The 57,671-nt window shown below is 48.9% G+C and carries 41 protein-coding genes, 3 pseudogenes and 1 riboswitch (1 of these 45 running past the window's edge); of the genes and pseudogenes, 29 read left to right on the top strand and 15 right to left on the bottom strand.

The genetic code is table 11. The features are described from left to right. On the bottom strand, nt 1–1,551 hold the beginning of the coding sequence (locus DW083_RS07995; protein ID WP_122332030.1) for a glycosyl hydrolase. It extends 1,680 nt beyond the left edge of the window; 1,551 of the gene's 3,231 nt are visible here — the first part of the coding sequence; it begins with the start codon at nt 1,549–1,551; its stop codon lies off the left edge, out of view. A 265-nt stretch (nt 1,552–1,816) separates the two neighbouring features. Between DW083_RS07995 and DW083_RS07990 the strand changes: the two genes are divergently transcribed. The 5 genes from DW083_RS07990 to DW083_RS07970 all read left to right on the top strand — a co-directional run bounded on the left by DW083_RS07990 (nt 1,817) and on the right by DW083_RS07970 (nt 7,270). Beyond that, complete coding sequence (locus DW083_RS07990) at nt 1,817–3,340, top strand: glycoside hydrolase family 10 protein (RefSeq protein WP_122332029.1); 1,524 nt, start codon at nt 1,817–1,819, stop codon at nt 3,338–3,340. Between the two features lie 12 nt (nt 3,341–3,352). After that, nucleotides 3,353–4,204 carry an AraC family transcriptional regulator gene (locus tag DW083_RS07985; protein WP_122332028.1) on the top strand — a complete coding sequence of 284 codons (852 nt, stop codon included), beginning with the start codon at nt 3,353–3,355 and terminating at the stop codon, nt 4,202–4,204. Nucleotides 4,205–4,330: 126 nt separating this feature from the next. Beyond that, complete coding sequence (locus DW083_RS07980) at nt 4,331–5,242, top strand: DUF5119 domain-containing protein (protein ID WP_122332027.1); 912 nt, start codon at nt 4,331–4,333, stop codon at nt 5,240–5,242. 55 nt (nt 5,243–5,297) lie between these two features. After that, on the top strand, nt 5,298–6,290 hold the full coding sequence (locus DW083_RS07975; RefSeq protein ID WP_122332026.1) for a fimbrillin family protein: 993 nt from the start codon (nt 5,298–5,300) through the stop codon (nt 6,288–6,290). A 68-nt stretch (nt 6,291–6,358) separates the two neighbouring features. Further along, nucleotides 6,359–7,270, top strand: a complete 912-nt coding sequence (locus tag DW083_RS07970; RefSeq protein ID WP_122332058.1) for a fimbrillin family protein — start codon at nt 6,359–6,361, stop codon at nt 7,268–7,270. Nucleotides 7,271–7,297: 27 nt separating this feature from the next. On the opposite strand, the gene DW083_RS07965 is transcribed toward DW083_RS07970, so the two are convergent. Next, the gene (locus DW083_RS07965) at nt 7,298–8,980 is read right to left on the bottom strand and encodes a hypothetical protein (RefSeq protein WP_122332025.1); all 1,683 of its coding nucleotides are present in this window, start codon (nt 8,978–8,980) and stop codon (nt 7,298–7,300) included. Nucleotides 8,981–9,138: 158 nt separating this feature from the next. Between DW083_RS07965 and DW083_RS07960 the strand changes: the two genes are divergently transcribed. The 7 genes from DW083_RS07960 to DW083_RS07930 all read left to right on the top strand — a co-directional run bounded on the left by DW083_RS07960 (nt 9,139) and on the right by DW083_RS07930 (nt 14,537). Next, nucleotides 9,139–9,711 carry a DUF1599 domain-containing protein gene (locus DW083_RS07960; RefSeq protein ID WP_122332024.1) on the top strand — a complete coding sequence of 191 codons (573 nt, stop codon included), beginning with the start codon at nt 9,139–9,141 and terminating at the stop codon, nt 9,709–9,711. A gap of 147 nt (nt 9,712–9,858) precedes the next feature. After that, nucleotides 9,859–11,133 carry a BT_3928 family protein gene (locus tag DW083_RS07955; RefSeq protein WP_122332023.1) on the top strand — a complete coding sequence of 425 codons (1,275 nt, stop codon included), beginning with the start codon at nt 9,859–9,861 and terminating at the stop codon, nt 11,131–11,133. A gap of 31 nt (nt 11,134–11,164) precedes the next feature. Next, the gene (tpiA, locus tag DW083_RS07950) at nt 11,165–11,923 is read left to right on the top strand and encodes a triose-phosphate isomerase (RefSeq protein ID WP_115500710.1); all 759 of its coding nucleotides are present in this window, start codon (nt 11,165–11,167) and stop codon (nt 11,921–11,923) included. Between the two features lie 107 nt (nt 11,924–12,030). Continuing rightward, nucleotides 12,031–12,522, top strand: coding sequence for an SPOR domain-containing protein (locus DW083_RS07945; protein WP_115500711.1), 492 nt, complete (start codon nt 12,031–12,033; stop codon nt 12,520–12,522). 1 nt (nt 12,523) lies between these two features. Beyond that, complete coding sequence (folE, locus tag DW083_RS07940) at nt 12,524–13,117, top strand: GTP cyclohydrolase I FolE (protein WP_115500712.1); 594 nt, start codon at nt 12,524–12,526, stop codon at nt 13,115–13,117. A 308-nt stretch (nt 13,118–13,425) separates the two neighbouring features. Further along, on the top strand, nt 13,426–13,917 hold the full coding sequence (locus DW083_RS07935; protein WP_122332022.1) for an RNA polymerase sigma factor: 492 nt from the start codon (nt 13,426–13,428) through the stop codon (nt 13,915–13,917). An 11-nt stretch (nt 13,918–13,928) separates the two neighbouring features. After that, nucleotides 13,929–14,537, top strand: coding sequence for a hypothetical protein (locus DW083_RS07930; RefSeq protein ID WP_122332021.1), 609 nt, complete (start codon nt 13,929–13,931; stop codon nt 14,535–14,537). A gap of 213 nt (nt 14,538–14,750) precedes the next feature. On the opposite strand, the gene DW083_RS22250 is transcribed toward DW083_RS07930, so the two are convergent. Then, a complete protein-coding gene (locus DW083_RS22250; RefSeq protein WP_199659157.1) occupies nt 14,751–14,900 on the bottom strand; it encodes a hypothetical protein in 150 nt (49 codons plus the stop codon). A gap of 178 nt (nt 14,901–15,078) precedes the next feature. Here DW083_RS22250 and DW083_RS07925 point away from each other — a divergent pair, with 178 nt between their 5' ends. From DW083_RS07925 to DW083_RS07915, 3 genes are read left to right on the top strand one after another with little or no spacing between them, the layout of a single operon-like run. Then, nucleotides 15,079–17,268, top strand: a complete 2,190-nt coding sequence (locus DW083_RS07925) for an outer membrane beta-barrel family protein (RefSeq protein WP_122332020.1) — start codon at nt 15,079–15,081, stop codon at nt 17,266–17,268. 18 nt (nt 17,269–17,286) lie between these two features. Continuing rightward, nucleotides 17,287–18,309 carry a sensor histidine kinase gene (locus tag DW083_RS07920; RefSeq protein ID WP_122332019.1) on the top strand — a complete coding sequence of 341 codons (1,023 nt, stop codon included), beginning with the start codon at nt 17,287–17,289 and terminating at the stop codon, nt 18,307–18,309. Further along, nucleotides 18,306–19,004: a LytTR family DNA-binding domain-containing protein gene (locus DW083_RS07915; RefSeq protein ID WP_122332018.1), complete on the top strand. Its 699-nt coding sequence runs from the start codon at nt 18,306–18,308 to the stop codon at nt 19,002–19,004. Before DW083_RS07920 ends, DW083_RS07915 begins: the two co-directional genes overlap by 4 nt. A 6-nt stretch (nt 19,005–19,010) precedes the next feature. On the opposite strand, the gene DW083_RS07910 is transcribed toward DW083_RS07915, so the two are convergent. The 7 genes from DW083_RS07910 to DW083_RS07885 form a co-directional block, all read right to left on the bottom strand. Further along, nucleotides 19,011–20,222 (bottom strand): hypothetical protein, encoded by a 1,212-nt coding sequence (locus DW083_RS07910; protein ID WP_122332017.1) that lies wholly within the window; start codon nt 20,220–20,222, stop codon nt 19,011–19,013. Between the two features lie 52 nt (nt 20,223–20,274). Further along, complete coding sequence (locus tag DW083_RS07905) at nt 20,275–22,191, bottom strand: DUF349 domain-containing protein (RefSeq protein WP_122332016.1); 1,917 nt, start codon at nt 22,189–22,191, stop codon at nt 20,275–20,277. A gap of 292 nt (nt 22,192–22,483) precedes the next feature. Then, nucleotides 22,484–22,876, bottom strand: a complete 393-nt coding sequence (locus DW083_RS07900) for a hypothetical protein (RefSeq protein WP_122332015.1) — start codon at nt 22,874–22,876, stop codon at nt 22,484–22,486. Nucleotides 22,877–22,879: 3 nt separating this feature from the next. Then, nucleotides 22,880–23,044, bottom strand: coding sequence for a hypothetical protein (locus tag DW083_RS22245; RefSeq protein ID WP_199659156.1), 165 nt, complete (start codon nt 23,042–23,044; stop codon nt 22,880–22,882). 99 nt (nt 23,045–23,143) lie between these two features. Next, nucleotides 23,144–24,379 (bottom strand): sodium ion-translocating decarboxylase subunit beta, encoded by a 1,236-nt coding sequence (locus DW083_RS07895; protein ID WP_115500571.1) that lies wholly within the window; start codon nt 24,377–24,379, stop codon nt 23,144–23,146. Next, nucleotides 24,379–26,298 (bottom strand): biotin/lipoyl-containing protein, encoded by a 1,920-nt coding sequence (locus tag DW083_RS07890; protein WP_122332014.1) that lies wholly within the window; start codon nt 26,296–26,298, stop codon nt 24,379–24,381. The genes DW083_RS07895 and DW083_RS07890 overlap by 1 nt, the downstream gene beginning before the upstream one ends. Before the next feature lie 23 nt (nt 26,299–26,321). After that, complete coding sequence (locus tag DW083_RS07885) at nt 26,322–26,603, bottom strand: OadG family protein (RefSeq protein WP_122332057.1); 282 nt, start codon at nt 26,601–26,603, stop codon at nt 26,322–26,324. A gap of 982 nt (nt 26,604–27,585) precedes the next feature. On the opposite strand from DW083_RS07885, the gene DW083_RS07880 reads away from it, so the two are divergent. From DW083_RS07880 to DW083_RS07855, 6 genes and pseudogenes are all read left to right on the top strand, one after another. Beyond that, the gene (locus tag DW083_RS07880; RefSeq protein ID WP_122332013.1) at nt 27,586–28,551 is read left to right on the top strand and encodes a tetratricopeptide repeat protein; all 966 of its coding nucleotides are present in this window, start codon (nt 27,586–27,588) and stop codon (nt 28,549–28,551) included. 142 nt (nt 28,552–28,693) lie between these two features. After that, complete coding sequence (gene rpmH, locus DW083_RS07875; protein WP_005633099.1) at nt 28,694–28,846, top strand: 50S ribosomal protein L34; 153 nt, start codon at nt 28,694–28,696, stop codon at nt 28,844–28,846. A 120-nt stretch (nt 28,847–28,966) separates the two neighbouring features. Next, nucleotides 28,967–29,598, top strand: a pseudogene (locus DW083_RS07870) (PASTA domain-containing protein). A gap of 2 nt (nt 29,599–29,600) precedes the next feature. Next, entirely contained in the window at nt 29,601–30,680 is a 1,080-nt protein-coding gene (locus DW083_RS07865) for an RluA family pseudouridine synthase (protein WP_115500558.1), read from the top strand. Nucleotides 30,681–30,682: 2 nt separating this feature from the next. Continuing rightward, nucleotides 30,683–31,660, top strand: coding sequence for a D-alanine--D-alanine ligase (locus tag DW083_RS07860; protein ID WP_122332012.1), 978 nt, complete (start codon nt 30,683–30,685; stop codon nt 31,658–31,660). Between the two features lie 5 nt (nt 31,661–31,665). Further along, complete coding sequence (locus DW083_RS07855) at nt 31,666–32,823, top strand: 1-acyl-sn-glycerol-3-phosphate acyltransferase (protein WP_122332011.1); 1,158 nt, start codon at nt 31,666–31,668, stop codon at nt 32,821–32,823. 54 nt (nt 32,824–32,877) lie between these two features. Here DW083_RS07855 and DW083_RS22635 read toward each other — a convergent pair whose 3' ends face one another. Both DW083_RS22635 and DW083_RS22630 read right to left on the bottom strand, forming a co-directional pair. After that, complete coding sequence (locus tag DW083_RS22635) at nt 32,878–34,590, bottom strand: response regulator (protein ID WP_233551920.1); 1,713 nt, start codon at nt 34,588–34,590, stop codon at nt 32,878–32,880. Further along, complete coding sequence (locus DW083_RS22630) at nt 34,488–36,839, bottom strand: two-component regulator propeller domain-containing protein (protein WP_233551912.1); 2,352 nt, start codon at nt 36,837–36,839, stop codon at nt 34,488–34,490. The genes DW083_RS22635 and DW083_RS22630 overlap by 103 nt, the downstream gene beginning before the upstream one ends. Before the next feature lie 225 nt (nt 36,840–37,064). Between DW083_RS22630 and DW083_RS07845 the strand changes: the two genes are divergently transcribed. The 3 genes from DW083_RS07845 (at nt 37,065) to rocF (ending at nt 40,635) form a co-directional block, all read left to right on the top strand. Next, a complete protein-coding gene (locus DW083_RS07845) occupies nt 37,065–38,297 on the top strand; it encodes an MFS transporter (RefSeq protein WP_122332010.1) in 1,233 nt (410 codons plus the stop codon). Between the two features lie 226 nt (nt 38,298–38,523). After that, nucleotides 38,524–39,732 carry an ornithine--oxo-acid transaminase gene (rocD, locus tag DW083_RS07840; protein ID WP_122332056.1) on the top strand — a complete coding sequence of 403 codons (1,209 nt, stop codon included), beginning with the start codon at nt 38,524–38,526 and terminating at the stop codon, nt 39,730–39,732. Nucleotides 39,733–39,738: 6 nt separating this feature from the next. Further along, on the top strand, nt 39,739–40,635 hold the full coding sequence (rocF, locus tag DW083_RS07835; protein ID WP_115500553.1) for an arginase: 897 nt from the start codon (nt 39,739–39,741) through the stop codon (nt 40,633–40,635). A gap of 493 nt (nt 40,636–41,128) precedes the next feature. Here rocF and DW083_RS07830 read toward each other — a convergent pair whose 3' ends face one another. Both DW083_RS07830 and DW083_RS07825 read right to left on the bottom strand, forming a co-directional pair. Continuing rightward, nucleotides 41,129–43,567 (bottom strand): TonB-dependent receptor, encoded by a 2,439-nt coding sequence (locus DW083_RS07830; RefSeq protein ID WP_122332009.1) that lies wholly within the window; start codon nt 43,565–43,567, stop codon nt 41,129–41,131. Between the two features lie 80 nt (nt 43,568–43,647). Continuing rightward, entirely contained in the window at nt 43,648–44,001 is a 354-nt protein-coding gene (locus DW083_RS07825; RefSeq protein WP_122332008.1) for a hypothetical protein, read from the bottom strand. A gap of 154 nt (nt 44,002–44,155) precedes the next feature. Then, a riboswitch (cobalamin riboswitch) is annotated at nt 44,156–44,360 on the top strand. Nucleotides 44,361–44,408: 48 nt separating this feature from the next. Between DW083_RS07825 and DW083_RS07820 the strand changes: the two are divergent. Continuing rightward, nucleotides 44,409–46,842: pseudogene (locus DW083_RS07820) on the top strand (carboxypeptidase-like regulatory domain-containing protein). A gap of 25 nt (nt 46,843–46,867) precedes the next feature. Further along, on the top strand, nt 46,868–48,409 hold the full coding sequence (locus DW083_RS07815; protein ID WP_122332007.1) for an Ig-like domain-containing protein: 1,542 nt from the start codon (nt 46,868–46,870) through the stop codon (nt 48,407–48,409). A gap of 5 nt (nt 48,410–48,414) precedes the next feature. On the opposite strand, the gene DW083_RS07810 is transcribed toward DW083_RS07815, so the two are convergent. Beyond that, nucleotides 48,415–49,194: an inositol monophosphatase family protein gene (locus tag DW083_RS07810; RefSeq protein WP_122332006.1), complete on the bottom strand. Its 780-nt coding sequence runs from the start codon at nt 49,192–49,194 to the stop codon at nt 48,415–48,417. 140 nt (nt 49,195–49,334) lie between these two features. Between DW083_RS07810 and DW083_RS07805 the strand changes: the two are divergent. From DW083_RS07805 to DW083_RS07795, 3 genes and pseudogenes are all read left to right on the top strand, one after another. Next, nucleotides 49,335–53,947 (top strand): annotated as a pseudogene (locus tag DW083_RS07805) (translocation/assembly module TamB domain-containing protein). Between the two features lie 423 nt (nt 53,948–54,370). Then, the gene (gene tnpA / locus DW083_RS23560; RefSeq protein WP_115499686.1) at nt 54,371–54,820 is read left to right on the top strand and encodes an IS200/IS605 family transposase; all 450 of its coding nucleotides are present in this window, start codon (nt 54,371–54,373) and stop codon (nt 54,818–54,820) included. A gap of 114 nt (nt 54,821–54,934) precedes the next feature. Beyond that, a complete protein-coding gene (locus DW083_RS07795) occupies nt 54,935–57,217 on the top strand; it encodes a BamA/TamA family outer membrane protein (protein ID WP_233551950.1) in 2,283 nt (760 codons plus the stop codon). Nucleotides 57,218–57,671 lie beyond the last annotated feature (454 nt).

Raw genomic sequence — 57,671 nt, 5'->3', positions numbered from 1 at the left:
ATACTTATGGCAGACATCACGCAAACCGCCTACATAATCATAAGCGATCTTATCTGCAATCAACCGGCGAAGATCCCAGAGGAAGCGGTCGGACTGATCCTGGCTCTTGACTACGTAGCCTTCATAAACAGGGAGGAAAGGAAGCGGATCGTAACCGTAGCGCTCCTGAAACTCACGCAGGAAATCATCCGTAAAGTTTTGTCCGCCTGTCTCGTAGCTGTCCTGCACGACAACTTTCCAGCACTTGCGGTCTTCAGCCGGGATGCGGCGGTATATTTCGCCCATATAGGCCTCAAAGTGGGATTCTATGTGCTTGCGGCTCATTTTGTCTGTTTCCAGTCCGGTCGCTTCGGGATCGGCAGGGCTGTTTGTGACGCCTGTCGGCAACATACCCGTGCGCAGGATTGTCCAATCGCCTGCCGGAGCTTTCCAGACCAGGCGGTCGCCTTGCAGGCAGGAGGATATATCCAATACCTGGTCCGGATCGACCGTCAGGGATGGATCGTCAGCTTCCGGCTGTACCGGCCACTGATATTCGTGCCAGTAGGGGAGCGGTGTCTGGAACATCTTGGCCAATGTCTTTTCCGGATAGCGTTCCACAGCCGGGCAGGAAGAAAAGACCACCTCGCTCAAACCGCTTCCGGGAGCAATTCCGTTCAATTCCAGACGAAACTCGTCGGCGGTTGTAGCTGGGACAGACACCACGACCGGTGCATAGGGGTCAAAGCCCACATTCGGGTTGGCATTGAAGCGGTCTATCTTAAATTCGGCTATCGTTCGGAAACTGTTATTCTCCTTCACCTGTAGCCGTGCTGTGCTTTGAATGGGATGATGAGCCGGATAGACCTGAAAACTGCGCAGGGTAAACGGCTTATCCGCCTGAAAGTCGATTGTGACGGGCTGATCGTTTTTCTCTGTAAAAAGCAAAGCCGTCTCCTTGTCTCCGTCCAACAATCTGGAAAGGTTTTGCAGAGCAGGAGAGGAAGATACTTTCGTGTTTGAAGCGGACAGCCGGGCGGTATTCTTGCTGACAGAAGGGAAAGCGATCACCTTCACATCCTGAAAGTCTTTATCGGGTTTCGCCAAAATGACTTCGACCTGTTTGCCCCCGCTTACCTCCGCCTTCACCGAGGCAAGATAGCGCATCGCCTGTTCCGGTTTCACCCAAGGACCACCGGATTGGCTCCAACCGGGCGAGTTGAAAATACCGATCTCGATGCCCAGTTCGGTTGCTGTTTTCAAGGCGGCATGAAGCACTTTCCACCATTCTTCACTACCGAAAGGAACTGTTTTATAAGGTGTTTTAACCTCGTCTAAACCGATATTCCCGATAAAAGCCCGGTTAATCCCGGCTTCCTTCATCGAATACAAGTCTTTTCTCACTCCTTCTTCCGAGATATTTCCCGAAATCCAATACCAATATACGGAAGTCTGCACCTTTTCCGACGGATTCACAAAACCGTTCTCGAGTGCACTTTTATCCTGGGCACTTCCCATAGCGGGAACTAAAAGCGAAAGGCAAAACAATGTTTTAAGCAGAGGTTTTCTCATGGTCTGTTCTTTTTTAAGATTCCGGAGGTAAAAGTAGCAAGATTATCAGTGCCTCTGTTTTCTATATTGATTTATATCTTTTCAAAAATGCTTTTTTGAATGATGATTCCCTGAAATCGACAAATCCATGGAATCGTAATTACATTTTGATAATTAATCAGCGAAAAGAAACAGCCAGTCATTTCCCTGCTTTTAAACTTTTATTATCTTTGTCCCTGATTGTAGGGAAGTAAATAGCAAGGAATCTCAAACTCAATAGACATTCATGATAACAAAACACCTTCATTGGTTCTTGATAGCACTGCTTTGTGCGGTGACATCTTGTAAGACGACACAACAAATACCACAACAACCGACAGGTAAAGAGGCGAAGCGGGAGTTTCGCGGAGCCTGGATACAGACCGCATTTCAGGGAGAATATAAGGATATGACTCCTGCTCAGATGCGGAAAGACTTTGTCCGCAAGCTCAACTACCTGCAAAAATGCGGAATCAACGCCATCGTCTTCCAGGTGCGCCCCGAGGCCGACGCTTTCTATAAATCGGATATCGAACCTTGGAGCCGCTTCTATACCGGACAACAAGGGCTTGCACCGGCCGGGAACTTTGATGTGATGGCTTTCCTGATCGAAGAATGCCATAAGCGGAATATGGAGTTCCATGCCTGGCTGAACCCGTACCGGGCAAGTACAGCCGGAAATACCCGTTTTGCCGATTCACATATATATAATAAGCATCCCGAATGGTTCGTGACCTATAATAAACAAATCCTTTTTGACCCGGGATTGCCGGAAAGCCGGCAGTTTATCTGCCGTGTCGTGCGCGATATCGTAAGCCGTTATGATGTCGATGCTATCCATATGGATGACTATTTCTATCCTTATCCGGCGGCCGGTATGCCTTTCCCGGATGATAAGAGTTTCCGGAAATATGGTCTGAACAAAGGATATACGGCTGCACAACGCGGCGATTGGCGGAGGGAGAATGTGAATACGCTGATACGCGAAATCAAACGTACCATCCTGTTGGCCAAACCCTGGGTGCGCTTCGGCATCAGCCCGTTCGGCATCTATCGTAATAAAAAGAGCACTCCCGACGGTTCGGGCAGCGACACAAACGGCCTGCAAAACTACGACGACCTGTATGCCGACGTCACCCGTTGGGTGAAAGAGGGCTGGATCGATTATAACATTCCACAGATATATTGGGAAATCGGGCATTCGGCAGCCGACTATATCACTCTTATTAAATGGTGGGATAAGAACGCCAACGGCGGACATCTGTACATCGGACAAGATGTTGCCCGCACCATGAAAGCCGGACAGCTGACGCGCAAGATGCGTTACGAGCGTGCCCTGCCTCATGTCAGCGGAAACTGTTTCTGGCCGGCAAACGAAATCCTGTGGAATAACCAAGGCGTGGCCGACAGCCTGAAGCGGAACTATCACCGTTACCCGGCGCTGATCCCGGCTTATACCCATATGCACAACCGCGCTCCCCAGGAAGTCCGGAAGCTGAAAACGGAATGGACGGCACAAGGCTACCTGCTGCACTGGCAGGCCGAACAGAGTAAAACCAACCCGGAACTGGCAAGTTATTTCGTCATCTATCGTTTTGAAGATAAAGAACCGGTCAACTTGAGCGATCCGTCAAAGATAGTCGCTATCACGCGGGAAACGGGTTACCTGTTGCCTTACGACAACGGAAAACGCAAATATCGCTATGTCGTGACAGCCGTAGACCGTTTCCATAACGAGAACCAGGGTAAAAGCAAAAAGGTCAAACTCTAAATCCGGGCACGCATGTCTGATTTTATTTGTCAGAAATATACTGACTGTTCTTCTTGTTCCCATTACCAGAAGCAACTGTTCAAATACCGTTCTTACATCAAGGGAATGATACTCCCGAAGGAACGGTGTTCGCAGAATACGATCTATTTTCTGGTGAGCGGGCGCGTGCAGGTCAACAGCGAAGAACATCCGGGAACCATATTTCATGACGGACAGTTCATCATGCAGCCGATCGGTTCGCGTGTGGAATTTCGGATACTGGAAGCGACGGAATGCATCCTTTACCTGTTTGAAACACCGAAAAATATTTGCACCGATCGCTATAACCGGGGATTGGAGCTGGCAAAAGAAACCCCCATGCAACCCATCGTGATGGATATGTGTTTTCCCCTGCGCCTTTTCATCAACGGGCTGAAAATGTACCTCAACAATGAACTTCTGTGTGCGGAGCTTCTTGAGGCCAAGCGGACGGAATTGTATTTCCTGCTCAATTGCTATTATACCATTAAAGAAATAGCGGCTTTTTATGCACCTATATATAGGTATAGTAAAACATTCCGCTATTTCGTCATGCAAAATTACCTGAAAGCAAAAGACGTGGAGTCTTTTGCTCAATTAGGGGGGTACAGTACCCCGACTTTTCGCCGTCTATTCAAAGACACTTTCGGCGAACCGGCTTACCAATGGATGCTCAAGAAAAAATGCCAGGATATACAAAGCGATTTGACCACTACCGATATCAGTATCTCTGAAATCTGCTACAAGTACGGTTTCGAGTCATTATCGAACTTTTCCCACTTCTGCCGGGCCAATTTCGGCAAATCTCCACGCGCTATTCGCAACGAAAGAGGCGAAAACGTATAAAAATCAACATTTGTTGCAAGTTTTGCAACTCTTTGGTCAGAAAAAACAATTCTGCCGGTCTATAATCCCTGTACATTTGCATCATAACAGAAAGCAAGTTTTGATTATCAATCACTATTGAGCCAAATGGACATTCGGAAGTATTTAGAAACAGGAATCGCTTTTATGGTCTGCTGCATCATCGTCACACTGGTTAAGTGTAGCACAAACGATACGCCGGAGCAGAATGAGCAGGGAAACATAGAATACTCCTTTAAATGGGATAAGCTGTTGAAAGGGTTTCCCGCCCCGGAAAGGCTTCGATACTGTTTTTATCCGATGGACGGAGGACCGATGATCCAAATGGATAATGATGCGGACCGGTTGCGTTTCGCCTTGCCGCCCGCCCGTTACAAGCTTTTGATCTTTAATTGTGATGCGGCAAATATTGCTTTCAAGAATACGAACAACTTCGACACAGCCGAAGCGTATCTTGTAACAACGAAAGCTGCCGACGGGATACATAGCGGGACGATTCCCCTGTACGGAATCGCAGTCGAAGAGTTAGAGGTAAAAAGAGGTAGCAACGAATTGATCGAATTCAAGCCCGAACCTCTGGTCCGCAACCTCTCCATCACAGTGAAGGTGGAAGGAATGGAACATATAACGGGCTGTAAAGGAACTATCAGTGGCCTGTCGAGCGCCATCAACCTCAGTAAACAGGAGGTTGTGGCAGACGCAAAGGCAGACCGGACTTTTGAAACCACCCCTTCGGAGGAAGGAGTCAGTGCAAACATTCTGATGTTGGGAAAACCGAAAGAAAAAGGAGAAGACGAAGAGCAGCCGGGTACGACTCCGACCCACGAGGTAACATTAGACTTTACCTTATCCGATGGGAGTAGCAGCTCTTCAACGATCGACTTAGGTACATCCCTCAACGAGACCGAAGGGCAAGATATAGACATCGCGATAGAAGCCGACATCACCCCCGGTCCCAATTTCACAGTAACAATCAACCGGTGGAAGGTAACATCCGGTGACAGTTTAATTATTGAATAGACAACGAATATTTAATTAACGATTATAGGGTATAACAATTTAAAAATTTATAATTATGAAGAATCTATTATTAGGTATGCTTGCTATGGCAGCAATGGTTAGTTGTTCAAGTGAAAATGATCCGATAGACGACGTAACTGGCGGAAAGCAGGATAAGGTGGAGATAAAGTTAAATGCAGGAATTGCTGCTGCGACTAAAAGTGCAGGAGTCATAACAGAAACGGGAGGTGTACTTGCGAATGATTTACAAGTACGTTTTTTCAGACCAGTCGATGCTGCTACAGCTACTTGGACTACCGGTGATGAATTATATGCGGTAGTAGCGGCTGCAAGTGGTCATAGTATTACCTTTAAAGATAAGGAAGGGGATGGAGCTGTTGATAAAAAAATATATTACAGTAATGCAGAAGGTGTAAATTCCTATTTGGCAGGTTGCTTTTTAGATGATGCAGTAATTACTGCTGCTGATGATTTAAAAGATGGTAAAATTGCTTTTACCATTACTGGACAACAAGATATTATGGCAACTAAAGGTGGTTCGGGATCAAAAAGTACGGCATTTGGGGATTTTAAGTTCGAACATTTGTTATCACAAATTAATGTACAATTAATTGGTACCGCTGCTTCAGAAAGTAATTTTGGAAAAATAACTAAAGTTGAAATTATTGAAGTTCCGACTCAGTTGGAATTAACATTGTCCGGAGGAGAACCTGCAATAGCCGCTGTAACTCCAGCAGAAACTGGGAATATAACAATATATTCTGGAACTGAAAAAGCGATCCCAACAACTTCTTCTCCTGCAGGAGATGCCGTTATGATATGGTCAAAAGTATCAGACAATTCAACAATAGGTAGTCAAGATGCTCCTTTGAAAGTTAAAATCACAACAACAAATGGAGCATATACTGTGCCTGTTACGATTACAGATGGTCTTCAGGCAAGTCAGAATCATAGCATAACTTTGACTTTCTCAGAAAAAATTGATGCACAAGCAACATTTGGAGAATGGAAGGATAATGCTAATACTGGCTCAGGAGATATTCAATAGCAATAAATAATAAGGACATATCAAAGTTGTTCTCAATAGCTTTTGATATGTCCTTAATGTCAATATTTATGATAGTTTCAAAGAAGCAAATATTAAACTTGTTATTCTTAGCAATGTTAGGATGTAGTGCTGGCACAGATCTTCCAGAGGAAAATATTCTTGGTGATCCTATCCATTTCTCCACCCGCATCCAAACCCTTACCACCAAAGCCATTATCACCGATGCCACCCTTCCCGACAATTCCCAGATCGGAGTCTTTTCCTGGGGGCATCATAAAAGCGACGGAAGTGTGAACACCACGCTACGCAAGGATTTGACAAACACTCTTTATACTCAGCAGGCAGGAAGCAACGAATTAATTGCCTCCGTGGACGGCCATTATCCCATCAATCCCGACACCCTGCTTAATTTCTACGCCTATTATCCTTATACCCAATCGGGAACTAATACGTCAGGGAGTATTCCGTTCGATCTAAACAAACAAGAAGATATTATGTGGGCGACTCCCGTCCTGAACCGGAGCAAAGCCACAAGTGCAGAGACGGTAAACCTCGCCTTCAACCATTTACTCTCGGCTATCACGGTCAAATTTGAGAAAGCCGACGACATCAAAGAAACGATGATCCTGCAAAGTCTTTCCCTCGCAGGCTATTCACCCGTTATACAACTCGACATACAAACAGGCAAGCTGACACAAGCGGCCACCGAAAGCAACTATACCTTTGCCAAAAGCCTGAACATCGAAATCGGCCCGACGCAAAAGACAATCACAACCGATTGCCTGCTCTACCCGGTTGCCAAACCCGTCTTTATTGTCCGCATAAGCGATAAAGACTACCGCATCGAATCCACCAAAGCATTCGAAGCCGGCAAAAAACAGACATACGAATTTACGCTACAGGCCAAAGACATCCACCTCTCCGGCAGCATCAATCCCTGGGAAGAGGGCGGTTCAAGTAACGAAACGGTTTACTTTTAATAACAGCCGGAGGCAGGTCTTTTGTAATCAAGCTGAATATACAGACTGGATGAAGTCCGCAAGTCCCTTTGTCTCATCCAGGTCGAGTTTGCGGCGGATATCTATCTTGCGGTGGTAAATGGTCGATATGCTCTGTCCGGTGATGACATTGATTTCCTTCGTGGTGAAGCCGGCGCATAGCAGGCAGCAAAGCTGAATCTCCTTCTCGTTCAGCAACTCGCCGTAGCGGTTGGTCAGTTTCGTATAAAAACCGTTATAAGACGCGTCGATAATCGGATAAAGCTCTTCCCATATCAACAGGCGGTTGCCCTTTTCTGTCCCCTCTCCCGGATTCGCTATTTGCCGGAGAAGTTCCTGGTTGGCGCTGGTCGGCGAGGAGGCAAGCAGGCGGATCAATCCCAATTGTTTCAGCAGGATGCGGCGGAAGAATGCACCGTCGGCAGCCGGTTCTTCAGCCATATTCTTCCGGGCTTCGTTCAACAGGTGCTCTAATGCTTCAGCCTTCTCTTCGGAAGCTACCCAGCGTTGCCTGCGGTTGCGGATGTAGAGATACAGGATACTGCCTGCCAGGATAACGGCACAGAGGATTCCGGTCAGCAATAGTTTGAGTTGCTGTTGGTGCAGGTTGAGCGTATATTGCTTTTCCAGAAGAACCTGCTGGTTCTGGACGTGCTCGCTGTTGATCAGTCGCTGGCGGTAGGATGCTGTGTTGATCGAGTCGTTGTAGATAAACTCTTTTGTCCGGATGTCTTTGGGCGACAGGGCGTAGCTGGTCGCTGCATATAAAGTGCTGAGTGAGTTATGGGCGGTCGGGTAGTCTTCCTTTATCCGGATAACTTCTTCTTTATAGGCCTCCGCTGCCTTTTGGTAACATAGCAGGGCAGAGTCCGGTTTGCCCATCGCTAAATAGATATAACCTTTCGTGCTGGTGCTGGAAAATAAATAGCGTTCGGGATTGATGGCGATTGCTTCGTCGGACAGTCTCAATGCTTCGTGGGCATCCAGCCCGATCATATTGGCACAGTTACTCAAATAGAAAGGACGTTGCTGCAAGGGCATCCGGTAAACCAGTTCCAGGCATTTGTAGGTATAATAAACAGCCGAATCCGGATGCAGTCCCTCGAAGTTGTAGCTGGCGGCCAGTTCGTAGTATGTATCCGCCCGCCATTCCGGATCGGTGGTTATGGATAGCAGTTTGTGGGCATACTGTCGGGCAAGCGGATAGTTTTTCGGATTGATATGGTCGTTGTACAACAGGATAAGTTTGCTGTATAGGGCCGGAATATGGTTCTGCTGGTCGTGCGGACAGACTTCGATGGCACGGCGGTAGAAGGCATCCGCCCGGTCGAACTGTTTCAGCCACTCCTGCCGTTGTGCCTCTAAGCGGTAACAATCACGCAAGCGGGCGGAGTCGTGGACGGCGGCGTAGTAGTCGATAGACGTCTGCAACAGCGAATCGGTCACGTACGACCGGTCTGTGTTACGGCGTCCCGTTGCGTGCAGATACCAATAATCGGCCAGCTCTTTTCCCGTCAGCCGTTCGGGGAAACGGATCTGTTTGAGGAGAAGGAGCGTACTGTCCGGGTTCTTCCGCAGGCAGCTTTCCGCCCGGTCGAGCAGGTCGCGGTCCGATGGCGCCGTGCATGCGCCTGACAGGAGGACGAAGAATAGTAAGATATAACCCGTTATCGCGGAAACGTACCTGTTCATGGAAGTGTCTGTTTGAAAAAATGTTTCCACAAAGCTAAGAAACTTTACTTGTATAAACAACTCTTCCATAAATATGCTACAGACGGTTAAAGTCGGTTCTCTTTTGGTCAGGTATGGATTTATCTGTATCTTTGTTGCTGCGTTAATGATAAGAAAGCATGGCAGATACGAAGGAACAATTTGAAAAAGTGATATCCCAGTGCCGGGAGTTGTTTGAAAAGAAGTTGAAAGATTACGGTCCGTCGTGGCGCATTATGCGTCCGCAGTCGGTGACCGACCAGATATTTATTAAGGCAAACCGGATCCGCAGCCTCGAAATAAAGGGCGTGAGCATGGTGGACGAAGGCATCCGTCCGGAGTTCGTGGCAATCGTCAACTACGGCGTGATCGGGCTGATACAGTTGGCAAAGGGATTTGCCGATACGACCGATATGAGCAATGAAGAGGCGCTGGCCTTGTACGATAAATACATCACGGAAACCAAAGAACTGATGTATGCCAAGAACCATGATTACGATGAGGCGTGGCGCGGTATGCGTATCAGTTCCTACACGGACCTGATCCTGATGAAGCTCTATCGTACGAAGCAGATCGAGAGCCACGGCGGCAAGACGATCGTCTCCGAAGGCATCGATGCCAATTATATGGATATGATCAACTACGCCCTGTTCGGACTAATAAAACTTGAATATGGTGAAGAAGAAGAAGGGTGCGTCAAAAATAAGTTCTAACGCTTTAGCGTGTCATTGCGGGCTTGACCCGCAACCTCATCCTAAACGGATTTACAGTGATTAGGATGAGATGGCGGGTCAAGCCCGCCAGGACACAGACGCAGTGAATAGAACGACACACACCTGTACTTAAAAAATAAGAGACAAGTGAAAAGTAAAGATACCGTTATAAAGATATTGGCAGAACTCTGCCGCCTGCTGATCGGAGTCGTGTTTATCTTCTCCGGCTTTGTCAAGGCGGTCGATCCGGTGGGAGGGGCGATCAAGATAGGTGATTATCTGACTTCCTTCGGACTGGACAAGTTACAGCCTTTTACGGTATTGCTTTCTTTCAACCTCTCGGCAATCGAGTTTGCATTAGGTGTCTGTATGCTGTTAGGCGTGTACCGGAGGTATGTTTCTTTCCTCGTGCTGGTGTTTATGGCGTTTATGACGCCGCTCACCCTGTATCTGGCCCTTTTCGATCCGGTGTCGGATTGCGGATGCTTCGGCGATGCGCTGGTCATCACGAATTGGGAGACATTCTATAAAAACATAGTCCTTTCTGCTGCGGCCGTTACCGTGTTTATTTATAACCAACGGCTGTTCCAGTGTTTTACTTACCGCGCTTATTGGTTTGTCGCCCTCTATGCCTACCTGTTCGGGGTGGGTTTCGCTTATTATAACTACAACCATCTGCCGGTAATCGATTTCCGTCCTTATAAGATCGGCGCGAATATCCCGCAGTTGATGGAGATACCCGACGGCGCTCCCGAGGACGAATATAAATACTCGTTCGTCTATGAGAAAGACGGGGTGAAGAAAGAGTTCTCGCTCGAAGACTATCCGGCAAACGACAGTAGCTGGACGTTCGTAGAGTCGAAAACCGAACTGATCCGGAAAGGATATGAAACGCCCGTTGCCGGCTTTAACATCTATAACGGCGAAGGCGAGGACGTGACGGATGAAATCATCCGCAATCCCGGTCCGGTTCTCCTCCTGATCTCCCCGAAACTGGAAGATGCCGACGACGAACGGATGGACGAGATCAACAGTGTGTATGACTATGCGCTTGAACACAACATACCGTTTTACTGCGTAACCGGTTCATCGCCGGAGGCTATCGATACGTGGAGCGACAATACCGGCGCCGAATATCCTTACCGGATGGCGGACGAGGTGTTGCTCAAGACAATTATCCGTTCCAATCCCGGACTGGTGCTGCTGAAAGACGGCACGATACTGGGTAAATGGCATTACAACGACATCCCGGCGGAAGAAGATGTGAAAGCGGTGATGGACGGCTGCCTGGACGGGCAGCGTATAAAAAGTAAAGAAGATGTTGCGCTCGCAACCAACTTATTGACTTTTACCGTACCTTTGCTGCTTGTTTGGGTGTACGACCTGTTGCGCTTCCGGCGCAGACGCAAAGAGAAGAAATAACTATTGTATTACATATTTAATTAATTAAGTCATGAGAAAGAATATTGTTGCAGGAAACTGGAAGATGAACACTACCCTTCCTGAAGGTCTTGCTTTGGCAAAAGGTTTAGACGAAGCTCTTAAAGGTAAAACAATCAACTGCGATGTGATCATCGGTACTCCGTTCACTCACCTGGCAAGCGTTGCTGCCGCTATCGATACTGACAAGATCGGTGTTGCCGCAGAAAACTGCGCCGACAAGGAAAAAGGTGCTTACACAGGTGAAGTTTCTGCCGCTATGGTTGCTTCCACAGGTGCAAAATATGTGATCTTAGGCCACTCTGAAAGACGTGCTTACTATCACGAAACTCCGGAAATCCTGAAAACAAAAGTTGAATTGGCTTTAGCTAACGGCCTGACTCCGATCTTCTGTATCGGTGAAGTGCTGGAAGAAAGAGAAGCCGGCAAGCATTTCGAAGTGGTAGACGCTCAGATCAAGGGCTCTCTGTTCGACCTGTCTGCTGAAGACTTCGCTAAGATCGTATTAGCTTACGAACCGGTTTGGGCTATCGGTACAGGCAAAACCGCTTCTTCCGACCAGGCTGAAGAGATCCACGCGCATATCCGCGCTACATTGGCTGCTAAATATGGCCAGGAAATCGCTGACAACTGCACAATCCTTTACGGTGGTAGCTGCAACGCAGGCAACGCTAAAGAATTGTTCTCCAAACCGAACGTAGACGGTGGTCTGATCGGCGGCGCATCTTTGGCTGTTGATAAGTTCATGCCGATTATCGAGGCGTTCAACTAATAAATTAAGAATTGAAAATTGAAAATTGAAAGTTGTTTCGGCTTTCAGCCGATTGGGGCTCTGTCTCCTTTTAATTTTCAATTTTCAATTTTCAACTTTCAATTAACATGAAACGTATCCTATCCTTATGTATGTTGCTCGGCGCATCCGCCCTGTCCGCCCAGACCGGTGGTGACGGATCGGCGGTGACTATTGTCGATGCCCTGCAGGAAAAGGTTCCGGGAAAAGGAACTGTTGTGGTACGCCAGCCGGATGCTCTTCGCACGATGATGGGCAAACGTTTGCATGGCGAAGGTGTAGAGAAGACCGACAGTACAGCCTTTTTGAAGATACAAGGCTATCGTACACAAGTGTTTTCCGGCAACAATCAGCGTAAATCCAAAGACGAGGCGTTCCGGAAAGAAAAAGAAATTAATGAGCTTTTCCCCGATGTTCCGACCTACGTGACCTATAACGCTCCGTTCTGGCGCGTGCGTGTCGGCGATTTCCGTTCGCACGAAGAGGCTTACCATATGCAACGTCTGCTGATGGATGCATTCCCCGCCTACAAGAAAGAGATGTACATCGTAAAGGAAGAAGTCAAAATCCCATTGAATTGAAATGAGTGAAGAAGTAAACGCTAAGACTTTGCAGGCCCGCGAAGAGTTGGCCGGACACTATAAAAGTATTATCAGCCTGCTTGGCGAAGATGTGGACCGCGAAGGCCTGTTGAAAACCCCCGAGCGCGTTGCCAAAGCCATGCAATTCCTGACAAAAGGCTATCAGGAAGACCCGGCAGCCGTGCTCCGCGGCGCTATGTTCAAGGAGGAAGACTACAAGCAGATGGTCATTGTGAAGGACATCGACTTCTTTTCCCTTTGCGAACATCACATGCTGCCCTTCTTCGGGAAAGCCCATGTCGCCTATATCCCCAAAAAATATATCACAGGATTGAGCAAGATTCCCCGTGTCGTGGACATCTTCGCCCGCCGCCTCCAGATCCAGGAACGCCTCACGATGCAGATCAAAGAATGCATCCAGGAAACGCTCGACCCGCTTGGCGTCATGGTTGTCATCGAAGCCCAGCACATGTGTATGCAGATGCGCGGCGTCGAGAAACAGAACTCCCTGACCACCACTTCCGACTTTACGGGATTCTTCCAGCAAGCCAAGACGCGCGAAGAGTTCATGAATCTGATCAAACATAATCGGTAGCCGTCCCTCCGGTCGGCACCTGATTTCCGTGAGCCGGCATGTAAATACGGTTTTATGCCGTCTTAATCTTATCCCCCTGCCACATAATCCTTGTCCGACCCGGGTCGGACAGTTGTTCGACGAAGGTCAGACAGCTGTTCGACGGGGGTGGGACAGCTGTTCGACCGGGTCGAACAATGTTTGGATGCCTGCTCTTCCCTAATTACATGGCTTTTGACGGAAAATATCTTCCTCATGAGCAGAAAAAAGACCGTCGTCGTGTAATATACTTCCCAATTGTGCGACTAATTAAATAAAACGATGAGAGAATGAAAGCTACCCGACAACAGGAAAAAGAGTTTATCGCACTTGTGGAGGAATACAAGCAGGTCATCTACAAAGTCTGTTATGTGTATGCATCCGATGCCGACCACCTGAACGATTTGTATCAGGAGGTGGTGATCAATCTGTGGAAAGCTTACCCTCGCTTCCGGGGCGAATGTAAGTCGTCCACCTGGGTGTACCGCATCGGTCTGAACACCTGCATCTCCTTTTTCCGCCAGTCGAAGCGGAAGCCGGAAGTCGTCCCGATCTCGGTCGATCTGGATGCTTTTGCCGAGGATGAAGACAAAACGGCGCAACTGCGTGAACTCTACCGGATGATCAATCGGCTCAGCCAGCTCGAACGCGCGCTTATCCTGCTCTGGCTCGAGGAACGAAGCTATCAGGAGATAGCGGACATCATGGGTATTTCCAAGAACAACGTGGCAGTCAAACTCAATCGTATCCGTGAGAAATTGAAAACAATGTCGAACAGTTAAACGTAATAAATATGGAACTGGAAGAATTAAAAGCGAGCTGGAGTGTCTTGAACGAGCAGCTTGAAAAGAGTGAGATGCTGAACAAAAGGATTATCAAGGAGATGATAACCAACCGGACGCAATCGGCCTATGAGCGGCTGTTCCGGTATGATATATGGGGACTTATATTGGTGCTTGTCTTTTGTCTTATGTTCCCGATACTGACTTTTACCGGGCAGTTGGTGATGAAGCCACTTTCGTTTGTGGTGTTGGAAGGATGTTTAGTTATAGGTTTTATTATGCAGGTCTTTTTCCTTTCTATTCATATAAGGTTTGATATGGAAAAGAAAAAAATTTGCGAGCTTGCCAGGCTGGAGTTCGTGTATAAATTGTGGATGAAAAGGAATCATGTGATTGGTACTGGAATAGCCATTGTCGGCATAATTGCTTTTCTGTTTATTGAACAGGATCGGCTTGTTGCAGGATGGGAGCTGCGAATGGTTGTGGCACTCTTTGTGGCTGCTGTTATTGCCTATTTCCAGATCCGTTTTTACCAGAAGAATATCCGTGTTATCGAAAAAGGCCTGGAAGAGCTGAAGGAGTTCGAGGAGGAACCGATAGCACCTTGTCCCCGCGCTTGACGCGGGGCCGCAAATATACTGCCAATCTAATGCGAGGGGATGTGTCAAACTCCTATTTATAGCGTCTGTGTCCTGGCGGGCTTGACCCGCCATCTCATCCTAATTATTGTAAATCAGTTTGGTATGAGGTTGCGGGTCAAGCCCGCAATGACACGCTAAAGCGTCAGAACTTACTTTTGCTCCCCCTTCCTCCACAGGGCCTTTTCGACAGATTCATTTCTTATCGCTCGGTAAGGTTTTTCTTGGTGTCGAAGGTTCTTTTATGACTTTGATATTCCAACCTAACTTCTTTGCTAATAATTTCAGCAAAGCCATGTCTGCTTCCGGAATGGACAGTTCTACCTTTTTAATTGCCGTATCCATATTCTTATGTATTTAATATTAATTGGCGGATCATTCAATTATTATATAAACAAAGTTAGTGTATTTCTTTGAATCAGCAAATTAAAGTCCATTAAACCGTTCGTCAACCAATCCGGACCGTTGGTCATAATAATTTGACGGGGAGCCTTTGGGAGTGTAGTTTTGAAATAAAAACGAGATGAACAGAGGCTTTTTTATAGGGTTATTCCTACTGGCGGGGTGCGCAGGCACGGGCGTTTTTGCCCAGACGGACACGATTGCGGATCAGAAGATCGAGGAAATTGTTATTACGGCGAAAGTGCCGGTCGTGACGATTAAGGCGGATAAGATGACGTACCATATCGAGTCGGCTGTGGCGCGCGGGCAGGGCAGCCTGTATGAAGTGTTGGAAATGCTTCCGGGCGTCATGATCAGCAATGACGGGAAGATTTACCTGAACGGGCAAAGCGGCATTAACGTCCTGATGGACGGGAAACAGACGTATCTTTCCGGACAGGAGCTGGTCACCTTGCTCAAGTCCACTCCGGCGGCGACAGCGGAAAAGATCGATCTGATCACGCACCCGTCCTCCCGTTACGACGCGAGCGGTAATGCCGGGCTGATCGATATCCGGACGAAGAAGATGCGCCTCCAGGGCATGAACCTGACGGCTAACGGCAGTTTCCGGCAGGGGAAGTATGGTGTCGGGAACGGAAGTCTGTCGATGAACAGGCGCGAGGGCTTGTTTAACTTTTACCTGACTTATTCCTATTCGCAGGGGACGGATTGCAACGAGCTTCAGATAGACCGCCTCTTTACCGGCCTGCGGGACCCGGACAAGGTGGAGCTGTCCGTCCGGCAGGATTCCTACCGCAAATATCCTTATACCTCCCATTATTACCGGGCGGGGATTGATTTCTTTGCCTCCGCGTGTACGGTAGTTGGGGTGTACACGAACGGCAATCTGCATCAGAGCCGGATGCCGGGCGATATGTTTACTTATTTCAGCGCTCCTTCTTCTGCGTCGCCCGACTCCATGCTCCACACCTCGAATGTGGAGGACCGGAAAAAGAAGAACTTCACTGCCGGAGTCAACCTGACTCATCAGTTGGATACGGCGGGAAAGGTGGTGGATGCTTCCTTTGATTATCTCCATTTCGGCTATACGGATAACCTGGACTTGCATAGCTCTTCGCAAAACCGGCCCGGACGGGTGGATTCTGTAAAGGGAGATGTCCCGGGCGCAATCAACCTCTATGCCGGACAGGTGAACCTGACCTTGCCTTTTGCCGGGAAATGGGAGTTGGAGGCAGGCGCCAAATTCTCTTTCATCTCGATCGACAACGAGGCGTCGTATGCGGATAACAAAGGAAACGGTTGGGTGCCGAACGAAGCCCTGAGCCAGCATTTCGTATATGATGAAAACATAAATGCCGGTTATATCCAGTGCGGTGCGACTTTCAATCCTTTCTATATCCGGACCGGGCTGCGTGTGGAGAATACGCGCATAGACGGGCGCTTGACAAGCGGGGAGGCGCAGATAGACTCTTCCTTCACCAGCCGCTATACGAATCTTTTTCCTTCTTTGTTGCTTGAATATGCGTTCCGGCAAAACAAGCTGTCCCTTTTTTACGGCAGGCGGATTGTCCGTCCTAACTATGGAGACCTGAATCCTTTTGTCTATATCTTCGACGACTATACCTTTGAACAGGGGAACACGGCGCTTAAGCCGATGAAGTCGGATCGTCTGGAACTGACATTTATCTATAAGAACCTGTTCCGGGCCGGCTTTCTCTATTCCCGCACGCATGATGTGATCGTGAAAAGCTTTTTCGAGAAAGACAACAGGCAGGTGTATGTCACGCCGATGAACCTGTCTACGGGAACCAGCCTCGGACCGCGCCTTTATACCGGCAATCTTCCCCTGGCCTCTTTCTGGACGGTGAATGCGAATGTGGCCTGTGTCTATAACCACTATCGTTGGACGGATACAGCCGGCGAGCGGGTCAACAAACGGGCGACCCTGATCGGCAGCCTTACGAACCAACTCGATTTCGGGAAAGGATGGAGCATGGAACTGTCCGGCTCTTACAACGGCAAGATGGCGGCCGGGCAAGCCACGCTCAGTCCGATCTGGCAAGTTGACGGAGGCATCAGGAAGAAAGTCTTGAAGAATAACGGCACGATCCGCCTGTTCGCCCGCGACATTTTCCATTCCTACCGGGAGAAGATGATGCTGACGGTGCCGGGGCAGCAGGCTTTTACCAATGAACGGCAGGACAATACCCAGATCGGCATCTCTTTCACCTATCGTTTCAGTAAAGGCTACGAGGTGAAAGAATCCCGCCGGAAAAGTAGTGTAGATGAGAGTAAAAGAATAAATTTGTAGGAAATAACAAGAGCAGGCATGAAGATATTACCCCGTTTATATCCGTTGTTTTTAGGAATCGTGATGTTCAACTTCATCCGGTTGACGACCGACTTGGCGAAGAATGAAGCGTTTTGGGCTAATTCGATGCGGTTTCATCTGCAGGCGTTGGCGGTAACGGTCTTTATGTGTTATGTCTTTGATTATGAAAGCCGCTATTTCCTCGATAAGGTTAAGCCCCGGTTGAACCTGTCTCCGGCTGCCGAGTACTTCTTGACGTTTCTCAAGTTGTTTGTGATGGTTAACCTGCTTATATTTGTCGGTGATCATGTCGGGCTTCTGCATTTGGGAAACTCCTGGGTCGATTATGTTATAGCCGATGTGATTTATATCCCTCTTCTTTTCATGTATTACATCCTGCTTCGTAGTGGGAAGATGGAGAAAGAGCTGCAGAACCGGATCTTGCAGTTGGAAAAGATTAAGGTGGATCAGTTGGAGATGGAATTGAAGTTCCTGCGTTTCCAGTATCATCCGCATTTCCTGTTCAACGCTTTGAATACGGTTTATTTCCAGATCGACGAGAAGAACGAAGCTCCCCGGCGGACGATCGAAATGCTGTCCGACCTGCTGCGTTACCAGCTCTACGGGGGAAGCCAGAAAGTCCCGGTGCAGAAAGAGATCGACTATCTGCGTACCTATATGAATATGCAGAAGCTGCGGATGAGCGAGCGGTTGAGGCTGGACGTCTCTTTCTCTCCTTCGCTCTGTGAACAGCCGGTTTATCCGCTTTTGTTTCTGCCTTTGGTGGAGAATGCCTTTAAATATGTGGGCGGTGACTACCGGATCGATTGCCGTATGACGGATGAGGAGGGGAAAATCCTGTTTGAGATTACGAATAGTCTGCCTCCTCTTCCGCCTTCTCCGTCCGGGAAAAAGGGGATCGGGCTTGAAAACCTGAAACGGAGGTTGGAGCTTCTCTATCCTGAAAAGCACAGTCTCGTCATTAAGAAAGAACCGGAACAGTATTCCGTAAAACTCATGATAGAAATCGATGCCTTATGAATATAAATTGTGTGATAACAGATGACGAACCGGTTGCCCGGAAAGGTTTGCAGTCGTATGTGGAGAAGGTGGATTTCCTTACCCTGACAGGCGTATGCGAAGATGCGATCCAGTTGAACACCTTGTTGAAGGAGCAGCAGCCCGATTTGCTTTTCCTGGATATCGAGATGCCTTACCTCTCCGGCCTGGACCTGCTTTCCACGCTGGCGAATCCTCCGAAAGTGGTCATCACGTCCGCCTATGAGCAGTATGCCCTGAAAGGATATGAACTGGATGTCGCCGACTACCTGCTCAAACCGATCTCTTTCGAGCGTTTCCTGAAAGCGGTGAATAAGGTGCATGCTGCGTTGCAAAAGGAAGCTCCTGCCACCGGTGATGATCCTTATCTCTTTGTGAAAAGTGATAAGCTGATGAAGAAAATCTATCTGAAAGAAATCCTGTTTGTCGAGGCAGTCGAGAACTATGTCTGTATTTATACCCCTGCGGGCAGGACGCTGGTGCATTCCACGATGAAGAACATTGCCGCTTCCCTTCCCGAAGACACGTTCCTGCAATCCCACAAATCCTACATTATAAACATCGCCCGCATCGATCTGGTAGAAGGGAACATGCTGTATATCTCCGGCCATAAGATTCCCGTCGCCCGCAACCTGCGCGAGGCGGTGATGAGGCGGGTGTTGAGGAATACGTTGTGAGCCGGCTTAGAATATGAGCATATAGGCCCGGTATTTCGTCTCTTTCGTTACCGGGCAGAGGGGGACGTAGCCTTCTCTTATTTTGCCGTCTTTCATTTCGAGCGGGTAGGCTTTTTTCATGAAGCAGTGATGCTCGTAGGCTTCTCCCGCTTTGCTTTGGTATGTGATGTGCATATCGCCGCGTGCGTGTGGCGCCAGATATTTCTGGCTGATGCGCAAGGCGACCATACCCATTGTGTACCGCATGTTGACTTCTATGCAAGGATGTATGGCGAATGAATTGTCGGAAGCTTTGCGGTAAACCAGCATATCCACTCCCAGGTAGCCGGAATAGATCGAGCCGTATATCTGCCGGACTGCTTCGCGTACGGCCTCTTTCAACCGTTGGAAGGTGTCGTCTCCGAAGTGCTCGATAAAGAAACTTTCCAGATATGACTGCTCTCCCAATACATTACCGGAATAGGCTCCTTTTTTTTCTGCTCCGAATACGGAAAGGCCTTCGTAGCGTACATTCCCTTTTCCGTCCGAATGGAATTCCATGGCAAAGTCGAGGTATTTGTCGAGTGCGCATTCGATGCTGACGCATCCCTGTTTGTTGAGCGCCCCCTCTATCCAGGTGCGGTCTTTAGCCGTGAGTTTGCGTTCCGGCAACCAGAGGAGCCCTCTGCCGGAGGAAGAATAAGGGGTTTTCAGGACAAAAGGAGCCCTTTGGAGAATCAGGTATTTTTCCACTTCCCTTATCTTCTTGCAGAATTTCGGTGCAACGGGGAAAGCCATCTCCGGCATCAGTTCCCGTATTTTGTCCAGACATTCGGCAGCGGTCTGACGGCCTGTCAACCGGGTATAATCATCTTTCCATTCAGGGATGGCAAGATCCAGGTTCCCATTTTGCTTGAGCTTGTTGAAGAGATGGAGGCTTTGAGGTGAAACGCCCCAGGGAGCTGCTTCCATTTGGGGCAGGTTGTTCCCTTTTCCTTCAAGCTCTTTCCGGGAGATAGGGGTTGCAAAGGGTTTGAGTTCTTTTGGTTGCAAAGAGAAGAAACGGGGAGAGATGAGTTCTTCCGTGAAAACAAAATCTTCCGGGTCTGCATACCAGACAGGAAGGTAGGCCAGCTCCCGAATCATTCTTTGTACGTTGGTCGGGGGAGTATAATTTTCAGAGCCTTGGAGTATGGCTGTTTCGTGTCCCGGGTTGAAATAGTGTAATTTAGATCTCATATGCAAAAGAAAAGCAACGAAGCCGTCCGGTTAACGGGCGGCTTCATATGTTTTATTCCAGATTCTCATCGATGGCATCAATCTTTTTGACGATAAGTGCCATCTCGTCTTTTAGTTTTTCAATCTTACGTTCCATCTCTTTTACCAATCCGCCGCCGCCTTTGGAGGAGATGCTGAGGAATCCGATGTTGTTTTCGTAGGTCTGAAGTTCGTTCTTCATCCGTTCGAACATACGCATCAGTTTTTCCCGTTCGCCGTAAAGCTTTCCTTTTCCGCGTTCACCGCCGCTCATATCGCTCAGGTTGTTGCGGAATGTCTGCATCTTGCGGTCGTTCTGGTCGACTTTGAGGCGGTCGAATTGTTTGTCTACCGCTTCATGATATTCTTTGTATATCTTGTCTTTTTCCTTGAACGGGACATGGCCGATGGTGTTCCATTCCGCCATGAGTCCTTTTAAGGTGGCAAGAGCTTCATCATGCTCAGTCTCTTCTATTGCGTTGATCTTCTCGATCAGTGCTTTTTTAGCAGTCAGATTTGTCTGTTCTACGCTCTTTTGGGAAGAAACATTCTTATTCTTTTGTTCGAAGAAATAATCGCAGGCCGAGATGAAACGTTTCCAGATGGCGTCGGAATGTTTGCGGGCAACCGAACCGATCGTTTTCCATTCTTTCTGCAAGGCGATCATCTTTTCGGTAGTGCTCTTCCATTCAGTGCTGTCTTTCAATGCTTCCGCTTTTTCGCACAAGGCTTTTTTCAGTTCGAGATTCTTTTCCATCTCTTCCTTGATGCCTTTGTAGAATTCGCTTTTGCGGTTGAAATAGACATCGCAGGCGGCACGGAAGCGTTCGAATATCTTCACGTTGGATTTCTTCGGTGCGAAACCGATTGTTTTCCATTTTTCCTGCAGGGATATCACTTCTTTGTTCTTCTCTTCCCAGTCTTTGAATGATTTCAAAGCGGAGTAGTCGATGCCCTCTATTTGTTCGCAAATAGCTGTCTTTGCTTCCAGGTTCTCCTGTTCTTTAGCTTTCAGACCCTCGAAGTGTTCCTGATGGCGCTTGTTGATAATTGTGGAAGCGGCTTTGAAGCGGGCCCACAAGTCTTCGCGCAATTCTTTGGCAACCGGACCGATCTCGCGCCATTGCTGGTGCAGCTTCTGAAGCTGGTGGAAAGCGGATACGACGTCCGGTTCTGTCTGCAGTTTCTCGACTGTTTCGCAGAGGGCGGTTTTCAATTCCAGATTCTTCTTGAAGTCGTAATCGCGGAACTGGTTGTTTATCTTAATGATGTCGTAGAACTTTTCACTGTATATCTGATAGTTCTTCCACAGCTCGCTGACATGCTCCTGCGGAACGGCTTTCACTTCTTTCCATCTCTGCTGGATGTCTTTGAAGTCGTTGTATAGCTTGTTGAAGTCTTCCTGGCTTTCTGTCAGGGCTTTCAGCTGGTCGATCAACTGGAGCTTCAAGGCGTAGTTGGCAGCCTTTACGCGTTCTTCTTCGGCAAGGATAGCGGCCCGTTTTTCTTTGTAAACAGCAAGCAGGTCTTTAATCTTGTTTTCTGTTTCATCTTCGGGAGCAACGAAATCTTTTTCTTCACCTCCGTTTTCCAGAAATGCTTTCTTCAATTCGTCCACTTCGCTCCGGTGGATTTTGTAGTAAGCCTGTTTGAGGGCTTCCACCTCGTTGCGGGTAGCATCGGCTGCCGCTGCAACCAATCCGGTCAATTTCTCCAGAATTTCTTCTTTCGATAATTTTCCCGCAGCCGTAGCCACATCATCGCCTGCCGCAGTTTCGTCAGTGCTGACTTCTGCTTCAGCAGATGTTTCTTCTGCTACAACTTCGGCTTCCGGTGTTTCATTCGTTACAACTTCTTCCGCCGTGTCTTCCGGTGCCGTCACCGGGGCTTTAGTTTCTTCCAATTTGCCGGTTTCTTCGGCAGGCAAATTAGTTTCGTGAGTGTCCATCATATTCAATCGCATTTAAGAATAAGGATAAATGTATCCTATATCAAGTCACAAATTAAAGTAAATATTTTTGGATTTCAGCATTTGAAAGCGATTTATTTGCGAGAAAATGTTAAAATAATGAATAAAAGGCTGAAAATCTTCCTATTCTTCTACAAGTTGTATCAGATCGAAATACATTAACCGGGTTTCTGAATCCTTATCTGCCTCGGATAGATATTTAAAACCGTTTCTTTCGTAGAATGGTGTTGCACTTCTGTAAGCATCAACAGTTATGTATTTGCAACCGGTACGGTTATCGTGGATGAATGATTTTTTTAAGTATATCAATAATAATCTGTCCGAAACCTTGCTTTTGGTAGTTGCTGTTGATGCCAAGTCTCCCTATTTTCATAGAGGGATAACTGTTGAAGCCTTTTCCTTTGCTTTTTAGTTTTTGAACAAACGTCCAATATCTTCGTCTGCTGGGGAAATCCGAGATTGCAATTTTGTCATTTAGAAGACAAAAGAATGCTATGATTTGATCTCCTTCAGTGCTTTCCAATATGTATGTTACTGCTAATAGTTCTTTTAAATAAGGTTTCGCATTGTACAAAAGAAATTCATTTAAATCCTGATCTCCACAGTTAAAAGGTTTCAATGTATAATCTTGTGTCAAACGCATCACCTTGTAAGATGGCGTATTCATATATTACCAATTAAAAGTACATGCTTTTTTAAATTCCTGATAGTTCTTTTCAATTCGTTCACGTTCCTCTTTGGAGGCTCGTTTGTTACGTGTCTCTTCCATCTCCTTCATGAAGCGTTTGGCGTCTTCGCCGAACAGAATCGGGGTTTCTTTGATAGGTCTGGCCATAATCTTTACCTTTTAATAGTTAATGATGAGACAAAGGTAAATAAAAAAACCTGTTATCCAACCGAATAACAGGTTTTAATTTATAAGGACGCTTATGGCTTATCCTAAGAACGAGATCAGCACGCCGGCAGCAACGGCAGAACCGATTACGCCGGAGATGTTACTGGCCATGCAATATTGGAGAACATGGTTCTTGGGATCGTACTTCAGGGCGATTTCGTTGGCTACGCGCGATGCCATCGGCACAGCACTCAGTCCGGTTGCTCCGATCAGCGGATTAATCTTTTTCTTTGTAAAGAGGTTGAACAGCTTGACAAAGAAGATACCGCCCGCGATGGAGAGGGCAAATGCGAGGAAGCCGCCGATCACGATACCGATTGTCGTGAAGTTCAGGAAGGCTTCTGCCGTCATAGTAGCCCCAACCGATAATCCCAGGAATATGGTTGCCGCATTCATGATGCTGTTTGAGGCAGCATCGAACAGGCGGAATGTGTTTGTCCCGATTTCCTTTACCAGGTTACCGAACATCAGCATACCGATCAAAGGCACTGCACTCGGTACGAACAACGCCACAACCGTAGTGACCACGATCGGGAAAATGATCTTCAGCACGCGCAGGTTCTTGATCTCCGTGGTAGACGGATATTTCTTTTCCTGCTCCTTCATGTTGATACACAATTCCTTTTTGGAGCAGAACAGTTTGACTACCAAAGGTATGATAACCGGAACCAATGCCATATAGGAATAAGCTGCGATTGCGATCGGTCCCAACAGGTGCGGAGCTAACTTGATTGTCGTAAAGATTGCCGTCGGTCCGTCGGCGCCGCCGATAATGCCTAATGCAGCCGCTTCTTTCGGAGTGAATCCCATCAGGATAGCCACCAGCAAAACGGTAAAGATACCTAACTGGGCAGCCGCTCCGAATATGGAAAGCCGCAGGTTACGCAACATCGGCCCGAAGTCCGTCAGCGCTCCCACACCCATAAAGATAATAGGAGGAAGGAACCCTGTCTTGATCAACATATAATAGATGAAGTTCATCAATCCCAGTTCATGGGCGATGTCGTGAAGCGGCATTTCCCAGATGTTCTTCATCACTCCATGTATGTTGATCAGGCCGTTCTCGTCTGCCTGTATCACTCCCATATCGCCTCCGGGAAAGTTGGCAAGCAACACGCCGAATGCGATCGGTACGAGCAATAACGGTTCATACTGCTTCTTGATACCTAAATAGAGCAGGATGAACGCAATGGCATACATGATCAGGAACTGCGGTTCAGCAATGATGTTGCTGAACGCAGTCATCTCATACAAATTTTGAAATATCTCGTTCATTATTGTATTGTCATTAATACGTCATCTTCCGAAACCGCGTCACCGGAGGCCAGGCAGATTGCTGTGACAGTCCCGCCAAATTCGGCGCGTACGGCATTATACGTTTTCATCGCTTCCACATAACAAAGCACATCCCCCTCTTTTACTACATCCCCGACTTTAACAGGCGTGTCGGAAGCTCCTTTCACCAGGAAGAACTTGCCTTCTAACGGCGAAAGTACTTCTTTTCCGGCTCCGGCAGGTGCAGCGGCAGGCGCTGGTACGGCAGCGGGAGCAGCCGGCGTTTCCGGTGCAGGGGGTGCGCCTGCGGTATCTCCGAATGCGACGGTAACTTTGAATGCCTGTCCGTTTACATCGACAGTCATGACCTGAGGTGTGGTCGGCATTGCCATCGTTACGTTGGCTGGAGCTGCGGCAGGTGTTGCAGCCGGTGCTACGGGTTTGGCGACACCTTGTTTCTCTGCTTTCTTCTTGGCGACATCCGCCTTGAATTCCACTTTTGCCTTGCCTGAACGATAAGCTTCGTACTGGGCGGGATGCATGGCATATTCAAACAGCTCTTCGTCGTCTTCGCCTGTTTCCCATTGCTTTTCGTTCATCAGTTTGCGGTATTTGTCGAGTGAGTCAGGATAGTTGTCCTGCGGGTTGCCTTCGAAAAATTCGCGCCCTTCGGCTTTTGCCTTCTCGATGATTTCGGGAGCCAACGGTCCCGGCAGGCGTCCTGCCTTGCCTAAAATCATATCCCAGATATCGTCGGCAATCATGCTCCAACGGGCCTTGCCTTTTTCCATCTGCATTACGTTCATAAGGGCCAGATTCTTGACATACTGGCTGAACGGTGTTACCAGAGGAGGATAACCGACACGCGGCCATACATAAGCCACTTCGTCGAACAGCTTGATCAGCAGCTGATCCTGGCTCATAAGTGGCTTGTTGTTCTTGATATTGTTTTTGTTGATCGTTTCCAGATTCTTTTCGAGATCGGACATTAGGCTACCCATCATGCCGCCCGGCAGTCCCGGACCGATCAGCAATGAGTTCATCAGACGGTTCTTCGGACTGATATACAATCCTAAGAAGTCATCCATAAATTCCTGAATCAGGCTGCGGACCTTCATGTAGGCTTCCATATTGATCTCCGGTACTTTATAGCCGGCGTCTTTCAGCATCGCCTGTACGGTCAGCAGGTCGGCATGTCCCGTTCCCCATGAAAGCGGTTCCATGCCCACGTCGATATAGTCGCAACCGGCATTACAAACTTCGAGGATGGAAGCTACGTTGAAACCGGGACCGGCATGGCTGTGGTATTGAACCGGAATTTCCGGATGTTTGGCTTTGATGTTAGCCACGATCTGTCCTAACGAGTGAGGCCGGCCGATGCCTGCCATATCCTTGATGCAGATTTCGTCCGCTCCCAATTCGATCAGTTCCATAGCCATCTTGGTGTAGTATTCGACCGTATGGATCGGGGAGTGGGTGATACACAACGAGCACTGTGAGATCATTCCGGCTGCTTTCGCATATTTAATGGAGGGAGCGATGTTGCGGACATCGTTCAATCCGCAGAAGGTACGGGCGATATCCGTCCCCTGTGCTTTTTTGACCTGATAGAACAACTGGCGCACGTCGTCGGGCACCGGGCTCATGCGCAATCCGTTCAGTGCACGGTCGAGCATATGTGTTTGTATACCGGCTTCATGGAATGGTTTCGTCCATTCGCGTACAGCCCTGTTAGGGTTTTCACCAAATAATAAATTAACCTGTTCAAATCCTCCGCCATTGGTCTCTACACGGGCGAAGCATCCCATTTCGATGATGGCAGGTGCTACCCGGGTTAGTTGGTCAACGGTGGGAACATATTTTCCGGCAGATTGCCACATGTCACGGAAGACCAAACTAAATTTGATTTCTCTCTTCATGATATTTTTATGTATAAATGCAATTATAATTTCTCGATTTTGACAACCTTACCCTGACCGCCTGTCACAACACTGACGGCCGATACGATAGCGGCAGTTGTCTGGTTTGTAATTCCGCCGGCCGGCGAAGCGGGCACCGCCTGTCTTTGCGGCGTCACCTGTTTTTTTACAATGATCTCTTCGGGTGCATATTTGTTGACCAATACGATCAGCCCCTTCCCAAGATTGATAACGATTAGCAGAATGGCAAAAACGGTGGTCATCCCAACTACCATTAACAAAAGTCCAGTTTCCAAGTTTTCCATACTCATAAATTGATAGGGAGGCGTGCGGTTGGTGTGGCTGGCACAATCCTACCCAAGTTAAAAAATCTGGCACAAAATTAGTAAAATGTCTGAATCCTGCTTTATGCTCCGATATAAAAATACAAAATATAACGTTCCTTTTTTCTGAAAAAGTTATAATTCGTAATGAACTTTGGTTTTTATGTTATGAATACATATGGTTGACTTGGTAATTTGTTTATTTTGAAACCAACTCATCCTTTTATATGCACCGTTCTTCGATGGGCATGGAAGTTGTTCCTGATTTTCGAGGGCTTATTGTATAAAACGTATTTTTTTGGCTCGAAAGGCATCCGAAACAAAACAAATGTTAATCCACTTTTTTGACCTCAAAAAGGGACTTTTCCCTCTTTTTTGAGCGTTTTCAGTAATTACGACCGTCCTCTTTGCCATTATGACCGTTCTAATGTGTAGTGCACTCGGCACCTCGCGAAGATTAGGACGGTCGTAATGGCGATTAAGACGGTCGTAATTGAAAAGAGGACGTTTTCATGGCAAAAAAGCCCCTGAATTTCCTTGGGATATTTGGAACGCCGTCCGTTTTATTTTCAAATATTCGATTCTCCGGGAGTTAAGGTTTATCACTTTGCCGGTGTTTCCGCTTTCCGGTAATCACATTGTACGTTTTTTCAGATTGCCTGCGCACCTCGCTTTATCTGTTGTCAGTAAAGAAGATTAAAACCGTGAAAAGAGTCAATCCAAAATGGATCAAGATTTCGGATGAAATAGAAAAATGGCTGAAAAAGGGGGTTATTGTATATTCGTCAGGTTTGCAGGAAGTTTAAAACTTGACATATTTGAAACAATAAATGATCTGCGTTCGTCTGCGTCGTCTGCGAAATCTGCGTCCGGTAATACAAACATAGTGATGCACCGATAAATCATCATTTACAGGTTCATTATTTTTTATATCTTTGCCGTTCGAAACTAATAGCAAGACGTTATGGGAAACTTTTTTACATCTTTATTCTCGTCATCCAAGGCTGCAACGCCGGAGGAGGAAAAAGCAAAGAGTGATCAGAAGAAATTCGATATATTGAAATACGACGGTGTCCGTGCCCAAAAGATGGGGCAGGTGGCGTATGCAATCAAATGTTTTACCGAGGCATTGAACCTGCAGGAGGATTTTGAGACGATGACTTATCTGGTTGCTGCCTATACGGTTGCAAATAAGGCGGAAGATGCGCTCGGAGTGCTGAACCGGATGGTCGAGCTGGAACCCGACCATATCAATACGCGTCTGACAAGGGTAAGCGTGCTTTTTATGTTGGATAAAGATGCCGATGTGATTGCTGATTGCCAGCATGTCCTCGAACTGGAAGATACGAACCACCTGGCATGGTTTCTGATGGGGAAGGCAAAACGGACCACCGCCGATCCGCTGGGTGCGATTGCCGACCTGACGAAAGCTATTGCCTTGAAAGAAGATTTTACGGACGCCTACCTGATGCGTGCCCAGATATTATTATCTATGTCGCAGGCAGCCGAGGCGCTTCCCGATGTCGAAAAGGCGATCGAGCTGGCCCCCGAAGAAGAAACGACTTATCTGCTGAGAGGCCGTATTCATGAAGCAATGGGAAACTTGGATGCCGCTGCTGCCGACTATCAGAATACATTGGAGCTGAATCCCTTCAACGACGAAGCCGCCTTGTTGACCGGCAATCTGCTGATCGCGCAGGAGCGTTTGGATGAAGCCATCTCTTTCTTTGACGAAATGATCGACCTGAAACCCGAATTTGCCAAAGCGTATGCCGAACGTGGTCGCGCCAAGAACCTGAAAGGTGATAAGGAAGGCGCTTTCGAAGACCTGAAGAAGTCGATCGAACTGAATCCCGAAGGTGACGAAGCGCAGAAGTTGGAGGGACAGCATACGAACTTTAATGATATGTATAAGGGAGGGATATTTTAACTGCCTTCCGTTTTCAAGCAAGGTGCGGTTGTCGTTTGCTGAAAGTTTTTTGAGGCAACTCTTTGTTTATTAAAAAAAAGCCTCTATCTTTGCAGCCCAAATTGGTATGAGAATAAGATAATAATAAATAATATACAGAAAGATGAAAAGAACATTTCAACCTTCCAACCGGAAAAGAAAGAACAAGCACGGCTTCCGTTCAAGAATGGCTACAGCTAATGGCCGCAGAGTATTAGCTTCTCGTCGTGCTAAAGGAAGAGCTAAATTAACAGTTTCTGACGAATACAACGGATAATTCTTTCCGTTTGAAGATTTTTCATAAAGAAAGTAGAGGTTTTTACTAAAAAGCCTTTACTTTCTTTGTTTTAACGGCTTTGTTTTCTACTTTTGACCCGCCTACAAATACAAGATAGAAATGAAAGACTTTTTAGTTAAGCTGATAAAAAATCCGTACGTCTTAAATTTGTTGCTGGCTGTCGTCGTAGCCTGTGCTCTGGTATTCGGAACACTGAAGTGGCTCGACTCGTACACCCGGCACAATGAGGCTGTTGTGGTGCCGGATGTCAAAGGACTGAGAATCGAAGAAGCCGCTGAATTTTTCAAGAATAGTAATTTACGCTATAACGTGATCGACTCCGTCTTTTCTAAAGATGTGAAGCCGGGTGCGATTGTCGAGCTTGTGCCGATGGCCGGCTCGAAAGTGAAAGAAGGACGTATCGTGTTCATCACGGTGAACGCGCTTACCTCGCAAATGGCGACGATTCCGGAAGTGGAAGACTCTCTTTCCGGCAGGCTTATGCCATTCTCCGTGCCTGCGGATTTGAAAAGATCGAGATCGAATATGTGCCCGGTGATTTTAAAGACTTGGCTCTGAGTGTCGAACTGAACGGACGTACGCTCCAAAAGGGCGAACACGTGCCGCTTACCGCTCCGCTGGTCCTGAAGGTCAGCAGCGGCGATGCAGAGATGCCGGCAGACTCGCTCGGGTTGCCGGACGACAGTGTTCCGGTCGAATCGTTGGATAGTGAAGAAGAAAACTGGTTTTAACTATGGATGAGTTTTTGGACGAAATGGATGATGAACAGGTAGACGACCTGTTGCAGCCGGAAGAGGGCGAAGATAAGGCCCCTCAACTGTATGAACACTTCCGCTTCGTTGCCGATCGCGGACAGTCGTTGTTGCGTGTGGACAAATTCCTGGTCGACCGCATGTTTGGGGCTACAAGGAACCGGATACAGTCGGCCGCCGATGCCGGTTGTATCATGGCGAACGGTAAGCCGGTGAAGAGTAATTACCGGGTGAAGCCGGAAGATGTCGTGACGATCATGATGACACGGCCTCCTCGGACCTTTGAGATTCTCCCTGAAAATATTCCGATTAAAATCGTGTACGAAGATGACGACCTGTTAGTGGTGGATAAGCCGGCGGGACTCGTGGTGCATCCCGGACACGGAAACTATACAGGCACGTTGGTGAATGCCCTTGCCTGGTATCTGAAGGATGATCCTACGTACGATCCGAACGATCCCGCGCTGGGACTCGTGCACCGCATCGATAAAGACACATCCGGACTGCTTGTTGTCGCCAAAAAGCCGGAGGCAAAGGCGCATCTCAGCATGCAGTTTTTCCATAAGACAACCAAACGCGAATACCGTGCATTAGTGTGGGGCATCGTGCGTGAAGACGAAGGCCGGATCGAAGGCAACATCGGCCGCAACCCCCGTGACCGCATGCAGATGATCGTGTTTCCCGAAGGAGATCAGGGCAAGACGGCCGTTACGCACTATTCCGTACAGGAACGCTTAGGCTATGTCACGCTGGTGAAATGCCGTCTCGAGACAGGACGTACGCACCAGATCCGCGTCCACATGAAATATATCGGCCATACCCTGTTCAACGACGAACGTTATGGCGGAAATGAGATATTGAAAGGAACAACCTCTTCTAAATATAAACAGTTTATCGATAACTGTTTTGCCATTTGTCCCCGTCAGGCGCTTCATGCCAAGACGTTAGGTTTTGTCCATCCGACTACAGGCGAGGAAATGTTTTTTGATTCCGAAATACCTGCCGACATGACTGCATTGATCGATAAATGGCGCGTATATGCAAATACTAAAGAACTATAAAGATGAAAAGGAACATTGCTATTGTAGCCGGAGGTGATTCCTCCGAAATTGTTATTTCTTTAAAAAGTGCTGAAGGAATCTACTCTTTTCTTGATAAAGACAAATATAATGTATATATTGCCATCGTTAAAAGAAACGAATGGGCAGTGAAACTTCCCGGAGGGGAACATACGCCAATAGATAAAAACGATTTCAGTTTCCGCGAGAATGGCGAGGTTAAACATTTTGATTTTGCTTATATTACGATTCACGGTACTCCGGGAGAAGACGGACGCCTGCAGGGTTATTTTGATATGATCGGAATGCCTTATTCTTCTTGCGGAATGTTTGTGAGTGCGCTTACTTTCAATAAGTTCGCCTGCAATCACTATCTGAAAGGATTCGGTGTCAATATTGCCCGTTCCATACATTTGTTCAAAGGACAGACGGTTACGGACGAAGAAGTGGTCGGCAGCCTCGGGCTTCCGGTTTTTGTCAAACCGAACGATGGCGGTAGCAGCTTCGGAGTGACGAAAGTGAAAGAGGCTTCGGCGATCCGGCCGGCTATCGAGAAGGCTTTCGGCGAAGGGCGCGAAGTGGTCATCGAAAGTTTTATCGAGGGGACCGAGGTGACGTGCGGTTGCTATAAGACAGCGGAAAAGGAAGTCGTGTTCCCGCTTACCGAAGTCGTAACGGATAATGAGTTCTTCGATTTCGACGCCAAGTATAACGGCCAGGTGCAGGAGATTACACCGGCCCGCATTTCTGCAGAACTAACAGAAAAGGTACAACGCGAGACATCAAGAATATACGATATATTGGGCGCCAAAGGCCTGATCCGTGTGGATTATATTATTCCGGCAGACGGTGAACCGAAACTGCTCGAAATCAATACCACTCCCGGCATGACGGCGACCAGTTTTATCCCGCAGCAAATACGGGCTGCCGGTCTGGATATAAAAGATGTAATGACTGATATTATAGAAAACGAGTTTAACTAAAAGATATGGAAGTTCCGATTAATAATTTTGACGATATTCGTCCGCTGAATAACGACGAGGTAAAAGATGCGATCGAATCGCTTGTTGCCAACGAAGATTTCGAGCGGGCCTTTCGGTATATAGAGCCGGATGTGAACTGGAAAGAGTTTTCCGAAACCATGCGCTCCTTTAAGACGAAAGAAGACTTTAAGTCTAAATTGGCGTATGAGGCAGTTATGTTAGTGGCAAACAAGACCACTTTCTCGCTGACGATTTCCGGCCGTAGCCGTTTACCGAAGGATAAAAAGCCTTGTACCTTTATTTCTAACCACCGCGACATCGTGTTGGATGCTTCATTCCTGAATGTCATGCTGTATGATGTGGGTTATGGAATGACACAGGTAGCCATTGGTAATAACCTGTTGATCCGTCCCTGGATCGAGACGTTGGTACGCCTGAACAACAGCTTTATTGTCAAACGTAATATCCCGGTGCGCCAGATGTTGGAAGTGAGCAAGGTGCTTTCCGCTTATATCCGGCATACGATCACCGAGACGAAAGAGTCTGTCTGGATTGCGCAGCGTGAAGGCCGCGCCAAGGATTCCGACGACCGTACGCAGGGCAGTATCCTGAAGATGTTGAACATGAGCGGCGACAAGGATTTTCTGTCGAACTTGATGGATCTGAATATCTTCCCGGTAGCGATATCTTACGAGTTCGACCCTTGCGACTTCCTGAAAGCAAAGGAATTTCAGCAGAAACGCGACGATCCCGAGTTTGTAAAGTGCCAGCGTGACGACCTGTTGAGTATGGAGACCGGTATTCTGAATAACAAGGGACGTGTCCACTTCACCCTGACTCAACCGATTAACGACCAGCTTGCCCGGTTGGACCCGAATATGGAGAAGAATGAACTGATCAATGCTGTTGCTACTATTATCGACAAGGAGATTTATAAACATTACCGTTTTTATCCCTGCAATTATGTAGCTTATGATATGCTGACCGGAACGCACCGTTTCAGCGAACACTACGGCTTAAAGGATAAGAAGCAGTTTGAAGAATACCTGCAAGGCCAGTTGGATAAAATCGTATTACCGAATAAGGATGAAGCATTCCTGCGTACAAAGATGCTGGAAATGTACACAAATCCGCTGAAGAATTTCCTGGCTAACCAGGAGTAAGAACAAGTAGTAATAACAAAAAAGGCACGGGTCGATATAATCCGTCTTTTGTTATTACTTATTCTCTTTCGCATAATTCGACGGGCTCATGCCGAACTGTTTGATGAAGGCGGACCAGAAATAGGACTGGGAACTGAAACCGGTTGCTTCGGATATCTCGTATATCTTCATGTTTCCTTGTATCAGGAGTTCGGCCGCTTTTTTCAGACGGCTGATCTTGATCAGTTCGTTGGGTGTCAGATCGGAGATGGCGCGGATTTTCCGGTACAGGGTCGGACGGCTGAGGTGCATCAGGTCGGCAATCATGTTTACGTCCAGGTTGGGGTTGCCGATATGCTCGTTGATAATCTCGTTCAGCTTTTCGAGGAAGTTTTCATCCGCCTTTGTGTATGCCATCGATTTCATATTGGCAATCGGGGAGTTGAAATAGAACTTGCGTATGTTGTCGCGGTTCGAGATCAGGTTGGATATCTGTGCCATCAGCAGGCTGGTCGAGAAAGGTTTGTCCAGATAAGCGTCCGCCCCTAACTCCAATCCTTCGAGGCGCGACTGCATCGTGTTCTTGGCCGTCAGCAGGATGACCGGGATATGGCTGAATTCTATATCTGTCTTTACTTCCTTCAGCAGGGCGAAACCGTCCATTACAGGCATCATCACATCGCTGATAATAAGTTGGATGCTATGTTTCTTCAACAGTCCGATCGCTTCCGCTCCGTTCCCGGCCAGCGTTACGTTATACAACTGGTTGACTTCGTCGGCAATGAAAGTTGCCATTTCCTTATTGTCTTCAACGATCAGGATTGTCGGGCGCGATTCATCGTGGATGAAGTCTGTCCGTTGTGGCGTGGCCTGTGCCGTTACCTCTTCTTCCGTCTGTTTGATGGATTCCGGCAGCTTGACCGGCAAGGTCAGGCGGAACATGGTCATGGACGGGCCATCGGCAAACTTCGCCAGTTGAAGGGTGCCGTTATGCATCTCCGCCAGCGAACGCGCTAAGGGCAGTCCGAGTCCTGTACCGGGCTTGCTGCCGGCATCTCCTGCTATCCGGTAGAAAGGTTCGAATATCTTTTCCCCTATTTCAGCGGGGATCGGCTTGCCGTCGTTGATAAAGTCGATCGTGAATGTCTCGTAGTCGGGTGCGAGCTGCAGGCGAACGATGATACTGCCTGCCGCATATTTGATCGCATTGGAGAACAGGTTGCTGAATATCTTGGTAATCGCTTCCTTATCTACAAATACATAAAGTTCGGATAGCGACAGGTCGAGGTTCAGCAACAGGCCGTTTGCCGTAGCCGATTCCTGGAAGCGTTTGGCAGTCTCGGTCAGGAGCGTGACGATCTCCGTCCGGACGAAGCTGAGGCGATATCCTTCTATCTCCGTTTTGCGGAAGTCCAACAGTTGGTTGACCAGCGACAGAAGGCGCGATACGTTTTTGTCCATCAGTGTCAGGGACTTGCTTTCCTTCTCACCGATCTTATCGGATTTCAGGAGCCGTTCGAGCGGATTCTTGATCAGGGTGAGCGGTGTGCGGATCTCGTGGGCGATATTGATAAAGAAGTCTATCTTTGCCTGATACAGCTCCTTTTCTTTTTGGTCTTCGAACAACTGCATATTGTAGGCCATCGCCCGTTTGGTCTTCAGCCGCCAGGACCAGAACGACCCGGCTATAATGGCGAGTATGATGCCGATGTAGGAGCATAGGCTGCATTCGAAGCCCACCAGGGCGGCAAGACGGTTATATTTAGCCGTGTCGGCGTGTCGCTCCACGTATTCGACAGGTTGGCGGCACGTACCTCGAAGGTATAATCGCCCGGATGTAGCTCCGTGAAATAGACCGTGTTACGTTCGCCTATGGGAATCCATTCCGTATTACCCATCCGGTATGAATATTGGATGGATTTGGGCGCGATGAAATTGAGGGCGGAGAAGTTGATGCTGAAGGTGGACTGTTTGTGTGTCAGCGTGATTTTCTTCGGCTCCGATTCGGCGGAACAGTTGATAATCCGTTTCTCGCTTTCTTCATTCTGGATTTCCAGGCTACCCAGGTGCACATTCATCATTTCGGCGGTCGGAATGACTTCGGACGGATTGAAGTGGATGAAACCTTTTACGGAGCCGAAGTAGAAAGTCCCTTCATTATCTTTGAAAGCCGAGTTGTCGTTGAACTGGCGGGTGATCAACCCATGCGACTCGGTGTAGGTCGTGATTTTCCCCGTTCCGGGTTCGAGGCTGACCAGGCCGTTTGCCGTACTGATCCACATATGCTCGTTCTCGTCACGCAGGATACGGAAGGCGACGTTGCTGGGCATGCCGTTCTTTACGGTGTAGTGCAGGGATTCGCCTGTCTGGAAATCATATTTGATTACGCCTTCCACGGTTGCAAACCACATGTTGCCATCTTTGTCTTCGCAGGCGTCGTTCACGAAGTTGTGCCGTTGTGTGTTCAGCTTGTCGTATGGCAGGTACATGCCGGAATTACTGATCGGGTTATAGTAGAAACTGCGGTTGAACATACCGGTCCAGATTCTGCCCAGGCGGTCTTCGTAGATACAATTCACCGCGAAAGGCGGAAACTGCGGGGCGTAGAGGAAACGGTCGTTCAGGAAGTCGTATTTATACACGCCGTCATCGGTGCCGACATATATTTGTCCTTCCTGCGAGACTTTGATGCAGCGTATGGCACTGTTTTTCACTGTTACCGAATCTTTCAACAGGTTGTAGTGTTTGATCACTTTCCGCGTCTTGATATCCATCAGGTCGATGCCGTGGATGACATGTCCGATCCAGAGCCGGTCGCCCGATGCGGCCAATCCCCGGATATTGGTGTGCGACAGTCCGTTGCCTCCCGGTACCGGCTGGTAGTTGGTGAAGGTCCCGGTTTTCTTTTCCAGACAGTTGATGCCGGCATCTTCCGTCCCGACCCATATATTCCCATATACGTCGGTACAGATATCCCGGATCACTTCCCCCTTCATCGAGTGCTGCCCGTCCCAGGGATAGTGTACGTGGAATGGGCGGAAGGGAGAATAATAGTTGAGGCCGTTTTGGTGGAAACAAATCCAGATGCCGTTTTCCCTGTCCCGGCAGAAGGCCGAGATGAAATGGCTCGACAGGGCGTACGGGTCCAACGGGTCCTGCCGTATGCGGGTACATTCTCCGGTGTCGATCTTATAAATGAACAGTCCGGAATCCGTTCCGACCCACAGCTCATTGGCGTCTTTTTCCAGAAAGCTGTTGATCAGGATCGTAAGCTGGTTGATCTTTTGGATGTTGAGGTCCTGGTAGTCGCATGTCGCAGGATCGAATATCTTGACGTCGTCGTGCTCGAAAGCAATGTAGATACGGTCGTTTGTTGGCGAGGGGTAGAGCATGGACAGCTTCCGGGGTGTGTTCGGGGAAGAATGGGTGAATACATTATAAGCCTCCGTTGTCTCATCTTCCGGATTCAGCAACATGATATGGCCGTCCGAGCTTCCGATCCAGATATTGTTCTCGCGGGTGATGCAGAACGAGGTGTAATTCTGGTTATTCTCGGAGGAGAAGATACGGAACTGGTTGTCTTCCGTGTTATACTGGATCAGGTTTCCATCCATCAGTATCCAAAGCTTGTTCTCCTTGTCGAACTGGAAAATGTCGATGCCCTTGTCTGCGGTAAAGGCGATATGCCGGAATGATTCCTTCTCGTCATTATATTGGTAAAGGCCCGAAAGCGTCCCGACCCACAGGTTGCCGTCGTGGTCGCATCCCAGGCAGGTGATCCAGTTGCTTCCCAACGTCTCGGTTTCGTCGGGGTCGTTACGGAAGACTTTGAAGGTGTAGCCGTCGAAGCGGTTCAGACCGTCCCGCGTCCCGATCCAGACATATCCTTTTCCGTCCTGCACGCAGCAGGTCGCCATATTGTCGCTAAGCCCGTTTTCGACCTGGTAATGGCGGAAAAGGTAGTTGCTGTCGTCGGCGTATGTCCGGGTGAGACAAAATATAAATAGGATTGATAAGATTAACTTGAGGTACTTCATATGCGATTTTGCTATTATGGGCGAAAGATACGGAAAAATGCAGTATGGGTTTTCATTTATTGTATCACGGATTTCATAAATCATCTCAATAGGGGTGATATTCGCAGAGAATGAGATAAATACGGGAAAGATTGCAACAAGGTCGGACAAACCGGCCTGAGGGAATCTCTACATTTGTATCATGTAAAAACACAGGTCGTAGAAACCTTTTATTCTAATAATCATATGAACACTCTTACTTCAAAACAAGGATTCGGAACAAAAGTTCAGCTCTGCACGATGATGTTTATGCAGTATATGCTGAGTGCCGTATGGTGGGTTCCGCTGGCCGCTTATCTTTCCCATACGCTAAAGCTGGAGGTTTACCAGGTGTCGTTAGTGTTGAGTGCGATGGCGATCGGTGCGATGGCTTCTTCCTTTATCGGTGCGATTGCCGACCGTTATTTTGCGGCGGAGAAGATATTGGCCGTACTGAATATACTAACCGGTGTCTTTTTGCTTTTTGCCGCACAGCAGGATTCGTTTGCCCCGTTGATGACATTCGTGGTGTTAGCGATGCTTTGCCACATGCCGACGCAGAGCCTGACCAGTACGATTGCCATGAGCCATACGCCTTCGGAGCAGTTCCCGCGTATCCGTATGTTCGGTTCGGTGGGGTGGGTCGCTTCGGGTATCTTCAGTGTGATCGCGCTCCATGTGATGCATCTTCCGGCTTTCGACGATACGAACTTGCCGATGTATTGCGGTGCCGCCGTCTGTTTCATCGCTGCCCTTCTGAACCTGAGACTTCCGCATACGCCTCCTTCGGTTGATAAGAGTGCCGGTATCTCGGTTATGGATATCACCGGATTCAGCGCTTTCTCGCTGATGAAAGATAAGAATTACCGCGCCTTTATGATCCTGACGTTCCTGGCGATTATCCCGTTCAATCTGTACCATGTATATGGTTCGATGATCTTGGCCGACGAACAGGTACAGAATATAACCGTGACGCTGAACCTCGGGCAGTTAGCCGAGATGTTCTTCCTCGTCATTACCACTTGGATATTGATCAAGTCCGGGATCAAGAATACCCTGATATTCGGTATGATCGCCCTGGTGGTCCGTTATGCATCGTTCTATCTCGGTGCGGAAACCGGGCAACAGTGGTTCTATTATATTGGAATTATTGTGCACGGATTGATTTTCGGTCTCTTCTTCGTGGGTGGCCAGGTCTATACGGATAATGTGGCGCCCAAAGAAATGAAGGCGCAGGCGCAAGGGTTGCTTTTCTTCCTGGTATGGGGCATCGGCTTTCTGATCGGGACGCTCTGGAACGGTTGGCTGATCGGTCTTTTCCGCGACGGGGATAAGTGCGACTGGCCCGTTGTCTTCGCTATTTCGACAATATTCTCATTCATATTATTGATCCTGTTTGCCTTATTATTCAAACCGGTAGCATTAAAGACTAATAAATAACAATAGAGTAATAAAGTAATAATTTTATCAAACCTTTTAATTCTCAAGATTCATATATTATCACGCCACATTTTTTAAGAAGGGATGACATAACAGTCGTCCCTTCTTCTGTATTTGTGTTTCTTAACATATATGTTTTGGTGACAATGTGTTAGCGTAATTTCTTACCTTTGGCTCATGGACGTAGGAAACGCTTACAGTCTGCTAATTTTAAATCTGAATGAAGATGAGACCGGAAGATTACATCACCCGCGAGGGGAAGTATGGTGCACACAACTATCATCCCCTGCCTGTCGTTCTCCAAAAGGGAGAAGGCGTTTATGTTTGGGACGTGGAAGGAAAACGTTATTTTGACTTCCTGTCCGGTTATTCCGCCCTGAGCCAGGGGCATTGCCATCCGAAGATCATTAAGGCGCTGACCGATCAGGCGCAACAACTGACGTTAGTGTCGCGTGCTTTCCACGCCGATGTGCTGGGCGAGTATATGGAGTTCGCCTGTAAGTTCTTCGGGTATGACAAGCTGCTGCCTATGAATACCGGTGCCGAAGCGGTCGAAACCGCTTTGAAACTGGTACGTCGCTGGGGATATCGGGTAAAAGGGATTGCTCCTGAACGGGCTAAGATTATCGTTTGCAGCGAGAACTTCCACGGACGTACCATCACGATCATATCCATGAGTACGGACCCCAGTTCGTACGCAGACTTCGGACCCTATACGCCCGGTTTTATCAAAGTACAATATAATAATGTGGCAGAGTTGGAAGAGGCATTGAAAGACCCCGACGTGGTCGGCTTCCTGCTGGAACCAATACAGGGAGAGGCCGGTGTGGTTGTTCCCGACGACGGATATCTGCGTGCTTGCTATGAGCTGTGCCGGCAACATCATGTACTCTTTATCGCCGATGAGATCCAGACCGGCATCGGACGGACGGGTAAGTTGCTTGCCTGTGATTATGAGGCCGTTCATCCCGATATTTTGATTTTGGGTAAAGCCTTGTCGGGCGGCGTTACGCCCGTGTCGGCAGTCTTTGCCAACGATGAGATCATGTTGACAATCGCTCCGGGTGAACATGGTTCCACCTATGGCGGCAATCCTTTGGCTGCGCGTGTGGCGATAGCGGCCCTCGAAGTGGTGCGTGAAGAGCATCTTTCGGAAAACGCATTCGAGATGGGTGCCCTTTTCCGTAGCGAGATGGAAAGGATCGACAACCCGATGATCAAACAGGTGAGGGGCAAGGGGCTGCTGAATGCCGTCGTGACCGAACCGCGCGGAGGCAAGGTCGCCTGGGATATCTGTCTTGCCCTGAAAGAAAACGGGTTGATTGCCAAGCCGACGCACGACCATATCATCCGTTTCACGCCACCGTTGGTGATTACACGCGAGCAGATGATGGAGGCTGTCGGCATTATAAAAGATACATTTGCACAATTCTGATTGCCTATGAAGATAAATGTGATAGGAGTTCCCCTGAATTTAGGGTGCGACCGCGAGGGAGTGGAGCGTGCCCCGAACCACTTGCGCGAACGGGGGCTGATGGCTTTGATCCGGAAGAACGGCCACCGGGCTTTTGATCTGGGCAATCTGTATGTCCCGTCCGTTTCGGAAGCGGATAAGTTTGCTCGCGGGCAGAGTATGAAATATCTGGACGCGATTGTCGAGGTCAACAATAATCTGGCGGAGCTGGTTTATGACACCTTGCGTGGCGGCGCTTTCCCGCTGGTGATCGGCGGCGACCATTCGTTAGGATTAGGCAGCGCTTCCGGAGTGGGGAAGTGTTTCGACGATTTCGGTATCATCTGGCTGGATGCACACGGCGATATCAATACGAGCGAGACGTCTCCGAGCGGCAATATCCACGGGATGCCGCTCAGTGCATTGATGGGGATGGGTAGCGAAGAACTGGTGAATGTCTATGCTCCCGGCAATAAGGTGAATCCGCAGAACGTCTTTCTGGTCGGTACCCGCAGTCTGGACGAAGGCGAACAGGAGTTGATCGAGCGCGAGCAGTTGAGTGTCTATACAATGGACACGATCCACCTGAAAGGCATCGGTTTTGTCGCCGAAGATATCAAGCGGAAGCTGAAGGAACGGAAGATACGCAATGTCCATTTCAGTATCGACGTGGACAGTATCGATCCCCGCTTTGCTCCCGGCACGGGCACACGTGTCTGCGAGGGGCTGATGCCGGACGAGTTTAAAGACTTCGTCGAACATATGCTCTCCACCAACCTGATCAAGTCGATGGACCTGGTCGAACTGAATCCCGAACTCGATGTGAATGACCAGACGACGGCACTCTGTCTGGATATCATCGATTACATAACCTCCAGGCTGTAGGGGATTTCTAAAAAAGGGTAGGCATCGCTTTGGAAGAGGCCATACACTTATAAGAAATAGTGAACCATAATATTGTCATGGAACACAGATAACACGGATTGGGCAGATGATCACAGATCTATTTATTAAAAAACAAATCTGCGGTCATCCGTTTTATCGGTGTTATCCGTGTTCCATGATAATGCAAACAGGTTCAGTTCTGGCAAAAAGTGAATCAATAACGGGTAAACATCGGTCTTCTATTGCATGTTACGGCTGTATTCCTTTCATGTCACAACTGGCTTCCTTCTATGTTACAATTGGATTTCTTTTGTTTCACGGCTGTGACATGAATAGCGGGTAGGTACGGAGGGGGCACACATCCCGCATCGTTCATTCTATCTGCCGGGTTATTCATTCCTTTACGGCACTATAGCTCCATGAAGTACTGCACTTGTTGACACGGAGGGCGGTTCGCGAACCGCCCCTACGAGGTCTGTTTGTTTCGTATCTGTCAAAAACTGAATCGGGCACCGGCATAGTAAGTACGCGGACTTCCCGGGCCGTAAATATAGCCGGAATCACGTGTCGCTCCCCTGTCGAAATCGCTTTGATAGGAATTGAACATATTCTGTACGCCGGCATTTAACTGTAAGGTCATGTTAGCGGTCAGTTTGAAGTCGTAACTCAGTTTGGCACCCAATTCAAAGAAATCCGGACTCTTTACCAAAACATCTGCCCTCCCGTCTACCTGCGACAGCAGGTGGGGCACATACATCCGTCCGGTGTAATTCCCGTTCAGGGCAATCGTAAAGGGTTTTACCGGTGTATAGGAAGCTGTAAAATAACCATACAAATTGGGGGTACGCAGAATCTTGTCACTGTTGCGTTCGGCATCCGTCAGATGCGCTTTGTCGGCACTCCACTCTTCCGGATTGTCGTACAGGCTGCGTTGAACCGTGATACCGGCTTGTAGCTGCGCCTTGTTCTGGTAGGCGATCTTACCTTCCAGAGTCCCTCCATAGACTTTGGCGCCCGAACCGTTAGTGCGGGTCTGCACCAGTGATCCGTTGTCTGCCTCCACCGGGGCGGAAAGGACAAAAGGATCACTCAGTTTGGTGTAAAAGCCTTCAAATAAAAGGTTCAACTGGAAGTCCCCGAAGAAATGATACCAATCCACTGAGCCGTTCACACTCCGCGAACGCTCTTCCTTCAGGTTCGGAGAGCGGACAATGGAAACGCGGTCGCCCCCGACGTTGCTGATATGCAGGTCTTCATCGAAAGCCTGCGGGGCGCGGAATCCTTCGGCATAGCTCAACCGCAGGTTTATGTCGTGTGTCGGATTATAACGCACATTGGCGCGCGGGCTGAAGATGGCTTTATCCATGATGCTGTTCTTATCGATACGTCCTCCGATCAGGAAACTCCACTTTTCGTTCTTCCATTCGTTCTGTGCATAAGCACTCCAGATATTGATGATCTGGTGTAAGGGCGCCGGCGTATATTTATCGATCAGTTCCTGCAGGTGCTGTCCCGTTGCCGTCGGGTCTTCAGCCAGAGCGGCATCACGGTATTTCTGCATATCGGTCGCACGGTCGTCCAGATCGTCATGGCTGAACTCGATACCCCCGGTCAGATCGGCCGGCATGAACAGGCATTTATCGAAGCTATAGATATATTGAGCGCCCAGTACACCGGTGAAATCCGTTGTCCGGCCGTAGGCGCTGTAATAGCTGTCGCGGTGGATGTGTTGCCCGGAAGCGTACAGGCTGATGTTGTGTTTCTGGTTCGGAGTGAAGATGTTATACTTCAGGCTTCCCGTATTGATGGAATGTTGCAGTTGTTCGACAAGGCCGGCTTCACCTGTCCCGTTCAGGCCGGCATCTTCAGCGATGTGCGGCGGCAAATCCATACCGCTGCCGCCCCGGCGGAATTCTTCCATGTGATGATATTCCAGATTGAGCTTGGAATAGGCGCTGGTTTTATAGAAACCGTTGAACCCGATTGTCTGGTTCTTCAACTTAGGCAGTTCGGAGAAGCCGTCCCCATTCGAATCCCAAGCCGAACGATAGCGGTTTTGCCCGTATATGTAAGCACCCATTTTGTTGTCGGAAGAGACCCACGACAGGTTGAGCGTCGTGTTATTGTCATAAGCCCCGGAACCGTCCATATTGGAGATCGTATGTCCGAAAGTACCGGAGTTGCGGATCGGTTCCTTTGTGATAATATTGATCGTACCGGCAATGGCGGATGAGCCGAACAAGGCGGAACCGCCTCCACGTATCACTTCGACGCGCTCGATCATATTCGCCGGAATCTGTTCCAGCCCGTACACGCCTGCCAAAGCGGAAAAGATCGGACGGGAGTCGATCAGTATCTGTGTGTACTTCCCTTCCATACCGTTGATACGAACCTGCGAGTAACCGCAATTTTGGCAATCGTTTTCAACACGTACGCCCGGTTGGAAGACCAGCCCTTGTGCCAATGTCGTGGAGTTCGTCTTTTCGAACATGGTCGGGCTGAGCACCTTGACCAAGGTGGGGGCGAGGCGGCGTTTCGTCTCGTTCCTGTTTGCCGAAACGACCACGCCTTCCAGCGAGATCAGGTCCTCTTCGAGTTCGAAGTTCAATTCCTGTGTTTTGCCTTTTTGTGTCTTCACTTTCTTTGTTACCGTCTTGAAGCCGATAAAGGAAACCTCGACTGTAAATTCGCCTTCCGGCAGGTTTTTCAACATATAATGTCCGGAATCATCGGTTGCCGTGCCGATGGTCGTTCCTTTCAATATGATCGTGATTCCCGGCATATGTTCACCGGTCGACTTATCGACCACGTGCCCGAAAATATTGGCATCTGTCGGGTTCATCACTTCTTTATCAATCGCATAGCTGTTGTCTGCCATCGCTGCCGAAACGGCACAGCAAAGGCATAGGAAAAGTATAATAATTTTATTCATTGAATTGTCTTTTAAAATGATTTGTAGTAATAGTTATGGTTACTTTTGGATCAAGCCAAAAGTAACAGACAAATTATAATTTAAAAGACAAAAGGCGGCGCCCTCAACGAAACCTTCCCTAAGACAGGGCGGAGGTGAGCCGGATAGACCGGGCGGTTGGTAAGAATACAATAGGCGGTCAGAAGAGCCGCAATCAGCACGTGGGCAAAGGCTGCCCCGCTGATCTGAATAGTCGAAAGCTGGTGCAATAACTGGAACTCGGCATAATTATGTTCTTCCTTGGGAGTTCCGTCGTCATTTTTTTGATAGGGATGGGAATGGACAATCGTTACCCCGTTCACAATATGGACGTGGGTAAAAGCGATCAGACACCCCAAGTACGAAATGAAAAGTACCGGAAGCGCAATCCTCAAATATGTCCTTAATTTATCCATGTATCGCCAACTATACGATATAACAACTATTCAGGTTGCAAAGTTCGTATATTAAGCGATGATATACAATCCCTATTTGTAGGTATATTACACTTCATTCTTACAACATATTTCCGTTTTAACCCCGCCTTCTTGCAAGAACAGACTTTTTTCGTACCTTTGCCGCAGTTTTGGTTTCACAGCTCCCAACCGCTACGGGAGCGTGATGAAAAGGGAATCAGGTGCAAATCCTGAACAGACCCGCTGCTGTAAGTTCCTTCCAAATCTTTGAATACGCTATAGCCACTGGCGAGAAATCGCTGGGAAGGCATTCAAAGACGGAACAAGTCAGAAGACCTGCCAATACAGATATAGTTTTAATGCTTTCGGGAAATAAAGCAGCAAAACATCGAGCCTGATCAGTCTTTATCCTGCGTAAAGAAATCGTTCTCTTTGTGTGCATTCTCCCCTGGGCAAGTCATGAATCACTATAACAAGGGGCTACATGAAAGTCTTTGTACACATTTTATTCCTGTTTCTCTGTCTGCCGCCATTCGTTTCGGCACAAAACAAAATCACTTTGTCGGGAAAAGTGACAGACACACAAGGAACATCACTGCCACTGGTCACAATCGCAGTCGAAAATACGACAAACGGTACTTATTCCGACGATAAAGGCCGTTACTTGCTGAAAGTCACACGCGGCAAGCAGACACTCGTTATCTCGTCTGTCGGCTACGAAACAATCCGGACAACTCTTAATGTACAGGCGAACCGGACGCTTGACTTCACATTAAAAGAAAGTGCTGTCGACCTCAACACCATCGAAGTTTACGGGAAGACAAAGACGCAACAACTGAAAGAAGGCGCTTTCGCAGTGAACGCACTCGACATTAAACCGATCGTCAACTCGCTGAACAACCTCAACAACCTGGTGAACCGGGCTGCAGGTATCAAAGTGCGCGAAGAGGGCGGTGTAGGTTCGGACTTCGACCTTTCCATCAACGGATTGTCCGGCAATTCCGTCCGCTACTTCATCGACGGCGTCCCGTTGGACAGCAAAGGGAATGACGTGACGCTTGCCAACCTGCCTGTCAACCTGGTCGACCGGGTGGAAATTTATAAAGGGGTGGTGCCGGCCTCGTTGGGAACGGACGCATTGGGTGGCGCTGTCAATATCATCACCAAGGCGGAAAAGACGAACTTTTTGGATGCTTCTTACAGCATCGGTTCTTTCCATACGCACCGCGCCGACTTGAACGCGCAGTTTGTGGAGCGGCATACGGGATTGATCGTGCGCCCTACCGTCGGCGTTAACTATTCGAAGAACGACTACCGAATGAAGGACGTGGAGATGCGTGATGAAACAGGCGACCGGTTCATCACCGGCAACCCTAAACGTTTCCACGACGGCTATTTCTCGTTATTGACGCAGATAGAAGCTGGAATTGTCAATAAGTCGTGGGCAGACGAGTTCTTTGTCTCCGCCTCCTACTCCAAAACTGATAAAGAGTTGCAGACCGGGTCCGTACAGACTAAAGTCTACGGTATGGCAGAGCGTAATTCGGATGCCTGGAACGTGTCGGCGCGCTACGGCAAATATAACTTTCTCACGGAAGGTATGACACTGAAGGCAACCTTGTCGCACACATGGGACCATTCCATCACCGTCGATACGGCCTATCGCAAATATTATTGGGACGGAGGCTACATCGTGAGCCAACGCAACGAGATCCGTGGCGGCGAACCCTCCATGCGTCATTACAAACGTCCGCTGACCATCGCGCGTGCCAATTTGGATTACCGCCTGAACGGACATCACAGTTTCAACCTGAACTACCACCTGAGCCGCACCGGGAATGACCGCTATGACGATTTGGACCAGAGCTTCGTCCCGTCGAACGATGCTGTGACCAAACACATTATCGGCCTGACCTACAGCCAGTCGTTTTTCGACGGGAAGATGCAGAACGTATTCTTCGCCAAAGACTATGTGAATCATCCCAATATCCGGCAGGCCGACCAGTCCACCGTGACAGGCTCGAACAAGGTGCAAGGTTCCACCACCAAGAACTATTTCGGATACGGAACCGGACTGCGTTATATGTCTTCGAACCGTTGGCCGTAAAGGTTTCATACGAGCATAGTGTGCGTCTGCCCATCGCCCGTGAACTGTTAGGCAACGGAACCACCATTTATGCCAACGTTGCGCTCGAACCGGAGAAAAGCAACAACGCCAACCTCGCCGTCTTCGGCACCTGGCGTCCGGCCGACAGGCATACCGTTTATTACGAAGCAAACGGTTTCCTGCGCTATGTAGACAACTACATACAAACCTCCGTTATCGAAAAGGAAGGCATGATGCAGTATGTCAACGATCCCGCCGTCCATATCAAGGGCGTGGAAGGCGAAGTGCGCTATGACTGGGACGGGCGGCTGCAACTCATGGCCAACGTCAGCTATCAGGATGCACGCGACCAGCAAGAGTTTAAAGAAGACGGAAAACCATCCGCCACCTATAAGAACCATGTCCCCAACCGCCCCTGGCTGTTCGGCAGTGCGGAGGCGAGCTATACTTTCCGCAATCTCCTGCAAAAGGACAGCAAGCTGCGTTTAGGTTGTACGCTTCAGTGGGTGCATTGGTATTTCCTGACCTGGGAAGCCTATGGAAACCGCGATACCAAGGCCCGCATCCCTTCGCAACACATCTGCAATGCCAATGTCACGTATTCATGGATGCACGACCGCTACAACATTGCATTGGAATGTGACAATTTTCTCGACGAAACGGCCTACGACAACTATAAGCTGCAAAAGCCGGGACGCGCTTTCTTTGCCAAATTCAGAGTATTCATTAATTAATTATCCATATTTAAAAACAAGAAAAATGAAGAAGTTCAAATTCGCATTACTGGCCTTCATGACAGCCTTGATCACTTTTGGTTTCACGGCTTGTTCAGATGATGATGACGAAGTAAAAGACGTTCCGGTAACCGGTATAACCGTAAGCCCTACTACGTTAGCACTGAAAACAGGAACGACCGGGACACTGACGGCAACCATCGTTCCGGGAGATGCAAGTAATACAACCGTTACATGGAGCAGTTCGGCTGAAAGCGTCGCAACAGTAGACAAAGGCGTTGTCACAGCTGTTGCCGAAGGAACGGCAACGATCACTGTAAAGACGGATGACGGAAGTTTTACGGCCACCTGTGATGTTACAGTGACAAGCGATGCACCTGCCTTCGACGAAAGCAAATACCATTTCGACCTCTTCCTCACAGTCGGGAAACATGGCGGCATGAGCAGCAAGAACACAACAATCGTCAACAGCATCAGCAAACTGACAGCCGATATGGGAACCATCACCGTCAAAGGGGAAGGGACCGAACTGGGAGACTATTCTATGGAAAGCATCTCGAGGGGTAAATATTACTACCAGATTCCTTCAAGCAACGATGCTTTCGTGAAGTATCAGATTAAGGAAAATAAGGTCGTGGAGACAGCCAAAGTCCCGTTCAAGACAAATACCTATAAGGTACGTTCTTATACTCACGCTTGGATCGATGACAATACGCTCGTTATCATGGCTGCCAATGGCGATGCAAGCAAAGTCCTCTGGACAAAGCTGAACGCCGGTAATATGTCGATTATCGAAGAAGGTACATTAGATATCCTGCTGCCGGAATCCGAAGTAGAAGGTGAAGTGACAAAGAAGTTCACCACATCGGGCATCTTGACTTATAATGAAAAGGCAGGAAAGCTCTACTACTTCTATTTTGGTAAAAACGGCCTTTCGGGCAAGAGCGGTAAGACGACAACCGCTTTCTACACAGCCGTTCTCGATCCCTCTACGTTGGCTGTAGAAAGCAATAAACGTAACTCGCTTGTACAGGAAATGGCCGGAAGTGCCTACGGAGAGCTGATGCAAAACTGCGTTATGTATGACGAAAACGGCAACCTCTACCTTGCCGCGTTCAGCGATAAAAATGATATCGAAGAAGGACACCTCTTGCGTATCAATAACGGCGAGACAGATTTCGACCCCACTTACGAAGGATACCCGAATGCAGACGGCAAACTGCTCACCCTCCAGTACCTGGGTAACGGTAAGGCTCTTGCTTATGCACGAAACGATGCATCCGGCACGGCAATTGATAGCTACAGCCATTATTACAGCATTATCGACCTTGCCACAGGCGAAAGGACACGCCTGAGTTATAACGGCAAAGAACTGGCATACAGCGGCGGTCGTTTCTCACAGCGTTCTGTTCTCTTCAACGATAAGGCATACTTTGGTGTAAATACGGAAGCTGACACCAATGCCGTCATCTACATCTACGACACCAAGACCGGAACCGTAGAGAAAGGTGCGGAAGTGGCCGGCGAATTTTACTTCGACATGATCCGTGTGATCGAAAACGATTGATCCGGTTACAATAATCCGAGGATCGTCTCATGTATCGCCCCGTTGCTTGCCACGACTTGTTCGGCGGAAGGCCAAGTGTCGCCGCCAGAGAAGTCGGTCAGTTTACCGCCGGCTTGCATGAGGATCAGACCGCCCGCAGCGACATCCCAAGGGCCGAGGTAGGCTTCGATGCGCGCTTCAAAACGGCCGCAGGCGACATAGCAGAGTTCTGCGGCGGCAGCTCCCATCAAGCGGGTCCCGCCGGCAAAGCCGTATAGCCTGTCTACCAGTTTAAGGGCGACCGGGCGGTAACGGTCCGAGTCGTAGGGAAAGCCGAGGGCGATGAACGCTTTGTCGAGCACGGCGATGTCGCTCACATGGATTTCTTCGCCATTGAGATAAGCTTTGCTTCCTTTCCAGGCGTAGAAACATTCGTCGCGGCAGACTTCATAGACGACACCCAGTAATAGTTCCTCCCTATTGCGTAAAGCGATGCTGACGCAATAGGGAGCGATATTATGAATATAATTGGAGGTCCCGTCCAGCGGGTCGACCAACCAGCAGTATTCTTCGCCGGCGAGGCTGCCCGTGCCTTCTTCTGCAATAAAACCGGAGCCGGGTAGCAGGGCGGAGAGCTGTTCGATCAGCCGGCGTTCCGATTCTTTATCCACATACGAGACGTAGTTATGCGCACTCTTTTCTTCCACCCGCCCGCGATCGAATTTACGCCGCTCATCCCGCAGGAAAGCGCCGGCCGTGCGGGCTATTTGCTGTACTTCCGTACAAAGATTTTCCAGATTCAACATGACTTTATGTTTTATTCCGGGACAAATGTAAGACGTTTATTGGTTTTCCTTTATTTTTCTCCTATTTTTGTTAACGGAATGTCAAACAAAACATCCCTTTTAACCGTTATGAATATAACGAAAACACACAAGAAAGATACATGAGACGCTGGATGAAACGGATAGGAATCGTATGTTTAATACCAGTTGTATTGGTCATACTGATTTCCGTTCTTTTATATATACCTCCTTTTCAGAATTTCGCTGTGCGGTTAGCTACCAAATATGCCGGCGAAGCTACCGGTATGGATATAGGTATCGGACAGATACGCCTTTCCTTCCCGTTGAACCTGACTGTACGGGATGTGCAGGTAGTGGCTCCGCCCGATACGTTATTATTGTTGGAAAGCTTTCAGGTCAATATCCGCCCGATGCCCCTGTTGAAGAAAGAAGTGTTGGTGGATGCCATCGACCTGCGGGGTGTGAAAGTGAACAGCGGCAAACTGATCGAAGGAATGGAGATCAAAGGTGTATTAGGCAAACTCTACGCAAAAGCCGACCGCATCGACCTCGGCAAAGAAACGGCGAGACTGAATAAAATAGACCTTTCGGACACGGCCATCACCTTGATGATGAACGATACGACAACGAAAGAAGATACCGCTTCGACCGCTGTCAACTGGAAACTGCTGTTGGACGAAATCAATCTCGATCGTGTAGCTTTCGCCATGCAGATGCCGGACGATTCGTTGCGCCTTTCCACCTATATCGATAAGGCGGGGCTGACCGAAGGGTTGGTAGACCTGGGTTTGGCGCGCTACAGTGCCGCCCGCTTCCTTCTGTCCGGTTCTTCCCTGGGGTATGACGGCAGCTACGGCGATCCGACACCGGGTTTTGATCCGTCGCACATAGCGCTTAGCGATGTGAATATAAAAATTGACTCTCTCCTGTATGGAGGGAGGGATATCAGCGCACAGATCAAAGAGTTTTCGGCTAACGACCGTTCCGGCCTGGTGCTCAGTTCACTGACCGGCAATATCCACAGCGACAGCACGACGATACAGGTGCCGGGACTTCTTCTGAAGACTCCTTATTCGGATGTCCGCCTGTTGGCAACTATCCCGTGGAGCACATTTGATGAAAATCCGGGCGGCAGCCTGCATACCTTGCTGACGGCTTCTGTCGGGAAGGAGGATGTGTTTATTTTTGCCGGTCCGCTGCCGGATGATTTCAAGCAAGCCTATCCGAAAGAAAGCATCAGCTTGACCGTCGGTGTGGAAGGAAACCTCGCTGCTCTCCGCCTGCGCCAGCTGAAAGGAAAACTGCCGGGCGTGTTCGATCTGAATGCCACAGGCGAGGTGAAGGCCGTCACGGACAGTATCCGCCGGAACGGGAAACTACAGTTGAATGCGGAAACCGGCAATCTCGATTTTATCCTCACTATGCTGCCTGCTTCCGAACGCTCGCGTTATAACCTTCCCGCCATGAAACTGACGGGTGAGGCTGCCTTGCAGAACCAGGAGTACAAGGCCGATCTCTTATTGACACAGGATCAGGGAAAAGTGAAACTGGCGGCACGCTATAATCCGGTGCGCGAATCGTATGAAGCAGACCTTCAGGTCGACAGCTTGAAGCCGACCAATTTCCTGCCTAAGGACTCTCTTTATTATCTGGCCGCCACTATCCGGGCAGAGGGAAAAGGATATGATCCGTTCCTTGCGTCGACCTGGGCGAAGGTGGACGGGAAGATCAGCAATATCGAATACGGAACGTATGCCGTTTCGGATGTCAAGCTGGACGGTTCGTTGGAAAAGAACCTCCTGAAGTTCGACCTGCTCAGCCATTATCCGTTGGCCAAGATGGATATGTCGCTGAACGCCACGCTTCACAAGAAAAAGGTCGAAGCCATGCTGATCGCCGATGTACAAAACTTCGACTTGTACGGCATGCACCTGATGAACGATTCGCTTGCCACCTCCTTCCAGCTTTTTGCCGAAGCGGAAACGGATATGGGCAAGAACAACCTGCTGGATGTAACCCTCGGCAACTGGGAACTGGTCAGCCCGACCGGTAAATTCCATCCGAAGACACTGACGCTGCATGCCCGTAGCGACAAAGATACGACCCGCGTTTCTTTCCACGCCGGCGACCTGGGGATCATGTTGACCGGTAATGCGGATATCGAAACGATGGCGGATAAATTCACTAAGATAAACGAAGGGTTGACCCGGCAACTGGAGCGCGATTCGATGATCGACATCCCCGCTTTCCAGCCGCTCCTTCCGGATATGAACTTGAAGATAACGGCAGGCAAGGACAATCCGATCTACAATATCCTGCAACAATATACCATCAGCTTCGACGACCTGAACATCGAGGCCAGCACTTCACCGGAACAGGGCTTCTTCCTCGATGCCGACCTCGCCAACTTGATGCAGGATACGACGCGCATCGACACGATCTGCTTGATCGTGCATCAGGATTCATTGGGCTTGCTCTATGACACCCGTGTCATCAAGACGAAGTATAGGAAGCAACAACCGTTTACCGCAGGTCTGAAGGGACAGATACGGAATACGTTCGCCGACGCCGAACTGCGCTATACGGACGGGCAGGGCAAGACCGGCATCCTCTTGGGGGCGCGCATCGACAAGGAGCGCGAAGGTTTCCGCCTGCATCTCTTCCCCGAAGAGCCGATCCTGGCATTCCGCCCGTTCAAACTGAATGCGGACAACTACGTTCTATACAGGAACATCAAGGATATTGCGGCCAACGTCCGGCTGACAGGAGAAAACAATGCTTCCCTCTGGATTCATTCGCTTGCCGGAGGAGACGGGATGCAAGAGATACATGCCGAACTGAGCCAGATCGATCTGGATGCCATTACCAAAGGTTTCCCGGACCTGCCCTCCATGCGGGGAATGCTAAGTGCCGACTTGCAATATGCACCGTCGGACAGCAGCTTTATGGTAGTGGCGGACGCTCACATCGACAGCCTGTTCTATGAAGACGGACGGGTCGGCGAACTGATGTTTAACACCGTTTACCTGCCGTTGAGCGACAAGGAGCATCAGGTCGATATACATCTTTTCCGCGATCGCGAGGAAATAGCGGCTATCAACGCTTATTACAGGATGGGAAAGACGGACTATTTAGACGGGAATATGGACATCACGCATTGCCGTTGGATATGGTGAATCCGTTCATTCCGGAGAATATGGCGAAACTGACAGGAGACTTGCAGGGGGAACTGGCCATAACCGGAAGCACCTCCGCCCCTGAAGTCAATGGGTATATACGGATGGACAGCTCTTCCGTCTTTGTCACGGCTGTCGGTTCATCTTTCCGTTTCGACAAGCAGGAGATCAAGATAAAGGATAACCTGATCAGTTTCAACCAGTATAATATCTATGCTTCGGGAACGAACCCGTTCGTTATCGACGGGACGATCGATATCCACAATCCCGCGCGGATGATGGCGAATCTGAAACTGTCGGCCCACGATATGCAATTGTTGAATGTGAAACGCAACAAAGAAAGCATGGTCTACGGCAAACTGCTCGTCAACCTCAACTCGACGGTCAAAGGGCCGCTCGACGCTTTGGTTATGCGGGGTGATTTGCAACTGTTGGGAGGGACGAACGTCACCTATGTGATGCAGGATTCTCCGCTTACGGCGCAGGATCGGTTGGCAGACCTCGTCACCTTCACTGACTTCTCCGATACGTTGATGATGCGCCGCCACCGGACGGAAGCGCCTCTTCCCATCGGTAGCCTGGATATGTTGATGACGATTCGTATCGACCAGGCCGTACGCTTGAATGCGGACATTACACCGGACCAGTCGAGCCGCGTAGAGCTGGAAGGCGGCGGCGACCTATCGTTCCAATATACGACGCAGGGCGAAATGATCCTGAACGGACGCTATACGCTTTCGGGCGGTATGGTGAAATATGCCATGCCGATCATTCCGCTGAAAGAGTTTACGATACAGGACGGCAGCTATGTCCAGTGGAGCGGCAACCCGATGGACCCAATGCTGAACCTGACGGCTACCGAACGGATGCGTGCTTCGGTCACACAGGACGACGGCAGCTCGCGCCTTGTCACCTTTAATGTCGGCGTGGCAATCAAGCAGACATTAGAGAATCTGCAACTGCAATTTATCCTCTCTGCCCCGGAAGACCAGTCCATGCAGCAGGAGTTAGATAAGATGGACGAAGGGCAACGGTCGCAGATCGCCGTCACGATGCTTGTCACAGGTATGTACCTCAATATGAGCGATGTCGGCGGCGGAGGCAAGAAGCCGAGTCTCGACATGGGAGCCGCGCTTAACAGTTTCCTGCAGAGCGAAATCAACAACATTGCCGGCAGCGCCCTCAAATCGGTCGACATCACATTAGGCATGGAGCAGTACGACCAGAACGGCACCGGAGCAGGCGGTGAACGTACGGACTTCTCCTTCCGCTTCGCGAAACGGTTCTATAACGACAGGATCAGTATCATATTGGGCGGACGCGTTTCCACCGGTCAGGATGTCAACGCCGGGCAGTCGCAGCAGTTCATCGACAATGTCTCGATCGAATACCGCCTCGACGGCAGTGGTACGCGTTACATCAAGCTCTTCCACGACAAGAACTACGAGAGCCTGTTAGAAGGCGAGATCACGGAAACAGGCGCCGGTATCGTCCTCCGTAAAAAGATGCTTCACCTCCGTGAACTCTTCATCTTCAAAAAGAACAAACCCAAACCGGTAGCGGAAGAGAAACATTGAGCCCTGTAAGGGCGGCAGATCATAGCCCGGGGTGTAAACCCCGGGTATAGTAAAGATATAATTAATTTAAGCCCTGTAAGGGCGACACAAAACGATAATGCATTCATGAGAAAAGATATTGTATGGATTAATAATTGGTATCGCCCTTACAGGGCTCTATTTTATAGGGGAGGCCCCTTTTACCCAAGGCTTACGCCTTGGGCTGAGATCTGCCGCCCTTACAGGGCTTGGAAAATACGAGTTAATAACCCTGATAACAGTATTATAATGGAACGGTATTTCCCTTTTGCTTGGAAAATACAGGTTTGATAGCCCTGTAAGGGCGGCAGATCTCAGCCCAGGGTGTAAACCCTGGGTACATAAGAAAATATTTTTATTATTTAAGCCCTGTAAGGGCGATACCAGCATCAACTATAAATCGATATGTCACAATCGCTCACTAAAATATATATTCACTTGGTATTCTCGACCAAAGATCGGTTTCCTTTCATCACTCGTGAATGGAGAAACGGATTACATCGATACATAGGTGGAATTCTAAATCAGACAGATAACGCCCCGGTCTGCATAGGCGGAATCCATGACCATGTGCATATCTTGTTCATTCAGTCCAAATCATGCAGTCTGGCAGATATTATCCGGACAGTTAAAAGTAATTCAAGCAGTTGGATGCAAGAGCAAGGTTGCAGCAAGTTCTGTTGGCAAGGTGGATATGCTGCGTTTTCAGTCAGTTCTTCAAGAAAGGATGCAGTCGAGGAATATATATTAAATCAGGAAGAACATCATCGAAAGGTTACGTTTGCGGAAGAGATACAAGCTTTTTGCAAAGCCTATAATATAGATAATTATGAGGAAAGATATTTCATGGATTGATACGATGTTTCGCCCTTACAGGGCTCTGGATAAGGGGAGGACTACTTCTTAGCCATGGTTACCACCTGGGCTGAGATCTGCCGCCCTTACAGGGCTTTGAGAGCGATTACTTTTATGGGGCTTTTGATGCTTTTACTGGCATCCTGTTCCACCACCAAGAACTTGCCGGAAGGGGAAGTGCTGTACACGGGGATTAAGAAGATCGAGGTGACGGACGAAGACAAGAGTAAGGAAGGAGAAGAGGCGCTGACGGAAGTGGAGGCTGCCTTGGCCTATCCGCCCAACAATGCGCTGCTGGGAAGTTCGTCTATCCGCGTCCCTTTCCCGTTCGGGCTATGGGTGTATAACGCGTTTGTCAACAAGAAAGGGAAGATCGGCAAGTGGATATTCAACAAACTCGCCGCCAAACCCGTTTTCATCAATACCGTGAATCCGGAAGTTAGGACAAAGGTGGCCTATAACCTGCTACGCGAATACGGCTACTTCAACGGGGCGACCGCTTATGAAGTGGAGCCGGACCCTAAGAACCCTAAAAAGGCAAAGATCAACTACATGGTGACGATGAACAATGCCTATACATACGACAGTATCGCCTACGTCCGCTTGCGCCACCGGATCGACACGCTGATACAGCGGAACATCGGTGAACGGCTCTTGCACGACGGCGACAACTTCAACGTCACGCAACTCGAAGCCGAGCGGCAACGTATCTCTTCCTTGCTCCGCAACAACGGATACTATTATTTCCGTCCTGAATTCATCAACTACCAGGCGGACACGATCATGAATCCCGGAAAGGTAGCGCTCCGCATCTCCACCCGGCCGGGACTGCCCCGTAACGTGCTGCGCCCCTGGAAGATCGGCGATATATCGGTCAACCTGAGCGGGTACAACAACGAACCGCCGACAGACTCTGTCAAATATAAGGATATGACCATCTTTTACGAAGGGAAACTGCGCGTCCGCCCTGCCGTTTTATACAACCGGCTGAAATTCCGTCCCGGCGACATCTATTCGCAGCAACAGCAGGAAAAGACACAGACAAACTTCTCCCGCCTGGGTATCTTCCGCTATTCGGAAATGCAATATACGCCGCGCGACACATCCCGCCGTTGCGACACGCTGAACCTGCAAATTAACACAGTCTACGACCTGCCGCTGGACGGTGAACTGGAACTGAACGTAACGACCAAAAGCAACGATCAGACAGGTCCCGGTGCAGTATTCAGTGTCACGAAACGAAACGTGTTCGGAGGAGGGGAGACATTCGGCGTCAGTATGCGCGGTTCTTACGAATGGCAGACCGGTAAGCGGGTGGCGGGCAACAGCTCGACCATCAACAGCTGGGAGTTCGGCGTCAGCGGGACATTGACCTTCCCGCAGGTACTCTTCCCCAGCCTGTTCAAGGACGACATGAAATATCCGTCCAGCACCTCTTTCCGTATTTATGCGGACCAGCTGAACCGTGCCAAGTTCTTCAAGATGTTAGCATTCGGCGGAAGCGCCTCGTATGACTTCCAGCCCTCGGCTACCAGCCACCACTCGGTGACGCCGTTCAAGCTGACTTACTCGCTGCTGCAACGAAGAACAACCGAGTTTAATGACATTACCAAGGATAATCCCGCCTTGGGACGAAGTCTTGAAGACCAGTTTATTCCCTCTATGGGATATACTTATACCTATGACGATGCATCCATTACGACTAAGCGGAACCATCTCTGGTGGCAATCGTCCGTCACGCAGGCCGGTCTTATCATCGATGCCGCCTATGCCATTGCCGGAAAGAATTTCAACGAGCGGGAAAAGCATTTATTAGGAAATAAGTTCGCCCAGTTTGTCAAGGTCACCAGCGAGATACGCTACAACTACGACTTGGGGCATAGACAACACCTCGTCGGCCGCTTGATGGGAGGAGTCGCCTATAGCTACGGAAACGCAATCACGACTCCTTATAGCGAACAGTTCTATATCGGCGGTGCCAACAGTATCCGCGCTTTCACGATCCGAAGCATCGGGCCGGGCAGTTACCACCCGACGGATTCGAAATACGGTTACCTGGACCAGACGGGGGACATCAAGTTCGAAGCCAACCTGGAATACCGTTTCCCGATCTTGGGCGACCTGCACGGGGCTACCTTCCTGGATGCCGGTAACGTATGGCTGCTCCGCTACGACGAGAGCCGCCCCGGCGGACAGTTGAAATGGGGCCGCTTCCTGAAGGACTTGGCTTTGGGCACAGGTGTCGGATTGCGCTACGACCTGACTTTTCTCGTTATCCGCCTGGATTGGGGTATCGGCTTGCACGTGCCGTATGATACCGGCAAAAAAGGTTACTACAACATCACAAATTTCAAGGACGGCATGGGTGTCCATCTGGCAATCGGCTATCCGTTCTAAGGAATCCTCCAGTTCGTGGGCGATGCCGACTTTACACCCCTTTCTTGCCGATTTCTCTTGGTTCTCGGAAGGGGTGTACTACTGAAAAATTATACAATATCCCCCCTTTTGGACCGTTTTTCTATTTCGTCCGAAATCTTGATCGATTTTGGATTGACTCTTTTTACGGTTTAAACTCCCCTTTCTGACAATAGGAAAAACGAGGTGCGCAGTCCGTTTCGAAAAGCGTGCAAATTGATTACCGAAAGATGGAAACGCCGACAAAGTGATAAAGCTTAACTCCCGGAGAATCGAATATTTGAAAATAAAACGGACGGTGTCCCAAATATCCCAAGGAAATTCAGGTGCTTTTTTGCCCTTATGACGGTCCTCTTTCCAATTACGACCGTCCAAATCGCCATTACGACCGTGCTAATCTTCGCGAGGTGCCGAGTGCACTACACATTAGCACGGT

This window comes from Parabacteroides sp. AF48-14 (assembly GCF_003477465.1).
Lineage (GTDB): Bacteria > Bacteroidota > Bacteroidia > Bacteroidales > Tannerellaceae > Parabacteroides > Parabacteroides acidifaciens.
This window is presented reverse-complemented; position numbering and strand designations above follow the sequence as displayed.

Excerpts from the sequence above, each read along its gene's own strand:
- DW083_RS07990 (WP_122332029.1), top strand. The coding sequence starts at position 1,817 with ATGATAACAAAACACCTTCATTGGTTCTTGATAGCACTGCTTTGTGCG.
- DW083_RS07985 (WP_122332028.1), top strand. The coding sequence starts at position 3,353 with ATGTCTGATTTTATTTGTCAGAAATATACTGACTGTTCTTCTTGTTCC.
- DW083_RS07980 (WP_122332027.1), top strand. The coding sequence starts at position 4,331 with ATGGACATTCGGAAGTATTTAGAAACAGGAATCGCTTTTATGGTCTGC.
- DW083_RS07975 (WP_122332026.1), top strand. The coding sequence starts at position 5,298 with ATGAAGAATCTATTATTAGGTATGCTTGCTATGGCAGCAATGGTTAGT.
- DW083_RS07970 (WP_122332058.1), top strand. The coding sequence starts at position 6,359 with ATGATAGTTTCAAAGAAGCAAATATTAAACTTGTTATTCTTAGCAATG.
- DW083_RS07965 (WP_122332025.1), bottom strand. The coding sequence starts at position 8,980 with ATGAACAGGTACGTTTCCGCGATAACGGGTTATATCTTACTATTCTTC.
- DW083_RS07960 (WP_122332024.1), top strand. The coding sequence starts at position 9,139 with ATGGCAGATACGAAGGAACAATTTGAAAAAGTGATATCCCAGTGCCGG.
- tpiA (WP_115500710.1), top strand. The coding sequence starts at position 11,165 with ATGAGAAAGAATATTGTTGCAGGAAACTGGAAGATGAACACTACCCTT.
- DW083_RS07945 (WP_115500711.1), top strand. The coding sequence starts at position 12,031 with ATGAAACGTATCCTATCCTTATGTATGTTGCTCGGCGCATCCGCCCTG.
- folE (WP_115500712.1), top strand. The coding sequence starts at position 12,524 with ATGAGTGAAGAAGTAAACGCTAAGACTTTGCAGGCCCGCGAAGAGTTG.
- DW083_RS07935 (WP_122332022.1), top strand. The coding sequence starts at position 13,426 with ATGAAAGCTACCCGACAACAGGAAAAAGAGTTTATCGCACTTGTGGAG.
- DW083_RS07930 (WP_122332021.1), top strand. The coding sequence starts at position 13,929 with ATGGAACTGGAAGAATTAAAAGCGAGCTGGAGTGTCTTGAACGAGCAG.
- DW083_RS22250 (WP_199659157.1), bottom strand. The coding sequence starts at position 14,900 with ATGGATACGGCAATTAAAAAGGTAGAACTGTCCATTCCGGAAGCAGAC.
- DW083_RS07925 (WP_122332020.1), top strand. The coding sequence starts at position 15,079 with ATGAACAGAGGCTTTTTTATAGGGTTATTCCTACTGGCGGGGTGCGCA.
- DW083_RS07920 (WP_122332019.1), top strand. The coding sequence starts at position 17,287 with ATGAAGATATTACCCCGTTTATATCCGTTGTTTTTAGGAATCGTGATG.
- DW083_RS07915 (WP_122332018.1), top strand. The coding sequence starts at position 18,306 with ATGAATATAAATTGTGTGATAACAGATGACGAACCGGTTGCCCGGAAA.
- DW083_RS07910 (WP_122332017.1), bottom strand. The coding sequence starts at position 20,222 with ATGAGATCTAAATTACACTATTTCAACCCGGGACACGAAACAGCCATA.
- DW083_RS07905 (WP_122332016.1), bottom strand. The coding sequence starts at position 22,191 with ATGATGGACACTCACGAAACTAATTTGCCTGCCGAAGAAACCGGCAAA.
- DW083_RS07900 (WP_122332015.1), bottom strand. The coding sequence starts at position 22,876 with ATGAATACGCCATCTTACAAGGTGATGCGTTTGACACAAGATTATACA.
- DW083_RS22245 (WP_199659156.1), bottom strand. The coding sequence starts at position 23,044 with ATGGCCAGACCTATCAAAGAAACCCCGATTCTGTTCGGCGAAGACGCC.
- DW083_RS07895 (WP_115500571.1), bottom strand. The coding sequence starts at position 24,379 with ATGAACGAGATATTTCAAAATTTGTATGAGATGACTGCGTTCAGCAAC.
- DW083_RS07890 (WP_122332014.1), bottom strand. The coding sequence starts at position 26,298 with ATGAAGAGAGAAATCAAATTTAGTTTGGTCTTCCGTGACATGTGGCAA.
- DW083_RS07885 (WP_122332057.1), bottom strand. The coding sequence starts at position 26,603 with ATGGAAAACTTGGAAACTGGACTTTTGTTAATGGTAGTTGGGATGACC.
- DW083_RS07880 (WP_122332013.1), top strand. The coding sequence starts at position 27,586 with ATGGGAAACTTTTTTACATCTTTATTCTCGTCATCCAAGGCTGCAACG.
- rpmH (WP_005633099.1), top strand. The coding sequence starts at position 28,694 with ATGAAAAGAACATTTCAACCTTCCAACCGGAAAAGAAAGAACAAGCAC.
- DW083_RS07865 (WP_115500558.1), top strand. The coding sequence starts at position 29,601 with ATGGATGAGTTTTTGGACGAAATGGATGATGAACAGGTAGACGACCTG.
- DW083_RS07860 (WP_122332012.1), top strand. The coding sequence starts at position 30,683 with ATGAAAAGGAACATTGCTATTGTAGCCGGAGGTGATTCCTCCGAAATT.
- DW083_RS07855 (WP_122332011.1), top strand. The coding sequence starts at position 31,666 with ATGGAAGTTCCGATTAATAATTTTGACGATATTCGTCCGCTGAATAAC.
- DW083_RS22630 (WP_233551912.1), bottom strand. The coding sequence starts at position 36,839 with ATGAAGTACCTCAAGTTAATCTTATCAATCCTATTTATATTTTGTCTC.
- DW083_RS07845 (WP_122332010.1), top strand. The coding sequence starts at position 37,065 with ATGAACACTCTTACTTCAAAACAAGGATTCGGAACAAAAGTTCAGCTC.
- rocD (WP_122332056.1), top strand. The coding sequence starts at position 38,524 with ATGAGACCGGAAGATTACATCACCCGCGAGGGGAAGTATGGTGCACAC.
- rocF (WP_115500553.1), top strand. The coding sequence starts at position 39,739 with ATGAAGATAAATGTGATAGGAGTTCCCCTGAATTTAGGGTGCGACCGC.
- DW083_RS07830 (WP_122332009.1), bottom strand. The coding sequence starts at position 43,567 with ATGAATAAAATTATTATACTTTTCCTATGCCTTTGCTGTGCCGTTTCG.
- DW083_RS07825 (WP_122332008.1), bottom strand. The coding sequence starts at position 44,001 with ATGGATAAATTAAGGACATATTTGAGGATTGCGCTTCCGGTACTTTTC.
- DW083_RS07815 (WP_122332007.1), top strand. The coding sequence starts at position 46,868 with ATGAAGAAGTTCAAATTCGCATTACTGGCCTTCATGACAGCCTTGATC.
- DW083_RS07810 (WP_122332006.1), bottom strand. The coding sequence starts at position 49,194 with ATGTTGAATCTGGAAAATCTTTGTACGGAAGTACAGCAAATAGCCCGC.
- tnpA (WP_115499686.1), top strand. The coding sequence starts at position 54,371 with ATGTCACAATCGCTCACTAAAATATATATTCACTTGGTATTCTCGACC.
- DW083_RS07795 (WP_233551950.1), top strand. The coding sequence starts at position 54,935 with ATGGGGCTTTTGATGCTTTTACTGGCATCCTGTTCCACCACCAAGAAC.